We start from the raw sequence: 55,441 nt of genomic DNA, 5'->3' as shown, positions 1-55,441 counted from the left end.
CATCGGGCTCCGTCGTCGGGCGGAACCGCGTCACCGTGCCGTCGCGGGCGATCAGGAACTTCTCGAAGTTCCAGCTGACGCGGCCGGCCTTGCCGTTCGCATCCGGTGTCTTCGTCAACTCCGCATAGAGCGGGTGCTGGGACCGGCCGTTGACCTTGACCTTCTCGAACATGGGGAAGCTGACGCCCCACGTGAGCGAGCAGTACTCCTTGATCTTCGAGGTGTCCGAGTACTCCTGCAGGAACTGGTTGCTCGGGAAGCCGAGCACCGTGAACCCCTGCGGGCCGTACTGACGCTGCAGCTCCTCCAGCTTCTCGTACTGCCCGGAGAGGCCGCACTTGGAGGCGACGTTCACCACGAGCTTCACGGGTTCATACGCCGCGAGCTTCCTGGCCTCGCCGTCGATGGTGGTGACTTCGATGTCGTTCACGTTGAGGCTCATACGGAGGGCAACAGGATGCGCGACTCGCCTATTCCTCGCACGCCGCTCACACGAGACGGAGAGGCGCATCCGCCTACACTCGATGCGCTATGGCAGAATTCTGGACTTCCCTCACGACCGCGCTCGCCCCCTTCGACGTTCCCATCACGATCGTCTTCTACATCCTCGGGGCCTTCGTCTTCCGATGGATCCTGCTGAAGCTCATCGACCGCTCCGTGAAGCAGATCGTGAGCGGCGTCAAGAAGAAGCGCGGCGTGACTGACACGCAGGCGCTCTCGGTCCGATCCCCGCTGGCTGCCGTCCGCACCGTGCAGCGCACTCGCACCATCGGCTCCGTGCTGACGAACATCGTCAACGTCGTCGTGGTCGTCATCCTCATCGTCATGATCATCGCGAAGATCGACCCGGGCATCCTCGCCTCGCTGTCGATCCTGAGCGCGGCGGTCGGCGCAGGTCTCGGTTTCGGTGCGCAGCGCATCGTTGGCGACGTCCTCAACGGCCTGTTCATGGTCATGGAGGACCAGCTCGGGGTCGGCGACGTCATCGACATGGGGGAAGCCACTGGCGTCGTCGAGAAGGTGGGCGTGCGCATCACCCAGATCCGCGACGTCGAGGGCACGCTCTGGTTCGTGCGCAATGGCGAGATCCAACGCGTCGGCAGCTTCTCACAGGGCTGGAACCGCATCGTCTTCGACCTCGCCGTGCCCTACGAGACGTCGCGCGCGCACGTCGAACGTGTCATGCTGCACGCCGCGAAGGAGCTCACGGAAGACCCGGACTGGATGGACTACTTCATCGGCACCCCCGAGATGTGGGGTATGGAGTCCATCTCCTCCGACGCCGTCGTCCTCCGCCTCACCATCCGCGTCCGCCCCGGCACCAGGTGGGAAGTGGAGCGCGAGCTCCGCGCCCGCACGCAGGACGCGCTCAAGTCGGCCGACATCAACCTGCCCTCGCTGAAGGCCATCGTGCTTGACGGGGCCGACGGACAGCCGACCCCGGGAGGCACCGCCTGATGTCGAACATCCCCATCCACCTCCGCGGATCCGACGGCGGCGCGTCGGCCGTGCCGACCCTCTACGACGAGATCGGCGGCATGCCCGCGTTCGACAGGCTCGCCGCAGCCTTCTACGAGGGCGTCCGCGAGGACCCGCTGATGTGGCGCATGTACCCGCAGGACGACCTCGAGGGTGCCACGTGGCGCCTCGGCCACTTCCTCGCCCAGTACTTCGGCGGGCCGAGCGAGTACAGCGCTCAGCGCGGGCACCCGCGGCTCCGGATGCGCCACAACGGCTTCCACATCAACCCGGAGGCTCGGGAGCACTGGCTGCGGCACATGCACGCCGCCATGGACCAGCTCGAGCTCTCCCCCATCCACCGCGCGCAGATGACCGACTACTTCGACCGGGCCGCGACCGCCATGGTCAACACGTTCGAGCCGAGCCCAGGAGCCGAGCCCGACTCCTGAGCTCGGCTGCGACGTCTGCCTGGTCGTCGGTCAGACGACGCCTTGCGCGAGCATCGCATCCACGACACGCGAGAAGCCGGCGATGTTCGCACCGAGGACGTAGTCGCCCGGCTTGCCGTACTCCTCCGCGGTCTCGCTGCAGCGCGTGTGGATGTCGCGCATGATCTCCGCGAGACGCGCCTCCGTGTGCTCGAACGACCAGGAGTCGCGCTGCGCGTTCTGCTGCATCTCGAGCGCGCTTGTCGCCACACCGCCAGCGTTGGCCGCCTTGCCCGGGCCGAACAGCACCCCTGGCTCGGCGCGGAACCGGTCTGCGGCGTCCTTCGTGCACGGCATGTTCGCCCCCTCGGCGACAACGCGGACACCGTTCGCGATCAGGGCTGCCGCCGCGTCGCCGTCGAGTTCATTCTGCGTCGCGCACGGCAGGGCGATGTCGACTGGCACGTGCCACATCGCACCCGGGCTCGCGAGAGCCTGCGCCTTTCCGCCGACACGGTCGACGTACTCGCCCACGCGCTTCCGCTCGACGAGCTTCAGCTGCTTGAGGGCCTCGACGTCGATGCCATTCGGGTCGTACACCGCTCCGGAGGAGTCGCTCGCGGAGACGACCGTCGCGCCAAGCGCGATCGCCTTCTCCATCGCGAAGATGGCGACGTTCCCGGAGCCGGAGACAGCAACCCGCTTGCCGTCGAGGTCATCGCCGGTCGCCTTGAGCATCTCCTGCGCGAACAGCACCGTCCCATAGCCCGTGGCCTCCGGGCGCACCAGCGATCCACCCCAGGTCATGCCCTTCCCCGTCAGCACACCTGCCTCGAAGCGGTTGGTGAGCCGCTTGTACTGGCCGAAGAGGTAGCCGATCTCACGGCCGCCGACGCCGATGTCTCCGGCTGGCACGTCGGTGTGCTCACCGATGTGTCGGTACAGCTCCGACATGAAGGACTGGCAGAACGCCATGATCTCGCGGTCGCTCCGGCCCCGCGGGTCGAAGTCCGCGCCTCCCTTGCCACCGCCGATCGGCATGCCCGTGAGCGCGTTCTTGAAGATCTGCTCGAAGCCGAGGAACTTGATGATGCCGAGGTTCACCGAAGGGTGGAACCGGAGCCCGCCCTTGTACGGGCCGAGCGCAGAGTTGAATTCGACGCGGTAGCCGCGGTTGATCTGCACGTGACCGTTGTCGTCGACCCACGGCACTCGGAAGATGATCTGCCGCTCCGGTTCGCTCAGTCGATGGATGACCGCGAGCTCGAAGTACTCCGGGTGGCGGTCGAGCACCGGGCCGAGCGTGTCGAGCACTTCGGTGACCGCCTGATGGAACTCCGGTTCGCCCGCGTTCCTCGCGAAGATCGCGGTCTTGAGGCTGTCGATGCTGCGGTCCATGGGGTCCTCCGGGGGTGAGGCGCACGTGGGTGCGCGGATGCGGAGCGAGAGACTCGCTCCGGGGCGGTGGCAGCGCTCAGCGTGCCTGGTTCGATCGCAGCAGCACGTTGCCCTGCGTTGTCTCGAGGCGCAGCCACGCTCCGGCGGTGAGGATGCGCGCGTCATCAGCGGAGCGCAGGAACCCGAGGCTGAGAGCGGCGAAGGCCGCGCCGCTCGTGAGGCCGCTCGGCTCGTCGATGACGCGGGTCCACACGTCCGTGCGGACACGTTCGACGAGCGCCGTCCCGAGGTTGCCGGGCACTGCTTCGGCGACCTCAGCGATGCCCTGGTCTGCGGCTGCGATGAGTGTCGCCGCTGGCAGGACACCCGTCAGGCTCCAGCCACCGGTGGGGGCTGCGATACCTGCCCACGACTCGCGGAGTCGCTCTGGCGGGACCGAGAGGTCGAAGCCGACCGTCTCGTCTGCGGACGCGTCGTCCCCCGGTGCGCGCAGCCTGGCGAGACGGTCGAGGAGCGCTCGCAACGGCACGGTCACGTCGAACGCTCCCGCGTGCGCGTCGTCGCCCGCTTCACCGAGGAGCTCGGCGCGGAGCGCGCGCACGCCGAGCACCAGCGGTGAGGTGTCCAGGATGCCCTGCGGCCGCAGCACCGGAACCCAGAACGCCGCAACCGAACCAGTGGCGACGATCCTCACCGCGCCGTCTTCGATGCGTCCGGCTCGACCCAGGAACGATTCGAGATCGCGGGCGGCACGGAGATCGGGGATGCGGAGGACGGGAGACATTGCCATCTAACCTACCCAGTTCTTCCCGAGCGCTCCTGCGGCGGCGGGTCTCTAGACTGCTGGGATGGCAGATCAGCTCCACGAGTCGTCCTCGCTTTCGCCCGCTCAGCACCAGCCTGCGCCGTTGTCGTTCGATGCGCTCGAGGCGCTGTCTCCCATCGAGGCGTTCCTGCACACGTTGGACCTCACCGACACCGGTGCCCGTACTCGGGACGACATCTTCACGGGTCCGAGCCAATGGATGCCCCACGGGCGTGTGTTCGGCGGGCAGGTGGCCGCGCAGTCGCTGGTCGCCGCCGCGCGGACGGTGGCGGCGGATCGTCCGGTGCATTCCATGCACGGCTACTTCCTGCGCCCGGGTGACGTGAAGCTGCCCATCACCTTTGCTGTCGACCGCATCCACGACGGCAACTCGTTCACGACCCGGGCTGTGAGCGCCTTCCAGAGCGGTCAGCCGATCTGGTCGATGATCGCATCGTTCCAGGATGTCGACGAGGGCTTCGAGCACGAGGTGACCATGCCGGACGGCATCCCGGCTCCGGAGGACCTCCCGAGCGAGGCTGATCTGCTCGAGACGGTGAAGGCGACACTCGGCGACGACGCCCCGGAGTCACTGGCCGCGTACTGGCTGCTGAAGCGGCCGTTCACGATGCGGCACGTCGACGGGCCCGTCTATCTCGAGCCCGCCAGCGACCCGACGCCGGCGCAGGCGGTGTGGATCAAGGCGGTGGAGCGCATGCCGGACGATCCGATGCTGCATCGGGCCGCCATCGCCTACGCGAGCGACTACTCGATCCTCGAGCCCATCATGCGCGGCCACGGCCTGACCTGGTCGACGCCGGGGCTTCGCGCGGCGAGCCTCGATCATGGCGTCTGGTGGCATCGGGACGCGCGAGCTGACGAGTGGCTGCTGTACGTCCAGGACTCCCCCGTCGCGCGCGGGGGCCGCGGGCTCTCGCGAGGGCAGCTGTTCTCTCGGGACGGCGCGCTTGTGGCGACGGTCGCCCAGGAGGGCATGGTGCGCCGAAAGCGCAGCTAGCGTGCGCGGCGCGGCGCGGCGCGGCGCGGCGCGGATGAGCCTCCATGCGAGCGCCCGGGGGTTCAGTCGCTGCTGCGGCCGCCGCGGAACGTGAGCGGCTCGTCGAGGTAGGGGGTCCAGGCCTCGCGCTCGCGCTCGTTGATGCGGCGCGGGCGCTGCGTGGCGGCGTCGATGAACACGAGGGTCGAGGATGCGATGACGTACCGCACCCGTTCTGCGCCCTCTGGCTGGCTTTCCTCCGGGCTCCAGATCTCGTAGTCGACCTCGGCGCTGGCCGCTCCCATCTTGGAGATCCACAGCTGCACGTCCAGTGGCTTCGTGGAGTACGGGATGGGCGCGAGGTACTCGATCTCGTTGCGCGCGATGAGCGTGAGCGTGTCGCCTCCCTCGGCGGCTGCGTCGATGATGGCGAGTGGCCGCTCGTCGTCGTTGGAGGCGCCGATGTTCCAGAACGCACGCACTCGGGCTTCCTCGAGCAGTGTCAGCACGCGCGAGTTGTTGACGTGGTTGTAGGCGTCGAGGTCGCTCCAGCGGAGGAGCGTGGGGACGTGGAAGCGCATCGGCGGGGTGGTCCTTGTCGTGTGCGGGTGGGTGGCTGCGCTCGACGGCGCACGGGACGAGGAAACCCCGGGGCCGCATGGTGCGGCCCCGGGGTTCCTGTTGGGACTAGTCCCTCGTGAGCTTGCGGTAGGTCATGCGCGATGGCTTGGCGGCGTCCGGGCCGAGGCGCTCGATCTTGTTCTCCTCGTAGCCTTCGAAGTTGCCCTCGAACCAGTGCCAGCGGCTCGGGTCTTCCTCGGTGCCCTCGTAGGCGAGGATGTGCGTGGCGATGCGGTCGAGGAACCACCGGTCGTGCGTGATGACCACGGCGCAGCCGGGGTACTCGAGCAGCGCGTTCTCGAGGCTCGACAAGGTTTCGACGTCGAGGTCGTTCGTGGGCTCGTCGAGGAGCAGCAGGTTGCCGCCCTGCTTGAGGGTGAGCGCCAGGTTGAGGCGGTTGCGCTCACCACCGGAGAGCACCCCCGCCTTCTTCTGCTGGTCCGGGCCCTTGAACCCGAAGGTGGAGACGTAGGCGCGGGACGGGATCTCGACGTTGCCGACCTGCATGTAGTCGAAGCCGTCGGAGACGACCTCCCACACGTTCTTCTCGGGGTCGATGCCGCCGCGCGACTGGTCGACGTAGGAGAGCTTGACCGTCTCGCCGATCTTCAGGTCGCCACCGTCGAGCTCCTCGAAGCCGACGATCGACTTGAAGAGCGTCGTCTTTCCGACACCGTTCGGGCCGATGATGCCGACGATGCCGTTCCGCGGCAGCGAGAAGCTGAGGTCGTCGATGAGCACGCGCTCGCCGAAGCCCTTCTTGAGCTTGTTCGCCTCGAGGACGATGCTGCCGAGGCGCGGGCCTGCAGGGATCTGGATCTCTTCGAAGTCGAGCTTCCTGGTGCGCTCGGCCTCGGAAGCCATCTCCTCGTATCGGGCGAGGCGGGCCTTCGACTTGGCCTGACGACCCTTCGCGTTGGTGCGCACCCACGCGAGTTCCTCTTCGAGGCGCTTCGCGAGCTTCTGGTCCTTCTTGCCCTGGACTTGGAGGCGCTCCTGCTTCTTCTCGAGGTAGCTCGAGTAGTTGCCCTCGTAGCCGTGGAGGCGGCCGCGGTCGATCTCTGCGATCCACTGGGCGACGTGGTCGAGGAAGTACCGGTCGTGCGTGATGGCGATGACTGCGCCAGGGTACTTCTGGAGGTGCTGCTCGAGCCAGAGCACGCTCTCGGCGTCGAGGTGGTTCGTGGGCTCGTCGAGGAGCAGGAGGTCGGGCTTCTCGAGGAGGAGCTTGCAAAGCGCGACGCGGCGCTTCTCGCCTCCGGAGAGGACGCTGACGTCGGCGTCTCCCGGCGGGAGGCGGAGGGCGTCCATCGCCTGCTCGAGCTGCGAGTCGAGGTCCCAGGCGTCGACGTGGTCGATGTACTCCTGGAGCGTCCCCATCTCTTCCATGAGCGCGTCGAAGTCGGCGTCTGGTTCGGCCATCAGGGCGGAGATCTCGTTGAAGCGGTCGAGCTTCGCCTTCGTCTCGGCGACACCGAGCTCGACGTTCTCGCGAACCGTCTTCGTCTCGTCGAGCTCCGGCTCCTGCATGAGGATGCCGACCGTGAAGCCAGGCGTGAGGGTCGCGTCACCGTTCGATGGGGTGTCGAGGCCAGCCATGATCTTGAGGATCGTCGACTTACCAGCCCCATTGGGGCCGACCATGCCGATCTTGGCGCCTGGGAGGAACGACATCGTCACGTCGTCGAGAATGAGCTTGTCTCCGACCGCCTTGCGGGCGCGGATCATCTGGTAAATGTACTCGGCCATGGGTTCCAGTCTAGGAGTTGGTTGGCTGGCAGCGCGCGGAGCTTCGCTACCAGGTGATGGGCTGGGTGAGCCCGATGAGGCATTTTCCGGTGCTGACGGGCGCGACGATGTCCGAGGTGTAGCCCCGCGGGCCGCGCTGGCCCACAAGGCACTCCTCGCCGATCTTCACCGAGACGATGATGTAGTCGGCCTCGAGGTCGACGTTCGTGCGGTCGAAGGTGACCTCCATGGCCGCCTTGTCGAAGCCGATTCCAGACAGCGCGTCGACGAACTCCACGGAACTCGCTGAGCCGTTCGTCGCGATCGTCTGCAGGTTGGTCTCATCGAAGATCGGCTTGTTGTCGCTCGCCGTCCCGCCTGGCACGAACGCCGCCGGCGCCGCCTGCGTGGGCTCGGCCGCGGCGGTCGTCTCCGCAGGGGGTTGCGCCTCTTCCGATGAGCAGCCCGCGAGCGCCAGCGCCGCCACCAGAGCCACTGGGGCGAAGAGACGGGAGCTGCGCATTCGGGACCTTTCTCGGATGGGGCGGTCACCAGTGTAGGTGGCCGCGGCTCCTAGAAGGGCGTCGGGTATGCCCCCTCATCGGCGACGGAAGGCTTGTGCCATTCCGCCTCACTCGGTGGGCCCTGGGCGTCTTCGTCGTCCGGCGGAGCCTCGCTCTGCGGACTGCCGAAGCTCCGTGCCCCTCCGAACCCCTGCTGCTGGTCGCTCACTCCCTTCTCCTGCGGAGTTCGCTCGCGCTTGGCGAAGATCGACGAACCTGCCGTGAGGTCGTGGCCCAGCGCATCCGCAACCACCTCATGCTTCGTGCGAGACCCGTTCTGGGTCTCGAACTTCCGCATGCGGAGCTTGCCGACGACGATGACGCGCTGCCCCTTGTCGAGGGACTTCGCGGCGTGCGTCGCGAGGTCGCCCCACGCCGCGACGTCGTACCAGTTCGGATCCACGTCTTCCCAGACGTTGGTCGTGCGGTTCAGGCGCCGCGAATTCGTCGCGATGCTGAAGTTCACGACGTGCTGCCCACTCGGGGTTGTCCTCACCTCCGGCTTGCTGCCGAGATTCCCGATGAGCGTGATGTGGTCTTGCATGTTCTCCCCCTGGTCTGGATGCGGTGCGGTCCGACGCGGCGCCCGTGCCGAGAGCTCCGCACCGGACCGCGGCACCAGTGTGCGACTGCGGGCGGCGGTTCTTCCCGACGACGACGGCGCCTGTGGACGGGGTTCCGTCCACAGGCGCCGTGTCATCACAGTGCCGAGCCCGTCCGGGCTGGCGCTGCAGGTCAGAGCATGTAGGGAGTGAACTTGGCGCGCACCTTGTTCACCTTGGGCACGGCCACGAAATTGCAGTACCCCTGGCCCGGGTTCTTCGCGAAGAAGTCCTGGTGGTAATCCTCCGCGTCGAAGTACTGGCCGAGTGGGGAGATCTCGGTGACGATTCCGCCACCCCAGAGCTCGTCTGCGCGGTCGCGGGCGGCTTCGAAGAGCTCGCGCTGCGCCTCGTCGGTGTAGTACATCGCGGAACGGTACTGCGTTCCGACGTCGTTGCCCTGCCGGTTGAGCTGTCGCGGGTCGTGCAGCGTGAAGAAGATGTCGAGGATCACGTCGGCGGGCACCACGTTCTCGTCGAAGACGACGCGCACGGCCTCTGCATGCCCGGTGGTGCCGGTGCACACGAGTTCGTAGTCCGGCTTCGGGTGCTCGCCACCCGTGTAGCCAGAGATCACGTCGCTGACACCCTTGACGTTCCTGTACACGGCGTCGAGACACCAGAAGCAGCCACCTGCAAGCACGAATTCGGTCATGCGACAAGGCTACGCCGGTGGCTGGCTCCGCGGCTCAGCCCTGCGCGAACTCAGCCAGCACCGAGAATGTCGGTGGTCGCTCCTAGCCTTCCCTCATGACCACGACGCACCTCACCAAGTCCGGTTCCGCCCCGACCCTCACACCCCGAACTGGCCCGTTCACCCAGCGATTCGCTGGGCTCACCGCGACTCAGGTGCACGCAGCGCGGTGGCGGGTCACGGGTTCCAACGGTGCCGTGCGCGGGTACGTCGAAGAGCACCAGCGCGGCTCGGGGGTCGCCTACGCGGCCACCCGCATGAGCCGCACCTCCACGGCCTTCCTGACGCTCGACGAGTTCTCGGACTTCGCCGAGGCGGTCACCGCGTTCCGCTACCTGTGAAGGCGCGCGTACGCTCGCCGGCGCTCACTCACGGCATCGTGCCGTGAGTCAGCCGCGCCACCAGGTGTCGGTGGGGAGCACGGGCAGCTGCCGCTTGTGCTCGGTCTTGCGGTACAGCGACTCGATGCGATCGGCGGTCTCCGCATCCACGTCGCCGCCGGTCAGGTAGGTGTCGATCTGCGTGTAGCTCAGTCCGAGGTTCGCCTCGTCGGTCTGCCCAGGTGTCTCGTCCAGGAGGTCAGCGGTTGGCGCTTTCGCGGACAGGCGTTCAGGTGCCCCGAGTTCCTCCAGCAGCTGACGCCCCTGGCTCTTCGTCAGGCCCGCGAGCGGGTTCAGGTCAGTTCCGCCGTCTCCGTACTTCGTAAAGAACCCCGTGACTGCTTCGGCAGCGTGGTCGGTGCCGAGCACAAGGAAGCCACGCTCACCGGCGATCGCGTACTGCGCGATCATCCGTTGGCGCGCCTTCGCGTTGCCCTTGTTGAAGTCCGTGATGGCACGCCCGGTCGCGTCCAGGAATGCGTGCTGCATGCCGTCGGTCGCCGGCTTGATGTCGAACGTGATCCGCTCGTCCGGCTGGATGAACTCCAGGGCCAGCTGCGCATCGTCCTCGTCCGCCTGCACGCCATGCGGGAGGCGCACGGCGACGAACGTCGCGTCGCCACCCGCTGCGCGCACCTCCTCGACCGCGAGCTGAGCGAGCTTGCCGAGCAGCGAGGAATCCTGGCCACCGCTGATGCCGAGCACAAGCCCACGCGAGCCCGTCGCAAGCAGGTACTCGCGCATGAAGGAGACGCGCTCTCGCACTTCCGTGGCAGGGTCGATGACCGGCTTCACGCCGAGGGCCGCGATGATTTCCTGTTGAGCGCTCATGGTGGTGCCAACTCTACCGAGCACCTGTTTCGGGAAGAAGTCGCCAACCCGATATCGGAGTGAGCACTCAGCTGCGCACGAGACGCGCGATGGCGTCAGAGGCTTCCTTGAGCTTCAGCTCCCCCTCGGCCCCGCCCAGCTTGACGGCGTCCGCGACGCAGTGCTTGAGGTGGTCGTCCATCAGCCCGAGCGCCACGTTCTCGAGCGCGGAGGTGATCGCCGAGATCTGCGTGAGGATGTCGATGCAGTACTGCTCCTCGTCGACCATGCGATGGATGCCTCGCGCCTGCCCTTCGATGCGCTTGAGGCGCGTGAGGTACTTGCTCTTGTCCTCGATGTAGCCGTGGTGGGCGTGGCCGCCCGTCTCGGTGGTCTCGCTCATGATGCTGCCTTCCATGGGTGTGAAACGGGAGACGTCCCGGTGCTTTGCAGGCCTCGGAAGGCACGCAGTCGCAGACTGTTGCCGACGACGAACACGCTGGAGAACGCCATGGCGGCTCCCGCCAGCATGGGGTTGAGCATGCCGAGGGCCGCGAGCGGGATCGCCGCGACGTTGTACGCGAAGGCCCAGAAGAGATTGCCCTTGATGGTGCCGAGCGTACGTCGGGAGAGGCGGATGGCATCCGCGGCCGCCAGGAGGTCGTCGCGGACCAGCGTGATATCCGCTGCCTCGATGGCGATGTCCGAGCCCGTTCCCATGGCCAGGCCGAGGTCGGCCTGCGCGAGCGCGGCGGCATCGTTGACGCCGTCGCCGACCATCGCGACGACGCGCCCTTCCTCCTGGAGGCGGCGGATCACGCCGACCTTCTCCTGGGGCAGGACTCCCGCGATGACGTCGGTGATGCCGACGGCGGCCGCAACCTGACCGGCGACGATCGAGTTGTCGCCGGTGAGCAGCGTCGGCTCGAGACCGAGTCGGCGCAGCTCGGCGATCGCCTGCGCGCTCGTCGGCTTGATCGTGTCTGCGACGGCGAGCACTCCGCGAGCTTCGCCGTCCCAGGCCACGATGACGGTGGTCTGTCCGAGGGACTCCGCATCACTCTTGCGCTCCGCGAGCTCCTGGCCGAGCGAGATCCCCCAGTCGGCGAGCAGCTGCTCGCGCCCGACGACCACCAGGTGACCGTCGACGATGCCCTGCACGCCCGTGCCCTCGTGGTTCCGGAAGTCCTCCACCGCTGGCAGCGCACCGACCTCGGCCGCGGCGCCGGCCGCGAGCGCCCGAGCGATGGGATGCTCCGAGGCCGCTTCGAGCGCACCCGCGAGATGCAGGAGCTGCTGCCGCTCGACCCCATCCGCCACCCAGACGCCGGCGAGCGCCATCTTTCCGCTCGTCACCGTGCCGGTCTTGTCGACGACGATCGTGTCGACTCGGCGGGTCGATTCGAGGACCTCTGGGCCCTTGATGAGGATGCCCAGCTGCGCCCCACGGCCAGTTCCCACGAGGAGCGCGGTTGGAGTCGCGAGACCGAGCGCGCAGGGGCAGGCGATGATGAGCACGGCGACCGCCGCGGTGAAGGCGGCCGAGGCCGGGAACCCGGCACCGAGCCACGCGCCGAGTGTGGCCACCGAGATCGCGATGACGATGGGCACGAAGACGCCGGAGATTCGGTCGGCGAGACGCTGCACCTCGGCCTTTCCGGTCTGGGCGTCCTCGACGAGCTTGGCCATGTGCGCGAGCTGCGTGTCGCCGCCGACTCTCGTGGCGCGCACCACGAGTCGTCCGCTCGCGTTCAGCGTGGCCCCGACGACCCTGTCTCCTTCGACGACCTCGACGGGGACGGACTCACCCGTGAGCATCGAGGCGTCCACCGCCGAGCGTCCACTCGTGACGACGCCGTCGGTCGCGACCTTCTCCCCCGGCCGGACGACGAATTCGTCGCCGACGATGAGCTCCCCGATGGGGATGCGTGCCTCGATGCCCCGGCGAAGGACGGCGACGTCTTTCGCGCCGAGTTCGAGGAGCGCCCGCAAGGCGGCGCTAGCTTGCCGTTTGGAGCGCTTTTCGAAGTAGCGACCGGCCAGCACGAACATCGTGACGCCGGCAGCCACCTCAAGGTAGATGTTGGATGCTCCGTCGGAGGGGGCAATCGTGAACTCGAAGGGATGCTTCATTCCCGCTTCGCCGGCCGTGCCGAGGAACAGGGCGTAGAGCGACCATGCGAACGCGGCGATCGTGCCGACGGAGATGAGCGTGTCCATCGTGGCGCTCCCGTGGCGCAGGTTCAGCCACGCGGCCCGGTGGAATGGCCACGCGCCCCAGACGATCACCGGTGCCGCCAGAGCCAGCGACGCCCACTGCCAGTTCATGAACTGCAGCGCAGGCACCATGGCCAAGGCGATGACGGGAACAGCGAGCACGATGCTGCCGATGAGACGCTGACGCAGGCTCACGAGTTCGGGGTCTGCGGCCTCGGTGGCCGAATCCTCGACGTCAGGATGCTCTGGCTCTGGGAGTGCGGCCGTGTAGCCGGTCTTCTCGACCTCGTCGAGGAGCGATTGCGGGTCGAGTCCCGCCGGCGCGTGCACGCGGGCTTTCTCAGTGGCGTAGTTGACGCTCGCGCTCACGCCTTCGAGCTTGTTGAGCTTCTTCTCGATGCGCATCGCGCACGACGCGCAGGTCATGCCCCCGATCTGGAGCTCGATGTCGGTAGCTGTGCTCATTGCTCACTCTCCGTGTGCTGCGGGGCCTCTGAATGCTCGGCAGGGAGGACCGGGGCCTCGGTCGAGCCGGGTTGGGAGGTCTGGTGAATCTGTGGGCGCCAGCCGTCGGCCCGGTCGGCTTCCGTGACGACCTGGGCGGTGAAGAACGCCGCGCCGAAGACCGCTGCAAGCAGCGCACCGTAGAGGCTGAGCTTGACTGGCACGTTCATGTCAGGCCTTGGCTGCGGTGTAACCGGCCTCGTCGACCGCGGCGATGACCAACGCGTCGTCGAGGGGTGCGGTGCTCTCGACGACGAGCGTGCCGGTGTCAGCAGAGACGGCGACGCCTTCGACGCCTGCCAACTCGCTGACCTCCTGAGCGACGGCGCTCTCGCAGTGGCCGCAGGTCATGCCGGTGACGAGATAGGTGGTGCTGGTCATGGTGATCTCCTTGCCGAGGGCAGTGCCCCCTGGGGGTATGTACGGCAGATGCAACCGTATACCCCCAGCAGGTATTCCCGCCACCGTCAGACGAGCATCACGACCAGAACTCGTCTTCAGCAGCCTGGTCCTCGCTGAAGAGCCAGACCTCGGCTATGAGCCCGTCGGCGATCCTGAAGACGTCGATGCCCGACTGCGCAAGAGGCGTGCGCCCCTCTCTCTGGGCCGAGAACTCGACGGTCGCCACGACGAGGTCACCGTTCGCGACCGCCGTCCTCGTCACGAGACGGAAGGTTCCGCCGCTGAGCTCGAAGAATCGACCGAGGTGGGCGAGCACACCCTCCGGCCCGACCTTGCGGCCAGACAACGGGTTGCCACCGGGCTGGTGCCAGATCACGTCAGGGGCGAGCATGGCGGCAACGGCGGGGAGGTCGCCTGCTGCGAGGCTCGTGTCGTACGTCGTGAAGGTCTCGATTGCGTTCATGATGGTGTTCCTCTCGATGTGTGGTGTGCTTCCAGTTCTACGCAGCAGGCGGTGGTCACTTCACCGTGACCATCTGCATCCCGAGGTTCGCCATCACCCCGCACCGAGAGGTCTTCATGAGCCCGAAGTGGAACGTCTTCTCCGCGACCTGCCCGTCACGCACCTCGCTCGCACAGATCGCGAACAAGTGGACGGCGATGATCGTCATCACGCTCTCGAACGAGCCGAAGCGCTTCAGCGAATTGCATCGCACGATCGAGGGCATCTCGAAGAAGGTGCTGGTCGACACGCTTCGCTCGCTCGAACGCGACGGGATGCTAGAGCGCGCCGAGCACGCGGGGCACCGCGTCTACGCACTCACGCCGCTCGGAGCGAGTCTCGAGGAACCGCTCCTCGCGCTCCAGGTCTGGGCGGAAGCCCATATCGAGGAGGTACTCGTCTCGCGTGACGCGTTCGACGAGCGAGCCGACGACGAGGCCCTCGCCGCCGCAGACTCGGCCGGAGATCAGTCTTCGCGCAGGATGCGATAGCCGCGTAGCGGGTCGTAGCCGTGGATCTCGCGAGTGTCGAGCACGGCCATGAAGTCGAGCACCTCGTCGGTGACGAGCTGCCCGGGCACGAGCACGGGGAACCCGGGCGGGTACGGGGTCACGAATCCGGCGGAGACGGGCCTGGCGCCGCCCGCCACGCGTTCGGTGAGCTGGGCGTGGCTGAGGTGCTCGATGTTCGCGCGCCGCTGACCGCGGAAGAACGCGGTGCGAAGGTCGCCGTCCGGCAGCCCATCCGCGGACGCGTAGTCGGGCGCGAACGCGCTGAAGTCGGGCAGCGGCGGCATGGGGGCGGGCGCGGGGCGCTCGCCGTCGATCTCTCGCGCCTGCGCCTCCTCCTCGAAGCGCTCCGCGAGCTTCACGAGCACCTCGATGAGGTAGCCGACGGAGCTGCGGGAGGTGCCGATGTTGGTCATGAAGAGCACCGTGTTGCGGCTCGTCTTGTTGACCTGGATGCCGTAGCGGTCCATGAGGTGCTCGTGCTTGAACGTGTCCCCGTCGACTCCCGTGCGTGAGATCTCGACCGTGATGCGGCTCGGGTCGACGACGAACTCGTCTTCCTCCCACGCCTGCCACATCGTCGAGAATCCGTCGCGGTGCGGCATGGGACGCGAGCTCGCGCGGTTCTCGGCCGGGATGAGGTCGTGGCCGGAGAGCACCCGGAAGGTGCGGCGCAGCAGCGGGTGCCGGGCGATGGCCTGCGCGATGCTCGTCGCCAGGTCGAGCTGGCGCTGGACGAGCTCGAAGCCCTCGAGTTCGACCTGACGCCTGCCGAGGTCGAGCGAGGCGAGGATCTGGTAGTTCGGCGACGTCGAGGTGTGCGTCATGTACGCCTCGTGGAACGGCTCCTCCGCCTCCCGGTACCAGTCCTTGTCGTAGACGTGGATCATCGACCCCTGCCGCAGCGCGGTGAGGGTCTTGTGGGTCGACTGGGTCGCGTAGACGCGGATGCGCGCGTCCGGGAAAGGCAGGAGCCGCTCGGCGAGCCACACGTCGTCCGATGCGGGCTCCCCCGTCTCAGAGTCGAAGAGTCGGGCCCGCTGCTCCTGGTACGCCGTCGCGTGGGCGCTCGACGCGAGCCGCTCCTCGAGGTGCTTGGCCGCCGCCATCGCGGTGCGTCGGCGGGTGATGGGGTGGAACGCGGCGAACGCGAACCACGCCTCGTCCCACAGGAACACCAGGTCAGGTTTGATCGCGAGGCACTCGGCCATGACCCGCTCCGGGTCGTAGACGATGCCGTCGAAGGTGCAGTTCGTGAGGGTCACGAGGCGCACCTCGTCGAGGCGGCCGGCGGCTCGGTAGTCGAGGAGCAGCTGCTTGATGCGGTCGAGCGGCACCGCCCCGTAGAACGCGAACTCGTTGAGCGGGTACGCCTCGAGGTACGCGGTGCGCGCGCCGGTGAGCATGAGGGCGTGGTGGTGCGACTTGTGGCAGTTGCGGTCGACGAGCACGATGTCGCCGGGTGAGACGAGCGCCTGGTGCACGATCTTGTTGGCCGTTGAGGTGCCGTTCGTGACGAAGAACGTGTGCTTCGCGCCGAACGCGCGGGCCGCGAGCTCCTGCGACTTCTTGATCGCACCGACGGGAGCGAGCAGCGAGTCGAGGCCGCCGGACGTTGCGCTCGTCTCGGCGAGCAGCAGGTTCAGCCCGTAGAAGTCGACGAGGTCGGTGATCCACTTCGACGTCACGACCGAACCGCCGCGCGAGATGGGCAGGGCGTGGAAGACTCCGGCCGGGCGGCGGGCGTGCTCCTGGATGGCGGTGAAGAAGGGCGTGTCGTAGAGGTGCGAGACGCGGCGCAGCAGCGACAGGTGCAGCTCGAGCTGATCCTCGCGCAGGAACACGCGACGGAAGCGGCGCGTGAGCACGCCGGCGAGGTCCTCGATGTGCGCACCGGCGACGAGGTACAGGTCGAGCTCGGGGCGCAGCGTGTTGAGGGTGTCGGCGAGGCCCAGGACTCGCTGCACGGATGCGAGGCTCGACCGCGACGTCGCGGTCGTGCCTGCCGAGTCGACGTGCGCGAGGTCGATCGTCTCGCGCATGTCCCGGCTCAGGCGCTGCTGGCTGCGGTCGCTGAAGCCGGGCCGGATGACGACGGCGAGGATGTTCGGGTTCGTGAGCACGGCCGCGACGGCGTCGTCGGCGGACGGCACGATCACGTAGTCGTAGACGAACGCGTCCGCCGCGCTGCGGAGCTTGAGGATGTCGGCCCGAAGCGCGTCACGGTCGGCCGGGGTGGTCTCATCCACGAGCAGCACCTCGAAGCGGGGGCGCGGGTCCGAGTCATCCTGCAGCTCGGCTCGCTCGGCCTCGTCGAGCCGGTCGTCGCGATGGTCGGCGGGGATGCTCGTGCCGCGCAGGCGGCTCACGACTCGACCGATGCGCTCCAGCGCACTCGAGTACTCCCCCTTGTCGAGGGCCTCGCGGATCTCGGCGACGTAGCGCTGCCCGAACCCCGCCCAGTACAGCTCGAGCGTCTCAAGAGCCCTCAGGTTGCGGGAGATCTCGCCATCCGCATCCAGGATGCTCTCGGTCTCGTGCCCGGATTCGAGGCGCTTGATCGCGAAGCGCAGGTACTCCCACGCGTCGCTGCGCAGGCGCCAGGTGCTCGTCGGCATGCCCGGATCGCGCTCCAAGCTGTGGCCTGAGGCGCGCCGATCGGCGTCGTTCGCGGTGGGGGCGGATTCGTGGAGACCTGCGGCGTCGAAGCTCGTCACGACGGCCATTCTTCCAGAGCTGCGGGACTCTCTCCGCCACGCGTCGAATTGCGTCGGGGTCGCGTTCAGGGTGCGAGGTACCTCGCGAGCAGGTCGCCGAGTTCGCTCGCGGCTGCTGCGGCGTCGAAGCTCGGGTCCTCGACGCTGCGCGACAGAACCCCATCGGCGACCACGGCGACCCACAGCGCGAGGCGTTCGGCGGTGAGATCGGAGCGCCAGTCTCCCTGTTCCTGCCCCGCGGAGATGATCGCCGTGAGAGCCCGGTGCTGGAGCGAGGCGGCGTCGGCCAGCAGCCCTTCCACGCGGGCATCAGTCGGCGCGGCACCGAGCGCCGCCACGAAGCCGGCGAGGTGGGGGTCGGCAGACTCTTCCAGGAGCGCGTCAAGCCAGTCGCGCAATGCGGTCGGTGCGCTGTCGGCCGCCGCGTCTGCGAGGGCGTCCGCGCGGAGGGCCGCGTCGGCCGAATCCGCCTGCAGGATGCCGACGAGCAGGTCGATCTTCGTCGGGAAGTAGTGGAAGAAGGTGCCGGAGGAGACGCCGGCGCGGGCACAGATGCGTGCCGTCGTGGCACCCGCGTAGCCGAGCTCGGAGATGAGCTGGTAGCCGGCTCCGACGATCGCCGCTCGCCCCTCGCCTGTTCGTGCCGCCACGTCGGACCTCGCTGCCTGCATCTCGAATCGGCTCTAGAGCAATCACTCTAGAGTGCTTACTCTAGAGCATGGCCGAAACAGCATCCCAGCAAGTCGTGGAGCCCGTGAGACGCGTCAGCATCGGCACGCCCGCGTTCCCGCCACGAGCACGAGACGGCTGGCTCTTCGTCGTCGGCCTCCTGATCTTCTGGTTCCTCTTCAACGGCCCTCCCGCCGGTGAGATCGGCGGCTTCGACCTGCGCTTCGGTCTCGAAGGCCCCGCCTCGGGCAACCCCTGGAAGTGGGCGGGCGCCCTGCTCGTGATCGCCCTCGTCATCTGGGGAGAGCGGCGCGGCCTCGCCTCTCTGCTCATCACGAAGCCGACGGGCAAGGACATCGAGTGGGCGTTCTACGTCTTCGGCGGCGTCATGACCTGGTCGTGGATCGCCAGCCTCATCGCCCCTCAGGAGGACAACGACGGTGTGGGCACCATCTCGAGCATGAGCGTCACCGGCGTCGTCCTGCTCATCATCACGGCGGCCATCACCGAGGAGGTCGTCTACCGCGGCTACCTGCAGGAGCGACTTGGCTCGCTCATGCGGTCGAGGTGGATCGGGGCAGCCGTCAGCCTGGCGATCTTCATCGCGCCCCACGTCGTCTTCTTCGGGCCGAGCTGGCTCTTCCACCAGCTCGTCGGGTCGCTGGCACTCGTGGCGTTCACGCTCATCCGTCGCAACCTCGTCGCGACGATGCTGCTGCACCTGCTCATCAACGCGCCCATCCTCATCCCGACGGTGCTGGCGAAGCTGTGATCGCGGACACCGCGGACCTAGACTGGCGCGATGGGACTGCGTGTGGCTTCCGACCCGACGACAGGGCTCTCTGACGTCGCCTCGGCACGCCTCGCGAGCCTCGGCCTCCACCTCAGCGCTCGCGCGGACACCCAGGACAACCGCGCTCTGGCGCGCGTCCTCGAGTGCCCGTCCGACGCTCGACTGCGGGATGCCAGCCTGCGCGAGGTGATCCGGCAGGCGCTGGCGGATTCGAGCGCTCCCGCGACCGTCCTCGTGATCCCCGCCACCGACGAGGTCGGCGGTGGACCGATCGCCGTCCTGTCGCCGGCGGAATCCGTCACCTCGTACGAGGTCCACCTCGCCGCGGGCCTGTCCGCGGCCAGCGGTCGGCCCGTCGAGCACCTCAACGCGCGCGGCCAGTCCGGCTCGGCGACCTCTTCGGTGGCGCCCGCGAGGGCCCGCTCGAGGTCGGCGGCCTCTGGGTGGTCGGAACGCACGAGCCCCGACCTCGACCGCGCGCTGAGGAGCTTGCCGAGCCGCCCCTCGGTCATCGTGTACGGCATCGATCCGAGCAGCCCGACGCTCCCCCAGGCCGTCCTCGACCATCAGGACGCCGACCAGTTCCTCGTGCTCGACAGAGCGCACGCTCTGCTCGGCGCCGCGGTCGCAGCGCAGCTCGGTGCGATGGTCGAACTCGCGATCGGCGTGCGGCACTCGCTCGCACCTGCGACAGATGCACCTCCGGAACGTGAGCCGAAGTCCCAGGCACCCAGCGTTCCGGCGGTCCAGGCGACCTCGGGTCAGGCCCACATTCGAGCCTCGGACATCATCCACGCGAGCCTCACCGACCAAGAGCTGGTGCTCACGAACCGGACGGCACTGCGTGTCCGTCTCACCGCCGCGCTCGGCGCAGCCTCGCCTCCAGGCACCGCGGCCGCGCAGATCGCCGCGGACCTCGCGCCGGGCGAATCCCGACACATCGACACCGAGAGCATTCCCGCCCTGGCCGAGCTCGCCGCCCCGACCGCCGTCATGCGCAACTGGAGCCACTCCAGCAGCGAGGTCTACGAAGGCGGCGAGCGTCGCCTGCTCGCGCTGAGCGTGGGGGTGCTCGGCGACGACGAAGGCATCGTCCGCGAGCGAGGCTACGACGTTCCCAACGGTCTCGACTTCGCCATCACCGCGAGCCAGCTGCGCATCCTCGTCGGAGCAGAAGCCGCACGTGCCGTCCTCCCCGAGCCGAAGCGACCCCCCGCGTCAGCCGGGTGGGATGTGCTCGAAGCCCTCGAGGGTGCCCTGCGCGTCGGGGCATCCGCGATGCCGAACCCCGGCAGCTGATCGTGAGCGTCAGCTCTGCTCGAAGCGCACCCTGATCTTCACGAGCGCCGCATGGATGCCGTCTGCCTGGCGCAGGTACGCGGAGATGGCATGCGCATCGGCGTCGAGGGGCAGCGGCTGCGCCCCCACAGCCAGCACGATGTAGCGCCGGCCGACGGCGTGCCCGGTCCACTCGTCGCTCACGGACTGCTCGAGCCACACGCCTTGTGGGGTGCACAGCTCGACCTTGAGTGCACGGAGGGACGCGAACAGCACGTCGGTGCCGATGGGCAGAATGTCGCCGGAGGCGTCGAGACGCTTCATGCCGAGCCGTTCGGCGATCGACTCGACGCCCACGTTCTCGGCTTCGGCCTCTGGCCGGTCCTGCGGCGCAAGCGGGTGCGCCAGCACGAACGCGGTCGGCTCCCCGAATGGATTCGGCGCGGACCAGGTGGTCAACGCAAGGTCGGCAAGCGGCTGGGTGGCGGTCACGCGAAGCTCCCTCCCGGGGTCGGGTCGACGTTCTTCGACCGGCGCCCCAATGCTACGAGGGCCAGCACAAGCAGGATGACAGCCGGCACGAAGATCGAGGCTCCGTTCGCCAGGAAGTGGTCGGCGGCGAAGCCGATCGCGGCGCCCCCCGAGAAACCGAGGAGGGTCAGGAAGAAGACCCCTGACCACCTGAGGTTCGTGGAACCGTTGATTCCCTCCCGTTTGAACGCCGCCTGCACGAGGAAGTTGAACGCCATCTGCACCACGAAGGTGACTGCCACGTTGCCGTACAGCATGCCCCGGTTCTTGTGGAAGGCGTTGCCTTGAGCGCCGGCCACGAAGCTGATCCCGAGCGCGATGAAGCTGGCAACCGCCGAGTGGTCGGCGGTCAGGTCGATGCCTGCCGCGCGTCCATCCCCATCTCCGACGAACACGAAGGCGAGGATGCCGAGCAGCACCAGCAGCACCGTTCCCGTGAGGAGTACGCCCGGCGTGTAGACCCGGCCGCTCCGCTGGAACGCCGTCATGAGGACTCCGCAGGCCGCGGACCCGAGTCCGAAGGCGAGGATCGCGGCGAGGGGGAACACGATCTTCGCGATGTCGCCCTGGATGAGCCAGTAGCCGACGGAGATGATGTTGCCCGATTGCACGGTGGAAAACGTCCCGGCGTTCGCCAGCGACCAGGCATTCATCGAGCCAGCGGCGATGGCGAGCAGGAACCCGACCGAGCTCAGTTCCATGAGGGGGAAGCGATGCGGCGGGATCACCGCATCGGTTGGGTGCTTTGCAGTTTCTGGAGTCTCTGACACAGTCGAGTTCCTTTACAAGGTCGACGCGGACTTCGGTCTCCTCAGGAGAAGACGTCGGCGGCGGTTGGTGGGGGTTTCCGCTGACCAGACGGTGCCGGGCGTTCACTCAGGGTGGCGATGGCGGCGGTGACGGCGGCGAAGCGGGCGAGGTGCGCCCCGATCGCTTCTTCTGCGAGCTTGCGGTCAGCGAGCTTGCCGTGCTCGAGGACGAAGCTCAGCCCGTAGGGGTTGCCGTTGATCTTGTTGATGATCGGGTTGGCGGTGCTCGGCGGGACGATGACGCATCCCCACGCGGCTGCGACCGCGTTGAGGTCGTCGACAACACGTTCCTGGCCCGCGTGCGCGAACCCGGAAGTGGCCATCGCGGTGAAGGTCTTGTCCAGGAACCTGCCGGCCACGGCGGCGTCGTGGTGCTCGTCGATGAAGGCCTTGATCGACGCCGACGGCAAGCCGGTGTGGGAGGGCGAAGAGAACACGTACCCGTCAGCCCAGTCGAGATCCGCGCCGTCGGCGAGCGGCGCATCCGCGGCTGACGGCTGGACGTCGCCGGGCAGCGCGACTTCGGCGACTCTCCGCACCCGGACCTCCACCCCAGCCGCGGTGAGCGTCGTGTCGGCGAGTTCCGCGAGCTGCGCGTTGGCGCCAAACAGGCTCGAGAACACGATGAGGATGCGCGCCATGGCCGGCTACTTCTCGATCTTGGACTGGTCGTACCAGATGACGGGCGCGGGCTTGTCGTCGAGCGGCAGCGACTCCACGAACTGGGTGGTGACGTTGAGGTGGTCGGCCACGATCTGCGCCGGGTTCGACGCGAGCCACTTGTTCACCGAGACGTCTGAGTACTCGGGGTACTTGAACACCTCGACAAAGATGAGCTTCTCGTCGCCGATGTTCTGCACGTAGTGCCCGGCGACCAGGGGCACGATGCCGACGTCGCCCGCGTGGAAGTCGAAGGTCCTTGCGAGGCCGTTGGAGTCGAAGATCGACATCCTCGCCTTGCCTTGGATGTAGTACTGCCACTCGGCGGCCTTCGGGTGCCAGTGGAGTTCGCGCATGCCGCCTGGCTCGACCTCGACGAACGCGGCCGAGATGGTCTTGGCGGCCGGGAAGGCGTTCACGTCGACGATGCGCACGCGCCCCGCTTCCGACTCGATGGGCTCGATGGTCTCCATGTGGAGGGTGAACGGGGACGGAACCTTGCCTGCTGGCACCGGACGGTCGACCTCGGCGATGGGGCCGGGAACCTCGGCGGGGAAGATGTACTTCTCCTTCTTGGGGAAGACGGCGATCTCGCCGACCGTCTTCTTGAGGTTGGCGGCCACGATGTCCTGTGGCGTGTGCGCGAACCAGTCTGAGAGGAGGAACGTGAAGTTCTCGGAGAAATCGGGATCACTGAAGACGAGCAGGAACTCGACGCCGTCTTCGAGCGCCTGGATAGAGTGCGGCAGTCCCGCCTCGAAGTTCCAGAGGTCGCCGGCCTTGACGTCGTCGATGAACGAGCGGCCGTGTTCATCCAGGGCGGTCACGCGGCAGCTGCCGACGAGGACGAGACCCCACTCTGCTTCCTTGTGCCAGTGCATCTCGCGGTAGGCGCCCGGCTCGAGGGCCATGTCCACGCCCGCGACGTCGAGCGAGGACGGGATCTCGCGGTTCGTGACCTCTCGGGCCCATCCGCCGAGCTCGAGGCGCTGGTGCGCATCCGAGAACGAGAACTTCATGTTGGCCATCGTGCCGCTGTCGGTGTCGGGTGGTACGAGGATGTCGGGGTTCTCCCGGTCACGCCAGATGTCGCGAGGTCCGAGGTCGAGCCACCCCTTCGCATCGCTGGGGCGGATCGGCTGGGGGTTGTCGGGGGTGTCAGTCATAGCAACTCCTCGGAGCGGGGGTGATGAGGCACCGGACGGCGCTGTCCTTGGCCCGAGCATAGTGAGCGCGCGCCCGGAAACGAAGGCTTTGGAACGAACCATTTGTGCCAGGTGAGGTGCTTTCCGTGTCATCTTCGCTGCCCGTGCGGGTTGCAGGACAAGAGGAGTGAAACGCGTGCACGATCGGCGCGTAGCGACCTACGCTGAACGACATGACGCGCCCTCGGTCACCGTCCCAGGAGCTCGACCCGCCGCGTCCCCTCCCGGGGATTGCCGTGATGGGCGTCCTTGCGGTGATCGCGGGGGCAGCCACCGGGCTCGTCGGGGGTGCATTCCGGTGGTGTCTGGAGCGAGCGGGTGACCTGCGCACGGATCTCCTGCACTGGGCGGCTGCGATCGACGGCCCCGGCTGGCTGGTACCCGTCGCCACGACGGCGGCGGGCGCGGCGCTGGCTGCCGCCATCGTCGCCCTCGTCCCGCGGGCGATCGGCAGCGGCATCCAGGACGTCGAGGCGGTGAACCGCGGAGACCTCGAGGCTCCCCCGCTCCGTGTCCTGCCCGCGAAGTTCGCTGGTGGACTGCTCGCGATCGGTTCTGGTCTCGTGCTGGGCAGGGAAGGACCGAGCGTGCACATGGGCGCGGTCCTCGGGGCCGAGGCAGGGCGGCGGGCGGGCCGCAGCGACGAGGATGTGCGCCTGCTCCAGACGTCGATCGCGGGGGCCGGCCTGGCCGTCGCGTTCACCGCGCCGATCGGTGGTGCGCTGTTCGTGTTCGAGGAGGTCACGAAGTCCTTTCGCCCACGCATCGTGCTGCCGACGCTGCTGGGCGTGGCCTCAGCCGTCGGCACCTCTCACCTGATCCTCGGCGACCGGCCCGACTTCGATGTTCACGCGGTGCAGGCACCAGGCCTTGAGCTGCTGCCGGTGTTCGTCATCTTCGGCCTCCTGACGGGGCTGCTTGGGGCGCTGTATAACGTGCTGGTGGTTCGCGCGCTGGACCTGGTGGCGTTCGCGTCTCGAGTGCCGCAGATCGTGAAGGCCGCGGTCATCGGTGCTGTCGTCGGGCTCACTCTTGCCCTCGATCCGCTCCTCGCCGGCGGCGGCGACCCCGTGACGCAGCTGGTCCTCGGGGGCAGTGCCTTCGCTGTGCCACTGCTGCTCATGTACGTGTGCATCCGCTTCGTGGCCGGGCCGCTGTCCTACGCGGCGGGCACTCCCGGTGGCCTGTTCGCGCCGCTGCTGGCCGTAGGTGCGCTCTGGGGGCTGATCTTCGCGCGTCTCGTCGAGGCGGTGCTCCCCGGTCACGACGTGGGGGTGCCCATGGCGATCGTCGGTATGGCGGCTTTCTTCGCGGCAACCGTCCGCGCCCCGCTCACTGGTGTGGTTCTCGTCGTCGAGATGACCGCGATCACAGCGACCGCGGTACCGATGCTCGCAGCGGCCGGTGCTGCGGTCCTGGCCGCCTCGCTCGTGAGGTCCGCGCCGATCTACGACACGCTGCGCGAGCGCATGCTCCAGAGTTCAGGGGCCTCGGGCTCGTCAGGAAACTGATCGCTGCCGGGCCAGCCACGTGTGGTTCACAATCGCCTTGCTCACGGCCTCTCGGTATGCAGCGCCCTCCGGTCCCCGCTTGAGGTCGCGGGAGAAGAACGGCGACTCTTCGCGATGGGGAGACCCGTCGTGGATGCGCTCCGCCAGGTCCGCGAGAAACGCGCGGCCGACCGTCCGATACTGTGCGGCCTCCGCCGCGTCGAGCTGCAGCAGCGCGGAGTCGTCGACCATGTTCGTGACCACGTACCTGGCGTCGAGGAAAAGCTGGCCGGCCTGTTCGACGAGGAACCAGCGCCCCGGCTCGTGGTCGACGTAGTGCATGGCGTCGCGCTCTTCGGCGACGCGGGCGTCGTCGCCCCATTCCTCGACCGGCGGAATCGGGCCGAGCCGGTGCTGCCTGGCCTCGTTGAGCGCGAGGTGGGAGACGGTCGGTCCGACACCGTACTCGAGTGCGATGCAGAGGATGCGCCGGCACGTCTGGCACGTGAGCTGACTCTCGACGCGCTTCATGAGACCCGACGCGTGGAGGGGCAACAGGTCACGGATGCTGACCCAGCTGACGTCTTCCTTGAGGACTCCCGACGCCGCCGCATCCGTGATCGCATGCACCGTCGCCTCGACGTCGAGCTTCTCGGTTTCGTCGCGCACCAGGAGCTGACTGCAAGCCGGGCAGTTGTCGTCCTCGGGGCGGCAGGTGAGCCCCGGCTGCTCGACCGTGAACACGAGGCTCTCGAGGTTGCCCGGGTCGTTCCAGCCGCGATGGTCCTTGAACTCGGCTCGCGCGTATCCGCCGTCGAGTTCGAAGTACGGCGTGCCGAAGCCGGCGAAGCGGCGGCGCCCGTTCATCACCTTCTTGACGTCGTCGAGGGTCGCCGCGTTGGTGGCGCCGGGGATCCACTCGGAGAGATTGACAGCGCTGGTCTCCGACGACGTCGGCACCGTGTGCAGGACGACAACGACCAACGCGTCGTCGTGCAGGATGAGCTCGGCACCCGACGCGAAGCGCACGCGGCGGGACAGCACGGCCGGCTCGCCGAAGGATCCCTCGGTGGCCGTGAACTTCTCGCCACCGAGGGCGTCGATGAGTCGCCGGACGGGCGCATCACGCTCAGCGAGGGCGAGTGCGTCGAGGATCATCGGGAGTCGGGAGTCCATGCTCCATCGTCGCAGGCCCGACTCGACGCCTGGCCGGGGCGGTTCAGGAACGAGCGCTGAACGGACCGTTGGGGCCGAACGCGTAGTCGGCAAAGCGGTCGCCCATGAGCTGGTGCGCTTCGGGACCCGGGTGCAGGTCGTCCGGCAGCGGCAGTCGCCGCGCATCCGCCTCGCCGTAGAGCTCGGTGCCATCGAGGAAGAAGAGATTCGGGTCGGATGCGCGACGCTCCGCCAGGGCCGCGAGCTCGCGCCGAATGACGCCGAGCGTGAGCCGCCCCTGCGACTCGTCTCCCGGCGTCCCCGTCGCGATGAACTTGACCTTGCCGGTCGCGAATGATGCGGGATCGAACGCGCCGGGCCCGGCCGTGTGCTCGTGGATGCCGCAGAAGATGGGCGAGATGAGCACGATCGGCGTCTCGGGGTGCCCGTCCCGGATCGTGTCGAGGAAGCCGTTGACGGCCGGCACGAACGCCCGCACGCGCATCGCGTCGGCGTTCACGACGTTGATGCCGAGCTTCACGCTGATCAGGTCCGCTCGAGTATCGCGCATGACACGGGCGAGAAAGGGGTCGACCATCGCGCTGCCGCCGAGCCCGAGGTTCACGAGTTCAACCCCGCCACGACGCGCGGCGACTGCAGGCCAGATATCGCTGGGCGAAGTTGCGTTCGAGCCGTGACTGATCGAGCTGCCATGGTGCAGCCACACACGATCGGACACGGTCACGGGCTCGAGAGGCGCGTCCGACCGGAGCTCGATCAGCTCGACCGACTCGTTGTGAGGCAGCCAGAACTCCACGCGCTTGGTCTCGCCAGGTGCAAGACCCTCGATGGTCGTCGTGTGCGATGGCCCCTCGCGGAGCGACGTCGCGCCCGTCTGCAGATCGACCTCGACGGCATCACCGCCGGTCAGCTCGTCGCTCGCGAACTTCTCGCCGTCGACGAAGACATCGACGCGCCCCCGCGGCCGGTCGATGCCCGTGTAGACGGACCTGGTCGGCAGCAGCTCCAGCTCAACCCGCTCGGCGGTTGTATCGGACACCACGCGGACGCCGGAAGGCTGGCTCTCGACCAGCAGCAGCTGCGGGTCCGGGAACTGCGCACGAACGTGTGCGGGGAGCCGGTGCGGCCGCACTCCCCTGTTGGTCTGCTCGAACTCTGCGGCTCCGCGGACGAACTGGGGCGTGGGGTGGGTGACGATCACGTGGAAGCCTCCGGAATCGGGGGGCGGCGGTGGCCGAGGCGCTGCGAAGAAGAGTGCCCCAGGCAGGATTCGAACCTGCGACCGACGGATTAGAAGGCCGTTGCTCTATCCACTGAGCTACTGGGGCGCGATCCCAGCCAGCATAGCGGGCCACGCAACGCTCCACTGGCCGCCACGGGCCCCGGGAATCACTACGATGTCCCTCATGGCTATTGCTCAGGAGCGTCTCGTCTGGATCGACTGCGAGATGACTGGCCTCGACCCGTCGATCGACGAGCTGGTCGAGGTCGCCGCCTTCGTGACCGACAGCGATCTGAACATCCTCGACGAGGGCTTCGAGATCGTCATCTCGGCGAGCGAGGCCGCGATGGCCAACATGGGCGAGTTCGTGACGCAGATGCACACGACGTCCGGCCTCATCGAGGAGATCCCGAACGGCGCCACACTCGAGGCGGCCACCGCTGAGCTCCTCACGTACCTGAAGAAGCACGTGCCCGTGCCCCGCACGGCACCGCTCGCTGGCAACACGATCGGCACCGACCGCATGTTCCTCGCGAAGTACATGCCAGAGGTCGACCAGCACCTGCACTACCGCAACGTCGACGTGTCCACGCTCAAGGAGCTGTCACGTCGCTGGTTCCCCCGCGTCTACTTCCACTCCCCCGACAAGGACGGCGGCCACCGCGCGAAGGCCGACATCCTCGAATCGATCCGCGAGCTCAAGTACTACCGCAAGGCAGTGCTCGTGCCCGAGCCCGGACCCACCAGCGAGGAGCTCCGAGAGGTCGCAGCCGAAGTGGTGAACGACTTCGCCCAAAATCTGTAATAGACTCTCGTAGTCGCAGGCGAGCGAGAGCACGCAGGCGGCAGACATGGTGGGTATAGCTCAGCTGGTAGAGCGCCTGGTTGTGGTCTAGGAGGCCGCGGGTTCAAGCCCCGTTACTCACCCCATGTTGAAGGCCCCGAGTCCTGAGGACTCGGGGCCTTCGTCGTTGGGCCGCACGTCCCCTCCAGAGAGCGTCCGGCCGCATTCACACGGGAGATGCCGGTTCCCAGTGCCTGGAACTTGCATTCCCCGTGTGCTTCTAGCGAGGCGCGGGGGCCTCGAGTCTGGGTGAGTCCGGGATGGGCGGCTCAGCGAGCGGCGCGTCAGGCGCGCTCGGTACCGGGGCAGGCACGAGCGCCGCGGCGGGCATCCTGCTCGCCCACAGCACTCCGAACAGCACAACCGCGCCGCCGACGAGCTCCAGCGGGCCGGGGCGCTCCCCCAGCACCAGCCACGCCGTGGAGATGCCGACGACCGGCACGAGCATCGAGAACGGCGCGACGACGCCGGCCGGGTGGCGTTTCATGAGCCACACCCAGATGCCGGATCCGAGCACCGTGCCAAGCACGATCGTGTAGACGAGGCCGACCCAGGCGGGGACGGCGGCGACGGTCCAGGCCGTCGCGAGCGACGCCCAGATCTGCTCGGGCCCCTCGACGAGCAGTGAGACGGCAAGCATCGGGATGGGCGGCACCACGGCCATCCACATCGTCAGGTGCAGCGGCTTCGGCGGCTCGGCCAGGCGGCTAGAGATGTTGCCGATCGCCCAGCCGAACGCCCCGATGACGACGAGCAGGAACGGCCACCAGCTGCCGGAGCCGCCGCGTGCCACGCCCACCAGGAGGAGGCCTGCCACCGCGAGCGCGATGCCGACCACGCGACGGGTTGTGAGCTTCTCCCGAAGGAAGATCGCGCCGAGCAGCACCGTGAATGGCGCCGACATCTGCAGCACGAGCGATGCGAGCCCGGTCGGGAAGCCGGCGGCCATGCCCAGGTACAGGCCGACGAACTGCAGGGTGCCGAAGCCGAGCCCGTAGCCGATGAGCCAGCGCAGCTTCACGTTCGGGCGCGGGATGAACAGGATCGTCGGGATCGCGAGCAGTCCGAAGCGCAGAGCGATGAGGAAGAACGGCGGGAACTGCTCGAGCGATGCGTGGATGGCGAGGAAGTTCACGCCCCAGAGAACCGCGACGAGGCAGGCGAGGGCGACATGACGGGGAGGCACGAGATCAGTGTCGGGCGCATCCACCATGAAGCACCAGTGCTGATGCGTGACGTGTCCCTGTAGGCTCCCTTCATGGAGTTCAGGCACCTCGAGCTGCTCAGGGAGCTGTCGATGCGCGGCACCCTCGCCGCAGTCGCGGAGGCCACGCACCGCACGCCTTCCGCCCTCTCGCAGCAGCTGAAGACCGCCGAGCGGGAGTTCGGCGCGCGCCTCGTCGAACCGTTCTCCCGCGGCCTGCGGCTCACGACTGCCGGGCAGATCCTGGCCGACGGCGCGGACGAGGTCGGCCGAGCGCTCGCCGAAGTGCAGGCACGGCTCGAGGCGAGTCTCGGCGAGCCGAGCGGCACCGTGTCGATCGGCGCACTGCCCAGCGCCAGCGAGGCCCTCTTCCCCGGCCTCCTGCGCCGAACGGCAGGGTCGGCCATCGACCTCGAACTCGACGACTTCGACCTCGCCGAGTCCGAGTACGCCGCCAGGACCCTCGACGCCGACATCGTCATCGGACACAGCCTCACCGGTGACGTACCGAGAGGAGCAGAGCACCTGCACACGCGCGTTCTGGCCCGCGAGCCGATCGACGTGGCACTGCCCTCGACGCATCCGCTCGCCTCCCAGCAGCGACTCGCGCCCGACGACCTCGTCGGCACGACGTGGGTGGGCGTGCCCGTCGGCTACCCGTTCGACAGCATCCTGATCGCCGTCGAGAATGGGACGAGCACGAACCTCGAACGTGTGCAGCGGCTGCGCGACAACCGCCTCGTCGAGGCGCTCGTCGCCGCGGGCTCGGGGCTCGCGCTCCTCCCCCGGTTCACGACTCGACCGCGGCCCGGCGTCGTGCTGCGACCGCTCGATGGCGTTCGCTCGGTGCGCAGCATCGTCGCGTTGGCACGCCCGGACCGCCACGCCCGATTCGCTGTACGCACCGTGCTCGACCACCTGACCTCGGCCGGGGAAGACCTCGAGGCCACGTTCGCGGAGGCTGAGTCACCGCGGTCCTGACCAACTTCAGTGCTCAGACGGGGGCTGCGGGCCGGATGCGCCACCCAGCGGCGCCTTCATCACGCAAGTTGGCCAGGCGAGCTGGACCGGGACGCGTCCTCGTCCCAGCACCTCGGACAGCGTGGAGCCGGTCCGCGACTCGTCAGCCAGCGCGCTTCGCGGCGGCGACGAAGTCTCGGATGCGCGCATGATCCTTGACGCCCGGCGCTGACTCGACGCCGCTCGAGACGTCGACGCCCCATGGGCTCGCTTCGCGGATGGCCTCGGCGACGTTGCCCGGGTGCAGGCCTCCCGCGAGCAGCCAGCGCCCGTCTGGGCGACGGCGGACGAGTTCCGAGAGGTCCCATCGCTCGCCGGATCCCGGTTTCGGCGCGTCCAGCAGCAGGAGCTCCTCGCCGAATGCACCGACGCGCAGCTCAGGGTCGTCGGCGAGGGAGGTGGCCCTCCAGGTGCGCGGGAAGATCGCGCCGGCCGCGCGTACTTCCTCGCCCGTGTAGGAACCGTGGAGCTGCAGCACGTTCGCGCCGACGGTGGCCGCGATCTCGGCGGCGTCCGTGGACGGCATGTCGTGGACCACGAGCACACGGTCGACACTCGCGGGCACAGACGCGAAGATCTCGGACGCTTCGTCGGGGGTACGCCGCCTGGGGCTCGTGCGGCTCATCACGATGCCGATCGCGTCGGCACCGCTCTCGACGGCGACCGCCGCCGACTCGACAGAATCCAGGCCACACACTTTGACGTACACGCGAGAATCCTAGGCGTTCGGGTCAGCGGGCCGGGCCACGCACCCGACTGTCAGTCGCGAACTGCGGTGAGCCGAAAGCGACGCTGCGTCACAGTGATCGGCTGCGCCGCGTCGAGCCGTCGGAGCTGCTCGACGTTGCTGTCGACGCTGAACCCCGGGACATCCCAGGGGACCAGAGCGAGGTACTCGACGAGCGACAGCGCATCCGCGAACGTCATCTGCCCAGCCCACTCCTCGGCGACACCGATGCGAAACCCCTCCGCCCGCAGGGCCGAGACCGCGTTGGCGAGCGTCACGTGCTCGTACTGGGGTTCGCCACCGAACCATGCTCGGAGCTCGTGCGCGTCCCGGCCATCGACCTGCTGCGTCAGGAACCGCCCGCCGAAAACCAGCACCCTGGCGACCTCGCTCGCATCGAACTCCTCATGACGGGCCACGATCACGTCGAGGGAGGAGTCGGCGAACGGCAGCGGCTCCCCAGACTCGATGTCGTGCGCATGCACGTCGACACCGAAAGGCGCGAGGTTCTCTCGCGCCACGGCGACGTTCGGCTCCCACCCCTCCGTCGCTGCGATCTGCAGCGGGGATGCGTGGATGGGCAAGGAGCGGATGAGTGCGATGAGCCGCTCGCCGCCGCCCGTGCCGAGATCAGCCATGCTCGTCGCTGTCGTCATAGCGGCCCGGCACTCGGCGTCGAAGTCCCAGGGCGGATCGTCGGCCGTCAGGCGCCCGTCCAACGCGGCGAAATCCCAGCCGATCATCTGCGCATTGGCGTGCGCATCGCGCCAGGCCTGCACCTGTGCATCCGGAGAGCCGTTCACGTGGCCAGGCTACCGAGTGCGCGAGCCCCGTCCCGCGGCTGGCCTCGTAGGCTTCGGTCATGAGCACCTTCGTTCCGGCGTCAAGCCTGCCCGTCTCCGAGGTCGAGCTGGCCGTCGTCGAAGCGGCACGTTCGACGATCGACGCGGCCACCGATGCTGGTCCGGACGAGGACGGCATCCATACCGTGGGGGCAGCGGTCCGCTCGGCGGACGGAACGATCCACGTCGGCGTCAACCTGCATCACTTCACGGGCGGTCCGTGCGCTGAGCTCGTTGCTCTCGGCGCGGCCCGAGCCGCCGGCGCCCGCGAGCTCACGCACATCGCTGCAGTCGCGAACCATGGGCGAGGCGTCATGAGCCCCTGTGGACGCGATCGGCAGGTTCTCGCCGACCACTACCCCGACATCCGCGTCATCCTGCCCTCACCGGGCGGGTTGATCAGCGTCACCGCGCGCGAGCTCCTGCCACTCGCCTACGACCACGCCGCGCAGCAGGTCTAGCCGTCAGTCGGTGCCCATCCAGCACCCCTGAGCCACAATGGGCGGATGGAGATGTCGCGCGAGGACTTCGAGGCCCTGGTCGTCGACGAGCTCGATGAGCTGCCCGATGAGATGGTGGGCGGCCTCGACAACGTGATCTTCGTCGTCGAGGACCGGCCAGAGGACGGCTCCCTCGACCTCCTCGGCGTCTATGAGGGATTCGCTCTCACGGACCGCGGCCAGTACGGCTTCGGCGAGCTGCCGGACCGAATCGTGCTGTTCCGCGAACCGCTGCTGTCGATCTGCGATGACGAGGCCACGCTGCGCGATGAGGTGCACACGACGCTCGTGCACGAGATCGCGCACTTCTACGGCATCGACGACGCGCAGCTCCACGAGCTCGGCTGGGCGTAGCGTGCAGGCCGCTCCTCGCTGGCTATCTACTCGTAAAGACTGAGGAAGGCGACGTCCTCCGCTGGGCAGCTGGCGGGGAAGTTCTCGTAGCCCTCCGGAGAGTCTCCCGAGCTGTAGCCGCCACCCCCGTCAATGAACTCGCCCAGCAGCACGACCTCCCCGTTCGGCAGCCTGACGCCGGCCTCGTCCTCGAGCACTTCGGTGCCCTTCGGGAACTGGGTCGTGATGAACTCCGGCGCCTCGGGCTGTCCGAAGGAGATCGACAACCCGAAGCATCCGTCCGCGTTGCGTGTCAGGTTACCGGCAACGATGGCGAGTCCGCTGAAGCCGCTCGATTCAGCTGCCACCCACAGATCGGGATGCGTCGGCGTCGGGGCCGCGTTCGAACAGCCGGTCAGCGCCAGGAGCAGCGCCGCCCCCGCCAGACTCGCTGAAGTGGCTCTCATGCGTTCTTTCTAGCAGTCACCAGCGGAGCAAGCCAGGCGCATCCGCTGCCCGACTTCCATTCGCTTCGCCCGGTACGCTTCCTGGATGCACCCACCGGCACCAGCACGCGAGCCCCTGCGGGTCGGCCGCCTCCTCTGGGGCATCGCCCTGCTGCTGGCCGCCCCGGTCTTCGCGATCTGGATGGCCGTGACCGGTCTGCTCTCGGCGCTCGCCGCCGCCAGCATCACCGGAGAGGCGAGCGCTGCCGTCCCGCCCCTCATCTCGGCCGGTCAGACCCTGCTCTCCGCGTTCGCCTTCTGGGCGATGTTCGTCTCAGCTGGGGCCGGCCTCGTCGTGCTGATCCTGCTCGGGGTGCAGAGCATCCAGGCCGCCCGCCGCCCGCTCGCCGCCTCCGGCCCGAGCTTCAGCTCCGTGCTGTGGGGCTGGGGGCTCGCGATCCCGTTCGCAACGGGCATCGGGGCGCTGGTCGGGATGCTGTTCCGGTCGACCGCCGACAGCATCGGGACCGACCTCTCGCTCGATGCTGGCCCGGGCACCGGCATCAACTATGACGACGCCGTCCACGGCCTCATCACCGGCGGTGCGTGGCTCCTCGTGGCGGTCGTCGGGCTCGCCCTGGCCGTGATCCTCACGGTGCGCTACGTGCGCGCGCGGCGGCAGAGCAAGAACAACGCAAGTGGCCGCAGCACACGCTGAAGCGGCGCCCGTGCGGACGAGGCTTCAGGCGTCGGGCGTGTCCTCGATGACGACGTCGGCGAGCAGGAACGGCGCGTTGCGCCGCCAGTGCTCCCGCTCCTGCGCAGCCCACATCTCCCAGAACTCCTCGAAGACACCGATGTCACCGGGCCGCGACAGCGCGCGAGGCTTCCGGTGCGCCTCATCGAGCTCGATCCAGACCGCCGTGGTCGCGAGCGGCGCGCTCTCGCGCGACAGCGCTCCGCATCCCTCGATGATGAGCGGGGCCGACGCGTCGATGTCCCGCCACGGGCCGGGTGCATCCGCCGCCCAGTCCCAGCTCTCGTAGCCGGGATGCGCACGGCTCAGCATGTCGCGGTGCACGGCCCGCGAAGCGGCGGCGAGGCCTCCCCAGCCCGGGTAGGCGTCGTCGAGCGACACCAGCTGCGCGCCACCGAATCCGCGCGCTCGGAACTCGTGGAGCAGTTCACCCGCGAGCGTCGTCTTCCCCGACCCTGAGCCGCCGTCGATGAGGACCACCGGCCGCCTGCCACCCGAGTCGGCGAGCACCCGGTCGAGCAGCGCTGCCGCCCTCATGCGCTCCCCACCAGCCGGTACGAGCCGAGCGCGACGGCCACCGCGACGGCGACCGCGGCGATCCCCACGGCGGCGAAGACGAGCACGAGGTCTCGCCAGCCGAGCCTCGATGGCCGCGCCCAGGTGCGTGCCACGTCTTCTGCTCCGAAACCGCGCGCCTCCATGACGGTGGCGAGCGTCCCCGCCCTCCTGATCGCGAGTGCGAGGAGGGCGAACGCCATCGTCATCAGTCGGCGGACGGCCCCGGAGTCGCCCAGGCCGCGAGCGCGCCTGGCCTGGCTCATCGCCGTCCAGTCGTCGCGGAACACGGCAAAGAGGCGAATACCGGCGAGCGCCGACACGACGAACCTCGCTGGCAGATGCGCAACCTGGGCGAGCCCGTCCGCGAGTCTGGTCGGGTCGATGCGGCTCAGCGCGACGAGGGTCGGCACACCGATCGCGAGCACGCGCGCGCCGACGGCGATGGCGAGCTGGATGGAGTTGTCAGTGATGTTGGCGTACAGGAACTGCCCGTAGCTCTCGCCTCCCGGCTTCGCGTACAGCAGCATGCTCGTGGCTGAGACGGGCGCCGCGATGAGCAGGATCCAGCTCGAGCGCAGGATCTCCACTGGGCGCACGCCGGCGACCCCGAAGGCGACCATCGCGAGCACGAGGGCGGCCAGCGCCGAGACGATGTCCAGCGTCGTGAGCAGCGGAATCGAGTACAGCACAGCGGCGAGGAAGGGCGTGACCGGGTTGACGCGGTCGAGGAACCTGCCGCCGACGGGCAGCACCTCGAGCGGCACGCCGTCGCTGTCGACCTCCACCGACCTCGCCGGCTGAGCACCCGCCGGGGCGATGCCGCCGCTCATGCAGGCACCTTCTCGTCCTTGCGGTCGTGCGCGCCGATGCGGATGCACTGGTCGCCGAGCACGCGCACGAGCTGTTCGTCGTGGGTCACGGAGACCAGCGCGTGTCCTTCGGCGACGAGGCGAGCCATGATGACGACGAGTTCCGTCCAGGTCCTGCGGTCCTGCCCGAAGGTCGGCTCGTCGAAGATGAGGACCCGAGGCGCCGTCGCCAGCACCGTCGCGACCGAGAGGCGGCGCTGCTCGCCGCCGGAGAGCGTGAAGGGGTGCGCTTCCGCGAGGTGGGTGAGGCGCAGCGCGGCGAGGAGCTCGTCGACGCGCTGGCTCGTCTCGCGCTTGCCGCGGCCCGCCGCATCCGGGCCGATTTCCAGCTCGCGGCGCACGGTCCCCGCGACGAACTGGTGCTCGGACTGCTGGAAGACGGTGCCGATGCGCGTCAGGAGCTGCCGTGAACGCCAGGCGGACGGATGCGGGCCCGCCGGAGGAGCCGTACGGAAGCGACCGAGCCCCCAGCCGCCGCGGCGCGCACCCGCGTCATCGCCCGCATCCCGGAGCGCCTGCGTCGCCCGCACCTCGCCCTCCACGGGCGTGAGCAGTCCGGCGAGCGTGAGCGCCAGCGTCGTCTTCCCCGCCCCATTGGGGCCCAGCACAACCGTCGACTCCCCCGCGCGCAGGGTCGCCGACAACTGCGTGTGCAGGGCATGGTCGGCCCGACCGAAGCCGAGCCCGTCGGCGATCAGCAGCTCCTCCCCAGGCGAGAGAAGGGCACGCGGCACGTGCGGTTCGTGGCCGCCGATCCACACGCCGGCGGCGAGCAGCGACTCGCGGTGCTGCTCGAGGACCAGGTCAGGGGTGCCGTCGGCGAGGAGATGCTGCTCGCCCCCGAGCACGACGACCCGGTCGACGCTCGAGCGCCACACGTCCACCCGGTGCTCGATGACGATGAGCGTCGCGCCGGACGCCTCCGCTGCGCGGACCACCGCCTCGCGCACCTCGTCCACTCCGGCCGGGTCGAGGTTCGCGGTCGGCTCGTCCAGCAGGATGAGGTCGGGGCGCATGGCGAGGACACCCGCGATCGCGAGCCGCTGACGCTCGCCGCCGGACAGCTGTGCCGTCGACCGATCGAGGGGCATCCGCAGTCCGACGGCGTCGAGCGCCTCGCGCACCAGCGCCCACGTCTCCGCCCGTGGGACACCGAGGTTCTCGCAGCCGAACGCCACGTCGTCGCCGATACGGGCGAGCACCGTGTTCGCCTGCGGGTCCTGCAGGACGAGACCGACCGTGCCGCGTGCATCGCTCGGGTGCTTGCCATCGACAAGCAGTGAGCCAAGCTCCTGCCCGTCATCCTCATGATCGCCGAGCACCCCCGCCAGGGCGGCCAGGAGCGTGGACTTGCCAGCCCCCGACGGCCCAAGCAGCAGCACAGCCTCGCCAGGCTCGATCGTCAGGTCGAGCTCGGCGACGGCCAGCTTCGCCCGGTCGGCGTGGCGCCAGCCCCACCCCCTCGCCTCGACTCTCGCGCCCACGAGCGCTAGCCGATTCGCTTCGAGCTTCTACCCGCAGCGAAGCGGTTCAGTGCACCGGTCGCCGCGAGCGCGCGCGTCAGGAGCCAGCCGACGACACCAGCGAGCACGGCACCCGAGAGGACGATCGAGACGAGGTAGATGGTGAGGAACTCCGGACCCTTCTCGATGTTCGCGCTGAGAAAAAGCTCGAGCGTCCACGCCGCGACCGCAGCCCCAGCCCCAGCCAGCATCGCGACGCCGAGGCCGAAGCGCTTGTAGAAGAACAGCAGGAAGATGAGCTCAGCGCCGAGGCCCTGCGCGATGCCCGAGTACACGGTCTCGATCGACCACTGGCTGCCGAGGAGCATCGAGACGCTCGCCGCGAGCACCTCGACGAAGAGCGCCGCGCCGGGCTTGCGGATGATCAGCCCGCCCAGAACCCCGCCCAGCAGCCAGATACCGACGGCGATACCGCCGACACCCGGCGTGAACGCATCCATGACCGTGAACCACGCGTAGCCCACGCTGTTCCAGACGATGAAGATGAGCCCCGTCGCGACGCCGAGAACGGCGGCCGTGACGATGTCGATGACCCGCCAGCGGAAGCGGCTCTTCGGCGACCTCGCCTGAGCCGGCCCCTGCGCTGGGGAGGTGTGAGATGGAGTTGAGGAAGTTGTCATGCGGTGTGCCCTTTCGAGTGAAAGTGCACGGGCGCAGAGCCTGGGGTGGCTCTGCTCGGAGATGTGCCTCCCTGCGCTGGCATTACCCAGATCAGGTTTGACGGTCGAAGGCTTGTGCCTTCCTCTCAGCCCGGACTACCGGACTCCCGTGAACACCTCGAGTATAGGCCGAAGCGAGCCCCGAGCTACTTCTTGAGGGCCTTGATGAGACGCGGAAGCGCGTGCCCGACCGTCCACACCAGCGGAATCGAGACGACAAGCAGCGTGATGATGTTCGGGCGGAAGCTCGTGCCGAACTCGTCATCGACGTACGCGCCGACGGGGACCGCCATGCCGCCGCCGCCACCGCCGGACGAGCTCTCCTGCCCCTCCTCGTTGCTCTCGCCGCCGCCGTAGCCGTACGAGACGAGGGCAACGGGAAGGATGGTGGCCTTGCCAAGCTCCACCTTCTCGCCGTAGGCGAGCGTGACGCCGAGCTTCTTGACGGAATCGGTGAGGTTCTGCGTGAGGTTCGTCATGCGGCCAGCGTAGGTCGTCGACATGCCTGCCAACCAGGAGAACTCCTGTGTGCTGGCGGGCGAGAGCGCTCCCACCCTTTGGTAGCTTTAGTGCCTGCATCCACACGCGATGTTCTTCGGCGAAGCAAGATGAAGCAATAGGAGCGTGCATGAAAACGTGGCCCGGAAATGCCTACCCCCTCGGAGCGACGTTCGACGGAAGTGGCACGAACTTCGCGATCTTCAGCGAAGCCGCCCACAAGGTCGAGCTCTGCCTCTTCGACGACGACGGCAACGAGGAGCGGGTGAGGCTCCATGAGCGGGATGCGCACGTCTGGCACGCCTACCTGCCGCACGTGCAGCCGGGCCAGCAGTACGGCTACCGCATGCACGGCGACTACGACCCGGCGACCGGCAGCCGCTGCAACCCCGCGAAGCTCCTCCTCGACCCCTACGCGAAGGCCACGACCGGAGACATCGACTGGGACCAGTCCCTCTTCAGCTACAACTTCGGCGACCCAGACTCGTTCAACGACCTCGACTCCGCGCCCCACATGATGAAGGGCGTTGTCATCAACCCCTACTTCGACTGGGCTGGCGACCGGAAGCCGGGCATCCCCTACAACGAGTCCCTCATCTACGAAGCCCACGTGAAGGGCCTCACCCAGCTGCACCCGGATGTGCCCGAGGAGATCCGGGGCACGTACGCCGGCATCGCGCACCCCGCGATCGTCGAGCACCTCAAGCGGCTCGGCGTCACCGCCATCGAGCTCATGCCCGTGCACCAGTTCGTGCAGGACAGCACCCTCATCGAGAAGGGCCTCCGCAACTACTGGGGCTACAACACCATCTCGTTCCTCGCCCCGCACGCCGACTACGCCTCCCAGGGGACGGCCGGGCAGCAGGTGCAGGAATTCAAGTCCATGGTGCGCACCCTGCACGCCAACGGCATCGAGGTCATCCTCGACGTGGTCTACAACCACACGGCAGAGGGCAACCACCTCGGCCCCACGCTCAGCTTCCGCGGCATCGACAACGCCGCCTACTACCGCCTCGAAGAAGACGACAAGCGGTACTACACGGACTACACGGGCACCGGCAACTCGCTCAACATGCGCCACCCGCACTCGCTGCAGCTCATCATGGACTCGCTGCGCTACTGGGTCACCGAGATGCACGTCGACGGCTTCCGCTTCGACCTCGCCTCCACCCTCGCCCGCGAACTCCACGACGTGGACAAGCTCTCCACCTTCTTCGACCTCGTGCAGCAGGACCCGGTGGTCTCGCAGGTGAAGCTCATCGCCGAGCCGTGGGACGTCGGCCCCGGTGGCTACCAGGTCGGCAACTTCCCGCCGCAGTGGACGGAGTGGAACGGCAAGTACCGCGACACCGTCCGCGACTTCTGGCGCGGCGAGCCCTCCACGCTCGGTGAGTTCGCGAGCCGCATCACCGGGTCCGCCGACCTCTACGAGCACTCCGGACGGCGCCCGTTCGCATCCATCAACTTCGTCACGGCCCACGACGGCTTCACGCTGCGCGACCTCGTCTCGTACAACGAGAAGCACAACGACGCCAACGGGGAGGACGGCAACGACGGCGAAAGCCACAACCGTTCCTACAACCTGGGTGTCGAAGGCCCGACGGATGACCCCGAGATCAACGCCATGCGCGCCCGCCAGCAGCGCAACATCATCGCGACGATGCTGCTCAGCCAGGGTGTCCCCATGCTGCTCCACGGCGACGAGCTGGGCCGCACCCAGCTCGGCAACAACAACACCTACGCGCAGGACAGCGAGCTCAGCTGGGTGCACTGGGAGAACGCCGACGAGCCCCTCGTCGAGTTCACGAGGGCCGTCGCGCAGCTGCGCGCCGACCACCCCACGTTCCGACGCCGCCGATTCTTCAACGGCCGCGTCGAGAAGCGCGCCGAGGGCTCGGCACTTCCCGACATCGTGTGGCTCTCCACCGACGGCACGCAGATGGCGTCCGAGGACTGGAACGCCGAGTTCGTGAAGTCGATGGGCATGTTCCTGAACGGCAACGCCATCGCTGGCCGCGACGAGCGCGGCGAGGAGATCACCGATGTGAGCTTCATGGTCTACTTCAACGCCAGCGAGACCGTCGTCGAGGCGACAATCCCGAGCGTCGAGATCACGTCGCACTGGGACATCGTCATCGACACGTCCGGCATGCACACCGACCTCGAGGGCATCGAGCCGGGCGCGACCATCCCCCTCGAACCGCGCTCGCTGGTCGTGCTGCGAGAGGCTGAGCTCAAGGAGAAGCCGGACCATTCCGTCGCCGCCTCCGTCGCCGCGATGACAACGCCCATCCCGATCATCACGCGGCCACCGCTCGGCAGCTGACGCCGCCCGCCCCATCTCAGTAGCACCCGCCGTGACGGAGACCATGATGCGCATCCCATCCAGCACCTACCGCTTCCAGCTGACGTCGGAGTTCGACCTCGACGCGGCCGCCGAGCAGCTCCCCTACCTGGAGCGGCTCGGCGTCGGGTGGGTGTACCTCTCCCCCATCCTGCAGGCCGCGCCAGGAAGCACCCACGGCTACGACGTCGTCGACCCCTCGAAGGTGGACGACGAGCGGGGCGGGCGGGAGGCGCTCGAGCGCTTCTCCGCGACGGCGCGCGAGCTGGGCCTCGGTGTGCTCGTCGACATCGTCCCGAATCACATGGGGGTCGACACGCCGCGAGACAACCCGTGGTGGTGGGACGTGCTCGCCCACGGCCGGGATGCGGCCCACGCCGAGTCGTTCGACATCGACTGGGAGGCCGGTGACGGCAAGCTGCTCATCCCAACCGTCGGCGATGACGACATGCCTCGCGAGCGCGGCGACGCGATCGCCAACGTGACCGTCGACCGCGAGGCAGGCGTGCTGCGGTACCACTCGACCGAGTACCCGCTCGCCGAGGGCTCTGCGCCCGAAGGCGCGTCGGTTCGCGAGGTGCTCGACAACCAGCACTACCAGCTCATCCACTGGCGCCAGGGTGACAGCCGCCTGAACTACCGCCGCTTCTTCACCATCACCTCGCTCGCGGGCATCCGCGTCGAGGACGACGAGGTCTTCGAGGAGGCGCACGCCGAGATCCTCGACTGGATGCGCCACCGCCTCGTCGACGGCCTCCGCATCGACCACCCGGACGGGCTGCGCGACCCCGGCGGCTACCTGCGGCACCTCGCCGATCGGACGCGCGGCGCGTACGTGCTCGTCGAGAAGATCCTGGAAGGCGACGAGTCGCTGCCCGCAGACTGGCGCACGGCGGGCACCACCGGCTACGACGCGCTCGGCCAGATCGACCGGGTGCTCGTGGATGCGGACTCCGAGGAGTTCCTCGACGAGCTCGCCGGCGCCGACGGCACCCCCGTCGACTGGGAACAGCTGATCCACGAGGCGAAGCGCGCCGTCGCGGACGTCTCGCTGAACGCCGAGATCCGACGGATCGCGCGCGAACTGCGGTCGACGGGCATCGAGGACGACCTCATCGAGGACTCGGTCGCCGAGATCGCCGCCCACTTCAGCGTGTACCGGAGCTACCTGCCCACCGGCTCCAACCACCTCGCCGACGCGGCAGAGGCGGCGAAGGAGCAACGGCCTGACCTGGCCGCATCGATCGCGCGCATCCTGCCGTTCCTCGAAGCCCCCGAAGCTGAAGCCGCGCTGCGGCTGCAGCAGACGACCGGCATGATCATGGCGAAGGCCGTCGAGGACCGCTCGTTCTACCGGTACGCCCGCCTCACCTCGCTCAACGAGGTCGGCGGCGACCCGAACGTCTTCTCGATCACGCCCGAGCGGTTCCACGAGCTGCAGACCACGCGCGCCCGCGACTGGCCGGACGCCATGACCACGCTGTCGACCCACGACACGAAGCGTGGCGAGGACACGAGAGCCCGTATCACGGCCCTCAGCGAGGTCCCGGAGTTCTGGGCCGAGAGCGTCGCCGAACTGCAGAACGTCGCCCCCATCGACGACAACGCCTTCGCCCAGCTGACCTGGCAGGCGATCATCGGAGCCTGGCCGGCCTCCCGCGAGCGCCTCAACGCCTACCTCGAGAAGGCCGCCCGCGAAGCCGACCTGCACACGAGCTGGACCAACCCCGACGAGGCATTCGAGGAGCAGCTGAGCTCGGCTGTCGACGCGGTCTTCGACAACCCCGTCGCGTCGAACATCGTGCAGAACGTCGTCGCCGAGACGCAGGCGGCCGGCTGGTCGAACTCGCTCACCGCCAAGATCGTGCAGCTCACGATGCCGGGCGTCCCCGACGTCTACCAGGGCACCGAGCTGTGGACCCGCACACTCGTCGACCCCGACAACCGGCAGAGCGTCGACTACTCGTCGCGCACCGCGGCGCTCGACGCGATCCTCCACGGGGCCGTCCCCGAGATCGACGACTCCGGCGCCGCCAAGCTGCTCGTCACGGCAGCCTGCCTTCGCCTGCGTCGCAGCCGCCCCGAGCTCTTCACCGAATACGAGGGCATCACGGCCAACGGCCCGGCCGCCGAGCACGCCCTCGCCTTCTCGCGAGGCGGCGCGATCACGATCGGCACGCGCCTGCCCATCGGGCTCGAGCAGGGCGGCGGCTGGATCGGCACCACCATCCCGCTCCCCGAGGGTGAGTGGATCGATCAGCTCACCGCCGCCGTCTACACGGGCGGCAAGGACGTTCCCCTCGCGGCGATCCTGCAGCAGTACCCCGTGGCGCTCCTCGCCAAGTCCTGACCAGCACCCGCATCCACCCTCGCCTGCCACCAAGGAGTTCCCCGTGCGCGATTCCCGCTTCGACGTCTGGGCACCACACGCCGAGACGCTGACCCTGCACCTCGACGGGTCCGAGCTGCCCATGCGCCGCACAGACGGTGACTGGTGGGTGCCGGATGCTGCGCTCGAGCTCGACGAGGAGACGCACGACTACGGGTACCTCGTCGACGGCGCCACGACTCCGATTCCCGACCCCCGCTCGCGCTGGCAGCCGGACGGCGTGCACGGCCTCTCCCGCACGTTCGACCCGGCCAGGCAGCCGTGGACGGACGACGACTGGACCGGCCGTACCCTCGCTGGCTCGGTCATCATCGAGCTGCACATCGGCACCTTCACACCAGAGGGCACCCTCGACTCCGCCATCACCCGCCTCGACCACCTCCAGACGCTCGGCGTCGACTTCGTCGAGGTCATGCCCGTCAACGCGTTCAGCGGCACCCACGGCTGGGGCTACGACGGCGTCGACTGGTTCGCGGTGCACGAGGGCTACGGCGGGCCCGCCGCCTACCAGCGCTTCGTCGAGGCCTGCCACGAGCGCGGCATCGGCGTCATCCAGGACGTCGTCTACAACCACCTCGGCCCGTCCGGCAACTACCTCGGCAAGTTCGGCCCGTACCTCTCCGACCACCACGCCACGGCGTGGGGCGACACCGTCAACCTCGACGGGGAGAACTCCGACGAGGTGCGCGCCTACATCCGCGACAACGTCGCCATGTGGCTGCGAGACTTCCACGTCGACGGCCTGCGACTGGACGCCGTGCACGCGCTCATCGACGACCGGGCCGTGCACATCCTCGAGGAGCTGGCGCGCGACGTCGACGAGCTCGAGGCACACGTGGGCCGCCCCCTCACGCTGATCGCCGAGTCCGACCTCAACAACCCGCGCCTCATCACGTCAGATGAGGCGGGCGGCTACGGACTCGACGCGCAGTGGTCAGACGACTTCCACCACGCCGTGCACGTCAACCTCACGGGCGAGACGAGCGGCTACTACGCCGACTTCGAGGGCCTCGATTCCCTGGTGAAGGTGCTCACGAAGGGCTTCTTCCACGACGGCACGCTCTCGACCTTCCGCGGCCGCCACCATGGCCGTGCCCTCCCGGCGCAGACCCGCGCCTGGCGGCTCGTCGTCTCGTCGCAGAACCACGATCAGATCGGCAACCGGGCCATCGGCGACCGCCTCACCGCGACCCTCTCCCCCGGCCAGCTCGCCATCGCGGCGACGCTCGAGCTCACCTCGCCCTTCACGCCCATGCTCTTCATGGGCGAGGAGTGGGGCGCCACGACGCCGTTCCAGTTCTTCTCCTCCCACCCGGAGCCCGAGCTGGCTAAGGCGACGACCGAAGGTCGCATCGGCGAGTTCGCGCGCATGGGATGGGATGCGGCCGTCGTCCCGAACCCGCAGGACGTGGAGACGTTCACCCGGTCGAAGCTCAACTGGAGCGAGCTCGACAAGCCCGAGCACGCGCGCCTTCTCGAGATCTACCGTGAGCTCATCGCCCTGCGCCGGCGCGAGGCCGACATCACCCTGCCGTGGCTCGACGCGAGCAGCGTCGATGTCTCCGAGGAGCACGGCACGCTGGCCATCACGCGCGGCAGCCTCGCCATCGCGGTGAACTTCTCCTCGCAGGCGCGCGAGCTGCGTGTCGAGCGCGCCGCTGAAGTGCTGTTCGCGACGGATGCGCGGGCGGCGCTCGGTGAGACCACCGGAACGGTCACCGGCGCGCCGGTCGGCGCATCCGCCGTGCCGTTGCGCCTGCCCGCGGAGAGCGCCGCGGTGCTCCGCGTCACCCGCGCCTGACCTCGCCTGTCCAACTTCAGTGCAGATCTCGGCGTTTCGGGCCCAGAACGGCTCGTATAGACGCATATCGCACTGAAGTTGGACAGGCGGGCGTGGGTTTCTCACGCTTCGCTGGCTAGCATGGTGCTCCCGACGCGAAGGAGCGGTCCCATGGGCAAGGTCGTCATGTACAGCTCGGTCTCGGTCGACGGCTTCATCGCCGACGACAACGACGACCCCGGTCACCTTTTCGACTGGCTGACCAGCGGAGACGTCGCGCTCGACGACAGCCGCGTCCTCAAGGTCTCGCAGGCGTCCTACGACTACACCCGCCCGTACTGGGATCAGATCGGCGTGACGATCGCCGGCCGACACGTCTTCGACTTGACGGACGGCTGGGACGGGACCCCGCCGAGCGGCATCGACCACGTGGTCGTCGTGTCCCACCGGCCCCCGCCAGAGGGGTGGAACACGGAACTGCCGTTCCATTTCGTCGAGGGTGTCGAGGCCGCCGTCGCCAGAGCCAAGGAGCTCGCGGGTGACCGGACCGTCGAGGTGGCCGCCGGCGACGTCGGCGGGCAGGCGCTCGCCGCCGGCCTTGTCGACGAGGTGCGGATGGATGTGGTCCCCGTGGTCTTCGGCGCAGGCAAGCGCTTCTTCGGGGAGACCGACGCCCAGCACCTGCTTGAGGACCCCGACGTCGTGCTGCCGGGCACCAGGGTGCTGCACCTCCGCTACCGCGTGCGCCGCCCAGCGAGCTAGGTCTCGTCTGCGGCGAGCACGCGAAGCCGGGTTCGCTTGTCGCTTCCAGAGCGTCGGCGTACCCTGACCCGCATGTGCAGAAACATCACCGAGCTCCGCGGGCTCGAACCGGCCGCGAACGACACCGAGATCGAGGCCGCCGCACGCCAGTACGTGCGCAAGGTCTCCGGCATCACGCATCCCACAGTCCGCACCAGTGACGCCTTCGAGCGTGCGGTGCGCGAGATCGCGCACATCACCGAGCATCTCCTCGAGGACCTGCCCGAGCGACGCCAGCCGCCGAAGACCGTCCCACCGTTGCGGCGCCCAGAAGTGCAGGCGCGAATCGCCGCCCGCGAAGCCGCGAAGGCCGCCTCCTAGACGCACACCCTCAGTGCTGGTCCTGGGCCTCGTCCTGCGTGCGGTTCGCGCGCTCGCTGAGTCCGACGGTGCCGTCGCTTCGCTCACCCCGACCGAGCAGCGAGGCCGGGCGCAGCGCGAACTTCCCGAAGCGGGCAACAGCCTGGTCGACGGCTCGTTCCGCCGCCTCCCAATCGTCGTCCTCCTCGGCTCCGAAGAGCGACAGCTGGCCTGAGGTCCCCGCCTCCACGAGGCGCTCGGCCCGCACTCCGATGAGGCGCACGGGCCGCGGCGGCACGAGGGCTGCGCGCAGCATCTCGCGCGCCTCGAGATACAGCGAATGCCCGACGTCGCTCGGCTCCGCGAGCGTGTGCGAACGCGTGATGGTGGAGAAGTCGGACCAGCGAAGCTTGATGCCGACCTGACGAGCCTGCAGGCCCGCACGGCGCAGCCGAGTGGCCACCGCATCCGCCTGCGCTCGTACCTCACGCTCGAGGAAGACGAAGTCGGCCACGTCCTCGAAGAACGTCTGCTCGTGACTGATCGACTTCTCCCGGTGGGCCTCCTCCACGCCGCGCTCGTCCCTGCCCCACGCGAGGGCGCTGAGCTTCGCCGCCCCAGCCTTGCCGACTGCCCGCTCGAGCACCGGCACCGGCGTGTGAGCCAGGTCGAAGACCGTGTGGATGCCGATGCCACGCAGCTTCGCCTCACTCTTCTCCCCGACACCCCAGAGGGCCCCGACGGGCAGGTGGTGCAGGAACGGAATGGTCTCCTCATGCGGGATCACGAGCATGCCGTTCGGCTTGCACTTGCCGGAGGCGAGCTTCGCGACGAACTTCGTGGAGGCGGCGCCGACGGAGCACGTGAGCCCTGTCTGCGCCTTGACCCGTTCCCGCAGTCGCGCTGCGATCTCGCCGGGCGTGCCGAACAGCAGGCTCGCGCCAGACACGTCGAGGAACGCCTCGTCGATCGACAGAGGCTCGACGAGGGGCGTGAACTCGCGGAAGATCTCCATGACCTGCTGCGACGCCTCACGGTACTTATGCATGCTGCCCGGTAGCACGACGGCCTCGGGGCACCGCGCGATGGCCTGGTGCATCGGCATGGCGCTTCGCACTCCCCGCGCCCTGGCCTCGTAGCTCGCGCTCGAGACGACACCCCGCTCGCGCGTGCCACCGACGATCACCGGCTTGCCGATGAGGTCGGGCCGCTCGAGGAGCTCGACCGCGACGAAGAAGGCGTCCATGTCGACATGGAGGATGCTCGCGGACGCGTCGCGGTCGGACGCCACACCCGTCTGCCGCACACCCATGTCTTTCCTGGTCATGCATCCATTGTGCGATGTCCCACCGACATCCGCAGGACGCACCGGACATCTCCCCGACGCTCTGCGCGAATAGACTCTGCGCATGCAGCTCAACGAGTCTCGCGCCTGGACCGCCTTCTACGCCCCCGGGACCCCGAAGGACATCGAAGTCCCGAACGGGTCGCTCCCCGACATGCTGTCGGAGATCGCCGAGCGGTTCCCCGACAAGCCCGCGATCGAGTTCTTCGGCGCGCAGACCACCTTCGCGGAGCTGCAGGACCAGGTGCTGCGGTTCGCGCAGGGGCTGCGGCGTATCGGCGTCAAGCGGGGCGACCGGGTGGCGCTGATCATGCCGAACGCGCCGCAGCACGTGGTCGCGTTCTATGCGGTGCTCCGCCTCGGAGCGGTTGTCGTCGAGCACAACCCGCTCTACACGCGTGACGAGCTGCGGACGCAGTTCGAAGACCACGGTGCCGAGATCGTCATCGCCTGGGACAAAGCCGCGCCGACGGTGCAGTCGCTCCCCCACAGCCTCGGCATCCGGCACGTCATCGCGGTCGATGTGACGAAGGGCATGCCGCTCAAGACGCAGCTGCTGCTCCGCCTGCCCATCGCGAAAGCCCGCGAGTCCCGCGCCAAGCTCAGCGCGAAGGCGCCGGGCACCGTTCCCTTCGAGAAGCTCGCGAAGCAGCAGCCGCTCGACGCGAGCATCCCGACCCCGGGCCCGGAAGACCTCGCGAGCCTGCAGTACACGAGCGGCACGACGGGCAACCCCAAGGGAGCGATGCTCACCCACCGCAACCTGTGGTCGAACGCCCGCCAGGGCGCCGCCTGGATGCCGGAGTTCACGGCAGGCAACGAAACGATCTACGGCGTGCTGCCCATGTTCCACGCGTTCGGCGTGTTGCTCTCCGTCATCTACTCCGTGAGCGTCGGCGCGAAGGCGGTGCTCTTCCCGACGTTCGACCCCGAGCTGGTCATCGCAGCATCGAAGAAGTCGCCCGCGACCTTCATCCCCGCCGTGCCGCCCATGTACGACCGGCTCGCGCGCGTCGCGAAGGAAGGCAAGCTCGACCTCTCCGGCGTCATCTACGCCATCTCGGGCGCCATGACGCTGAACGACGCCATCGTGCACCGCTGGGAGGCCGTCGCGGGTGGTCAGCTCGTCGAAGGGTACGGACTCACCGAGACGTCGCCCGTCGCGCTCGGCAATCCTTTCACCGACAAGCGGAAGACGGGAACGATCGGCATCCCGTTCCCGTCGACCTTCATCAAGGTCACCGACCCGAGCGACCCGAGCAGGGAGGTCGAGCTCGGCGAAGTCGGCGAACTGCTCATCAAGGGCCCGCAGACCTTCCAGGGTTATTGGAACCGACCCGAGGAAACGGCGGAGGTGCTCATCGACGGCGGCTGGGTGCGTTCGGGCGACCTCGTCGTGCAGGATGCGGACGGTTTCGTGACGGTCGTGGACCGCAAGAAGGAGCTCATCATCACGGGCGGCTTCAACGTGTCGCCCTCCGAGGTCGAGCGCGTTGTCACCGAGGTGCCAGGCGTCGCCGAGGTCGCCGTCGTCGGCATCAGGCGAGGTGGTGGCGCCGAGGTCGTCACCGCCGTCGTCGTGCTCGATGAGGGGGCACGCCTGGACGAAGCTGCAACGCGCGCCTTCGTCCGCGAGCGACTCTCCGAGCACAAGGTGCCGCGGTCGTACGTCGTCTGGGAGGAGCTCCCGAAATCGCTCATCGGGAAGGTGCTGCGCAAGAAGGTTCGGGACGCGCTGCAGCAGAACCGCAACGCGACAGCGGCAGCCGCAGCGGGAGACGACGAAGAAACTGGCGGGGCGCGCCCCGGCGCCGAATAGGCCGAAGCGCGAGCGAGCCCGCCCCTGCAGCGCAGGGGCGGGCTCGAGGCGTCTCGGTCAGCGACTCATTCAGCTGCCGGCGACGTACTCCTCGCCAGCCGGAGTGAGGCGGGTGCCCGTCGGTCCCTCGAGGTCGACGAGGCCGGCCCTGGCCGCCTGACGCACCGAGGCGGCGACGTTCACCGGCACTCGCCACGTCATGCGCTCGAACTCGGCCGTGATCCTCGCCGCGGTGACCTCGGCCTCATCGCCGATGATCGAGGCGATGGCGAGTGCGATGCGCTGCCCGTTGTTCGTCGGCTTCAGCTCTTCTGCGAGCTCTTCGAGACTCCGGGCTCGTGATCTTGCGGCGCGGGACCTGGCCGCTGCGCTGCCTCGCGAACCGGCCCTCGTGCGGGATGCGATCGGGGCGGTGCCCGTGCGTTCGTCCGTGGCCGTCTCCGACGACATCTGGGAAGTCGAAGCACGCCCCTGGCCTGCGCGGGCTCGCGTTGAGGCGCGGACGGTGCTGCGGGGGCTGCGCACCTGGTCTCCATTCGAGCCAGAGCCAGAGGACGACGCTCTCTTGTTGGGCGGCGTCGAGGCGGGCGAAGGCCCGTCGACCGTCTCGGCGCTGTTGATCCCGGAAGGGCGGCGCCCACGGCCCGCACGCACCGAGCGGGCGGACTCCACGCCTCTGACCGCAGACTCGTCGTCACGCGCTTCCGCGGCGACGGGCGCGCCACCCTCCGCCGTTCTCGGCGCTGCCGTGCGGATGTCGATGGGGCCGAGGTCGGCGGCGTCGACGCCGTGCTCGACGACCGCGGTCACGTAGCTGTCGAAGACCGCACGATGCACCGCCGTCTCGTGCTGTTCGACGAGCGCGACGATCCCGGGCATGGCCCTGATGAGTCGAGCGAACCCGTGGGCGTCGTCGCCCTCATCGGTGAGGAGCGCCGCATCGCGCAGGATATGCGTCCGTTCGCCTGCGCCCGACTTGCGGCCCTTCGTCGCACCGGACTTCGGAGCAGCCTCGACCAGCCCGGAGCCCTCCGCCTGGACCGTCTCAGCCTTGGACTTCTTGTCGCCCTTCGGCTTCTTCTTCTCCTTGGACTTCTTCTCGCCCTTGGACTTCTTCTCGCCCGTGGACTTCTTCTCGTCCGTGGACTTCTTCTCGTCCGTGGACTTCGTCTTGTCCTGAGATGTCTTCTCGTCGCTGAGCTTCTTGCTGTCCTTGGACTTCTTGCTGTCCTTGGACTTCTTCTTGTCCTCGGACTTCGTCTTGTCCGTCGGGTCCTTCAGCGTCGCCGGATCCGCGACGACGATCGGTTCGAGCGTCGTCACGAGCGATGACGTGCCAGCTGAGGCCGGTCGCTGCACCGACTTCGGCGGCTGCACACGCTCTTTCTTGACCTTCGCCCGAGGGCCGCCCTGCGTGGCATCTGGTCGTTCGACCCGAGCCTTCTTGCCAGTCTTCTTGCCCATGAGATTCACTGCTCCGTTCACCGAGGCCCTGTGGCTCTGACGCTATCGCCAGAGCCACAGGGGCGCCTAGGTCCTGCCCGACAATTCCCCGGTGTACGAGTTCGAGCTCTAGGAGCTCTGGGCGCGCTCGAGAACGAGCTCTCGCACGCGCGCGGCGTCTGCCTTGCCCCGCATCGCCTTCATCACGGCGCCGATGACCGCACCTGCCGCCTGCACCTTGCCGTCGCGGATCTTCGCGAGGACGTCGGGCTGCTGCGCAAGTGCCGCGTCGATGGCCTCGATGAGAGGCCCGTCATCGCTGACGACGGCGAGTCCGCGCGATTCGACGACCTCTGCGGGAGATCCCTCACCCGCGAGCACTCCCTCGAGCACCTCGCGCGCGAGTCGGTCGTTGACCGTGCCTGCCGTGATCAGACCGTCGAGCTCGGCGATCTGCCGCGGGGTCGCGAGGTCCGTGGCCTGCACTCCGCGGTCGTTGGCGATGCGCGAGAGCTCGCCCATCCACCACTTCTTGGCGCCAGCGGCCGTCGCGCCAGCCGCGACGGTCGCATCGACGACCTCGAGAAGCCCCGCGTTGGCGATGTCCTGGAACTCCTGGTCGGCGAAGCCCCACTCCGCCTTGAGGCGGCGGCGGCGGGCGACGGGCGCCTCGGGAAGCGTCGCGCGAAGCTCCTCGACGAGCTCACGGCTGGGGCGCAGCGGCATGAGGTCGGGCTCAGGGAAGTATCGGTAGTCGTCGGCGTCGGACTTCGGACGACCGGATGAGGTGCGTCCCGTGTCCTCGTGCCAGTGCCGGGTCTCCTGCGTGATGCTCCCGCCAGCCGCGAGGAGCGCAGCCTGGCGCTGGATCTCGTACCGGACTGCGCGCTCGATCGACCTGAACGAGTTGACGTTCTTCGTCTCCGTGCGCGTGCCGAGCTTCTCCTCGCCCCGCGGGCGGAGCGAGACATTGGCGTCGCAGCGGAGGTTGCCACGCTCCATGCGAGCCTCGGAGACGCCGAGCGCGCGGACGATGTCGCGGATCGTCGAGACGTACGCCGCCGCGAGCTGCGGCGTCTGCGCCTCCCCACCGAAGATGGGCCGGGTCACGATCTCGACGAGTGGCACACCGGCGCGGTTGTAGTCGACGAGCGAGTACTCGGCGCCCTGGATGCGGCCCGTCGAGCCACCGACGTGCGTGAGCTTGCCCGCATCCTCTTCCATGTGCGCGCGCTCGATCGGAACGTGGAAGACGGTGCCGTCCTCCAGCTCGACCTCGACCTCGCCGTCGAAGGCGATGGGGTCGTCATACTGCGAGATCTGATAGTTCTTCGGGTTGTCGGGGTAGAAGTAGTTCTTCCGCGCGAAGCCCGAGACCTCGGCGATCTCGCAGTTGAGGGCGAGCCCGAGCGCGATCGAGTAGCGCACAGCCTGCTCGTTGACGACGGGCAGCGTCCCGGGAAGGCCGAGGTCGACCGGCCCGATGTTGGTGTTCGGCTCGCCGCCGACCTCGTTCCCCGAGTGGTTCGGGGTGTCGGAGAACATCTTGGTCTTGGTGCCGAGTTCGACGTGCACCTCGAGACCGATGACGGGCTCGTAGAGTTCGAGCGCGCGGTCGTAGTCCATCAGCTCTGGCTTGGCCATCAGCGTGCACCTGCCTTCAGCTGGGGGGCCTGCGCGAGCAGGGGTCCGCCCCATCGGTCTTCGAGAGTCTGTTCGAGCGCCGCAGCCACGGTGTAGAGGCGTGCGTCGTCGCGGGCGGCCGCCATGAACTGGATGCCGACCGGCAGCCCGTTCTCGGGCGCGAGTCCGCCGGGCACGGAGATGCCGGGGACGCCAGCGAGGTTGGCGGGGATGGTCGTGAGGTCGGCGAGGTACATGGCCGTCGGGTCCTCTGCCTTCTCGCCGAGCTTGTAGGCCGTGGTCGGCGACGTGGGCGCGGCGAGCACGTCGACACCGGCGAAGGCGGCGGCGAAGTCCTGCTGCACGAGCGTGCGCACCTTCTGGGCCGACCCGTAGAAGGCGTCGTAGTAGCCGGCCGAGAGCGCGTAGGTCCCGAGGAGGATGCGGCGCTTGGCCTCGTCACCGAAGCCCTTGCTTCGCGTCGCCGACATGACCTTCTCGACGGTTGTGGCGGAGGCGTCCGTGACCCGCAGCCCGAAGCGCACGGAGTCGTAGCGAGCGAGATTGCTCGATGCTTCCGCGGGCATGATCAGGTAGTACGCGGCGACGGCGTACTCGAAGTGCGGCGTCTCGATCCACGAGACGACCGCACCGCGTTCCTCGAGCGCGGCAAGCGCCTCCTGGAAGCGCTGGGTGACCCCGGGTTCGAAGCCCGCCCCGTCGGCGATCTGCTTGGGCACACCGATACGGAGTCCGCGAACGGAGTCCTCATTGCGGCCCGCAAGAGCTGCGTCGGTGAAGGACGGCCACTCCCCCGTGAGCGAGGTGGAGTCGCGGCGGTCGTGGCCCGCGAGCACGTCGTGGAGGGCGGCCGTGTCGAGCACGTTGCGTGCTGCCGGCCCGATCTGGTCGAGCGAGGATCCGAGCGCGAGCGCCCCATAGCGGCTGACGCCGCCGTAGGTGGGCTTCATGCCCACGGTGCCCGTGACGGATGCAGGCTGACGGATGGATCCACCGGTGTCGGTTCCGAGAGCGAGCGGCGCCTCGTAGGCGGCGACGGCAGCGGCGGAGCCTCCACCTGAACCGCCGGGAATGCGCTCGAGGTCCCACGGGTTGTGCGTGGCACCGTAGGCGGAGTGCTCGGTGGAGGAGCCCATCGCGAACTCGTCGAGGTTGGTCTTGCCGATGATGACGAGGTCGTTGTCGCGGAGGCGCTCGACGACGGTCGCGTCGTACGGCGGCACCCAGCCCTCGAGGATGCGGGAGCCGGCGGTCGTCGGCGTGCCCTTCGTGGCGATGTTGTCCTTGACGGCGACGGGGACGCCAGCCAGCGGAGCGAGCTTCTCGCCGGCCTGCCGCTTCGCGTCGACACGTCCCGCGGCGGCAAGCGAGGCGTCGGCGTCGACGTGGAGGAACGCGTGGACGTCACCGTCGACAGCCTCGATGCGCTCGAGGTGTGCGGTGGTCGCTTCGATGGAGCTGATGGTGCCGGCCGCGATCGCCGCCGCCAGGTCGGTCGCGCTCAGGCGCGTGATGTCGGCGGTCACTGCTCTTCTCCCAGGATCGCGGTGACACGGAATCGTGTCCCGTCGCTGTCCGGCGCTCCTGCGAGCGCAGCATCGCGGTCGAGCGGTTCGCCGACCTCGTCTGCACGTGTCACATTGTGCATGGCGATCGGATGCGTCGTCACGTCCACGTCGGGGGTCGCCACCTCCTGCACTTTCTGGATCAGGTGCTGGATTTCGATGAGTTCGCCGGTGACGCGCTCGATCTCGCCGTCTGCGAGGTCGATGCGTGCGAGCTGAGCGAGGTGCTCAACGTCGGCGGCAGTGATGTCGGTCATTCGTCTCCGATAGTGCGTCGGCCAGGGCTGGACAAGTCTAGGCCGCGCCCAGGGCTCGGCCGTGCTCGCTGCTGACTACTGGCGTGGTGGCTGCTGCTGGGGTGGCCAGGGCGGCTGGCCGTTGCCAGGCCAGCGTGGATCGTACCCGGGCTGGCCCGGCTGAGGGTGCTGCCCCTGGTTCGGCCCCTGCTGCGGAGCCTGGCCGGGATACGGACCCTGCCTTTGTGGGTTCTGTCCATACGGCGGCTGGCCCTGTGGCGCCTGACCGTATGGTTGCTGGCGGTTCCAGGCGCCGTCCTGCGGACGTTGCTGCGGCGCGCGCGACGGCGGGAACTGCTGCGGCTGCCCCTGGTGCCTCGGGTCGAAGCCTCCGGGCTGCGCTGGGTACTGGTTGCCGGGATGCTGGCTACCGGGAGCCTGCTGCTGACCAGGTTGCCACTGCGGCGGCTGGCCCTGGTTCTGCTGAGCGCGCCCCTGCTCGTTCCCGTACGCCGGCGGCTGTACCTGCGGGCGCTGCCAGGAGGCACCCGGCTGGGATTGGCCCTGCCACGGCTGACCCTGGGGGCCCGGGTTCCCGGGCTGGCCGGGCTGCCCCGTGTGCGGGAACTGCTGCCGGGGAGGCTGCTGCCACCCGGCTTGCGGCGGCTGGCCGTGATTTCCGCCCTGCCCCTGCTGGGGATACTGCTGGCCCGGATGTCCCACGGCGCTCGGCTGGCCGTACGCGCTCGGCTGGCCGTACGCGCTCGGCTGGCCATAGGCGCTCGGCTGGCCGTACGCGCTCGGCTGGCCGTAGGCGCTCGGCTGGCCAGGCTGCATGGGCTGCTGGTTGGGTTGGCCGAAGTGATTCGGCTGGCCTGGCTGCGTGGGCTGGCCGTGCTGCCCCTGCTGCGGAGGACGCCCGAAGGGAGCTGACGGGCCTGCTTGCGAGGGCGGGACAGGGTTTCCGGCCTGGGCACCCTGGGGCGGGTTCGCGAGGTGCGGCGGAAGGAAGCCCTGTGCTGCGCCCTCACCTGGCGCAGGTGCTGGAACGGGAGGGGGGCCGCCGACAGGTGGGGCGACGGCCGATGGCGGGGTCCGTTCCCAGCGGGGCGAAGCGTCGAACGGCTGCCAGGGGGCGCCGGGAGCCGCGGCCTGAGGCTGAGCCGTTCCTGATGCCGGTGGAAGCCCCGCGGACGGGGGCGCAGCGGTCTCTGCTCGCTGCTCTGCGCGCTGCGGCGATTCGACGTACGGGGCCGATGCGGGTACGACAGGCGGAGGTGGTGTCGGGAGCCCAGCGGGCGGTACGACAGGAACAGGCGCAGGCTGCGCCTCCGTGGTCTGCAGCTCGTGCAACGGAGCCGGAGGTGCATCGCTCGGTGCGTGGTCGAGTTTCACCCCCGGTTCCGGAGTCGGCGTGTGCTCGAACTGCGGCGTGTGATCAGCCGTCGGCTGCTGGTCCGGAACAACCTCGGTGGCCGGTTGCTCTTCGGGCGACACCTGAGCTGGTTCGGCCGACGGAGCGACGTCAGACGTGCGCTCGGGCGCCACCTCGGACAGGCTGCCCGATGTGCTCTCGGACAGGCTGCCCGATGTGCTGTCCGGCACGCTCTCCGGCACGATCTCGGGCTCGCTGCTGTCGGCGGTCGCCTCCGGGGTCACGCGAGCGACCAGGATCCGCTGCGCGTCGTCGAGGGTGATCTCGACGCTGCCGGCACTCGTGGAGAGCTCGTAACTGGACGCGCCCGTGCGGCTGAGCTGCGACTCGCTGCGTGCCGCATACGCGTGGAGGGCACGCACGTGGTCGCCCAGGACCCCGGCATCCAG

At 68.6% G+C, this 55,441-nt stretch carries 56 protein-coding genes, 2 tRNA genes and 1 riboswitch (2 of these 59 only partly in view); of the genes, 20 read left to right on the top strand and 38 right to left on the bottom strand.

The genetic code is table 11. From position 1 onward, the window contains the following. Positions 1–442, bottom strand: partial view of a glutathione peroxidase gene (locus C5B97_RS07090; protein ID WP_104311414.1) — the 5' portion only. It extends 44 nt beyond the left edge of the window; the window shows 442 of its 486 coding nt (coding positions 1–442); the start codon lies at positions 440–442; its stop codon lies off the left edge, out of view. Positions 443–531: 89 nt separating this feature from the next. On the opposite strand from C5B97_RS07090, the gene C5B97_RS07085 reads away from it, so the two are divergent. Together C5B97_RS07085 and C5B97_RS07080 are read left to right on the top strand one after the other, a co-directional pair. Further along, a complete protein-coding gene (locus C5B97_RS07085; protein ID WP_104311413.1) occupies positions 532–1,458 on the top strand; it encodes a mechanosensitive ion channel family protein in 927 nt (308 codons plus the stop codon). Then, positions 1,458–1,910: a globin gene (locus tag C5B97_RS07080; RefSeq protein WP_104311412.1), complete on the top strand. Its 453-nt coding sequence runs from the start codon at positions 1,458–1,460 to the stop codon at positions 1,908–1,910. Before C5B97_RS07085 ends, C5B97_RS07080 begins: the two co-directional genes overlap by 1 nt. A 30-nt stretch (positions 1,911–1,940) precedes the next feature. On the opposite strand, the gene gdhA is transcribed toward C5B97_RS07080, so the two are convergent. After that, on the bottom strand, positions 1,941–3,287 hold the full coding sequence (gene gdhA, locus C5B97_RS07075; protein ID WP_104311411.1) for an NADP-specific glutamate dehydrogenase: 1,347 nt from the start codon (positions 3,285–3,287) through the stop codon (positions 1,941–1,943). 76 nt (positions 3,288–3,363) lie between these two features. Beyond that, a complete protein-coding gene (locus C5B97_RS07070; protein ID WP_104311410.1) occupies positions 3,364–4,071 on the bottom strand; it encodes a hypothetical protein in 708 nt (235 codons plus the stop codon). Between the two features lie 64 nt (positions 4,072–4,135). On the opposite strand from C5B97_RS07070, the gene C5B97_RS07065 reads away from it, so the two are divergent. Continuing rightward, the gene (locus C5B97_RS07065; protein ID WP_104311409.1) at positions 4,136–5,110 is read left to right on the top strand and encodes an acyl-CoA thioesterase II; all 975 of its coding nucleotides are present in this window, start codon (positions 4,136–4,138) and stop codon (positions 5,108–5,110) included. Between the two features lie 62 nt (positions 5,111–5,172). Here the strand turns inward: C5B97_RS07065 and C5B97_RS07060 are convergent, their stop codons facing one another. The 5 genes from C5B97_RS07060 to msrA form a co-directional block, all read right to left on the bottom strand. Further along, on the bottom strand, positions 5,173–5,670 hold the full coding sequence (locus C5B97_RS07060; protein WP_104311408.1) for a thioesterase family protein: 498 nt from the start codon (positions 5,668–5,670) through the stop codon (positions 5,173–5,175). Between the two features lie 106 nt (positions 5,671–5,776). Continuing rightward, on the bottom strand, positions 5,777–7,459 hold the full coding sequence (ettA, locus tag C5B97_RS07055) for an energy-dependent translational throttle protein EttA (RefSeq protein ID WP_104253131.1): 1,683 nt from the start codon (positions 7,457–7,459) through the stop codon (positions 5,777–5,779). Positions 7,460–7,505: 46 nt separating this feature from the next. Further along, positions 7,506–7,961 (bottom strand): hypothetical protein, encoded by a 456-nt coding sequence (locus tag C5B97_RS07050; RefSeq protein ID WP_104311407.1) that lies wholly within the window; start codon positions 7,959–7,961, stop codon positions 7,506–7,508. A 50-nt stretch (positions 7,962–8,011) separates the two neighbouring features. Further along, positions 8,012–8,545, bottom strand: a complete 534-nt coding sequence (locus C5B97_RS07045) for a single-stranded DNA-binding protein (protein ID WP_179557473.1) — start codon at positions 8,543–8,545, stop codon at positions 8,012–8,014. A gap of 191 nt (positions 8,546–8,736) precedes the next feature. Next, complete coding sequence (gene msrA, locus C5B97_RS07040) at positions 8,737–9,258, bottom strand: peptide-methionine (S)-S-oxide reductase MsrA (protein ID WP_104311405.1); 522 nt, start codon at positions 9,256–9,258, stop codon at positions 8,737–8,739. A 95-nt stretch (positions 9,259–9,353) separates the two neighbouring features. Here msrA and C5B97_RS07035 point away from each other — a divergent pair, with 95 nt between their 5' ends. Next, a complete protein-coding gene (locus tag C5B97_RS07035) occupies positions 9,354–9,638 on the top strand; it encodes a hypothetical protein (protein WP_104311404.1) in 285 nt (94 codons plus the stop codon). 48 nt (positions 9,639–9,686) lie between these two features. Here the strand turns inward: C5B97_RS07035 and nadE are convergent, their stop codons facing one another. The 6 genes from nadE to C5B97_RS07005 form a co-directional block, all read right to left on the bottom strand. Then, on the bottom strand, positions 9,687–10,508 hold the full coding sequence (gene nadE / locus C5B97_RS07030; RefSeq protein ID WP_104311403.1) for an ammonia-dependent NAD(+) synthetase: 822 nt from the start codon (positions 10,506–10,508) through the stop codon (positions 9,687–9,689). A gap of 67 nt (positions 10,509–10,575) precedes the next feature. Beyond that, positions 10,576–10,890: a metal-sensitive transcriptional regulator gene (locus C5B97_RS07025; RefSeq protein WP_181026937.1), complete on the bottom strand. Its 315-nt coding sequence runs from the start codon at positions 10,888–10,890 to the stop codon at positions 10,576–10,578. Continuing rightward, positions 10,887–13,169 carry a cation-translocating P-type ATPase gene (locus C5B97_RS07020; protein WP_181026936.1) on the bottom strand — a complete coding sequence of 761 codons (2,283 nt, stop codon included), beginning with the start codon at positions 13,167–13,169 and terminating at the stop codon, positions 10,887–10,889. The genes C5B97_RS07025 and C5B97_RS07020 overlap by 4 nt, the downstream gene beginning before the upstream one ends. Next, positions 13,166–13,378 carry a hypothetical protein gene (locus C5B97_RS07015; protein WP_104311401.1) on the bottom strand — a complete coding sequence of 71 codons (213 nt, stop codon included), beginning with the start codon at positions 13,376–13,378 and terminating at the stop codon, positions 13,166–13,168. The genes C5B97_RS07020 and C5B97_RS07015 overlap by 4 nt, the downstream gene beginning before the upstream one ends. A 1-nt stretch (position 13,379) precedes the next feature. Further along, a complete protein-coding gene (locus C5B97_RS07010) occupies positions 13,380–13,589 on the bottom strand; it encodes a heavy-metal-associated domain-containing protein (RefSeq protein WP_104311400.1) in 210 nt (69 codons plus the stop codon). Positions 13,590–13,686: 97 nt separating this feature from the next. Next, a complete protein-coding gene (locus C5B97_RS07005) occupies positions 13,687–14,073 on the bottom strand; it encodes a nuclear transport factor 2 family protein (protein ID WP_104311399.1) in 387 nt (128 codons plus the stop codon). Between the two features lie 65 nt (positions 14,074–14,138). On the opposite strand from C5B97_RS07005, the gene C5B97_RS07000 reads away from it, so the two are divergent. Further along, complete coding sequence (locus C5B97_RS07000) at positions 14,139–14,603, top strand: helix-turn-helix domain-containing protein (protein ID WP_258068058.1); 465 nt, start codon at positions 14,139–14,141, stop codon at positions 14,601–14,603. On the opposite strand, the gene C5B97_RS06995 is transcribed toward C5B97_RS07000, so the two are convergent. Together C5B97_RS06995 and C5B97_RS06990 are read right to left on the bottom strand one after the other, a co-directional pair. Continuing rightward, the gene (locus C5B97_RS06995; RefSeq protein WP_258068069.1) at positions 14,579–17,239 is read right to left on the bottom strand and encodes an aminotransferase class I/II-fold pyridoxal phosphate-dependent enzyme; all 2,661 of its coding nucleotides are present in this window, start codon (positions 17,237–17,239) and stop codon (positions 14,579–14,581) included. The two genes, C5B97_RS07000 and C5B97_RS06995, sit on opposite strands and share 25 nt — an antisense overlap. 164 nt (positions 17,240–17,403) lie before the next feature. After that, positions 17,404–17,988: a TetR/AcrR family transcriptional regulator gene (locus C5B97_RS06990; RefSeq protein WP_181026935.1), complete on the bottom strand. Its 585-nt coding sequence runs from the start codon at positions 17,986–17,988 to the stop codon at positions 17,404–17,406. Positions 17,989–18,056: 68 nt separating this feature from the next. Between C5B97_RS06990 and C5B97_RS06985 the strand changes: the two genes are divergently transcribed. Next, a complete protein-coding gene (locus C5B97_RS06985) occupies positions 18,057–18,779 on the top strand; it encodes a CPBP family intramembrane glutamic endopeptidase (RefSeq protein ID WP_104311396.1) in 723 nt (240 codons plus the stop codon). A 30-nt stretch (positions 18,780–18,809) separates the two neighbouring features. Next, a complete protein-coding gene (locus C5B97_RS06980) occupies positions 18,810–20,099 on the top strand; it encodes a hypothetical protein (protein WP_146080752.1) in 1,290 nt (429 codons plus the stop codon). 9 nt (positions 20,100–20,108) lie between these two features. Here C5B97_RS06980 and C5B97_RS06975 read toward each other — a convergent pair whose 3' ends face one another. From C5B97_RS06975 to C5B97_RS06960, 4 genes are read right to left on the bottom strand one after another with little or no spacing between them, the layout of a single operon-like run. Next, entirely contained in the window at positions 20,109–20,570 is a 462-nt protein-coding gene (locus C5B97_RS06975) for a hypothetical protein (protein WP_104311394.1), read from the bottom strand. Continuing rightward, positions 20,567–21,379, bottom strand: a complete 813-nt coding sequence (locus C5B97_RS06970) for a DUF1275 family protein (RefSeq protein ID WP_146080751.1) — start codon at positions 21,377–21,379, stop codon at positions 20,567–20,569. The genes C5B97_RS06975 and C5B97_RS06970 overlap by 4 nt, the downstream gene beginning before the upstream one ends. A 41-nt stretch (positions 21,380–21,420) precedes the next feature. Then, positions 21,421–22,059 (bottom strand): flavodoxin family protein, encoded by a 639-nt coding sequence (locus tag C5B97_RS06965; RefSeq protein WP_104311392.1) that lies wholly within the window; start codon positions 22,057–22,059, stop codon positions 21,421–21,423. Between the two features lie 6 nt (positions 22,060–22,065). Continuing rightward, positions 22,066–23,244 carry a cupin domain-containing protein gene (locus C5B97_RS06960; RefSeq protein WP_104311391.1) on the bottom strand — a complete coding sequence of 393 codons (1,179 nt, stop codon included), beginning with the start codon at positions 23,242–23,244 and terminating at the stop codon, positions 22,066–22,068. A 212-nt stretch (positions 23,245–23,456) separates the two neighbouring features. On the opposite strand from C5B97_RS06960, the gene C5B97_RS06955 reads away from it, so the two are divergent. Then, positions 23,457–24,794: a ClC family H(+)/Cl(-) exchange transporter gene (locus tag C5B97_RS06955; RefSeq protein WP_104311390.1), complete on the top strand. Its 1,338-nt coding sequence runs from the start codon at positions 23,457–23,459 to the stop codon at positions 24,792–24,794. On the opposite strand, the gene C5B97_RS06950 is transcribed toward C5B97_RS06955, so the two are convergent. From C5B97_RS06950 to C5B97_RS06940, 3 genes are all read right to left on the bottom strand, one after another. After that, complete coding sequence (locus C5B97_RS06950; protein ID WP_104311389.1) at positions 24,783–25,949, bottom strand: hypothetical protein; 1,167 nt, start codon at positions 25,947–25,949, stop codon at positions 24,783–24,785. The genes C5B97_RS06955 and C5B97_RS06950 overlap by 12 nt on opposite strands. A gap of 43 nt (positions 25,950–25,992) precedes the next feature. Beyond that, a complete protein-coding gene (locus C5B97_RS06945) occupies positions 25,993–27,150 on the bottom strand; it encodes a GDSL-type esterase/lipase family protein (protein WP_104311388.1) in 1,158 nt (385 codons plus the stop codon). A 54-nt stretch (positions 27,151–27,204) separates the two neighbouring features. Then, positions 27,205–27,277: transfer RNA gene (locus C5B97_RS06940), tRNA-Arg, on the bottom strand. A gap of 78 nt (positions 27,278–27,355) precedes the next feature. Here C5B97_RS06940 and orn point away from each other — a divergent pair. After that, positions 27,356–27,976: an oligoribonuclease gene (gene orn / locus C5B97_RS06935; protein WP_181026934.1), complete on the top strand. Its 621-nt coding sequence runs from the start codon at positions 27,356–27,358 to the stop codon at positions 27,974–27,976. Positions 27,977–28,025: 49 nt separating this feature from the next. Next, positions 28,026–28,101 (top strand) — tRNA-His (locus tag C5B97_RS06930). A 134-nt stretch (positions 28,102–28,235) separates the two neighbouring features. On the opposite strand, the gene C5B97_RS06925 is transcribed toward C5B97_RS06930, so the two are convergent. After that, positions 28,236–29,201 (bottom strand): EamA family transporter, encoded by a 966-nt coding sequence (locus C5B97_RS06925; RefSeq protein WP_104311554.1) that lies wholly within the window; start codon positions 29,199–29,201, stop codon positions 28,236–28,238. A 72-nt stretch (positions 29,202–29,273) separates the two neighbouring features. Between C5B97_RS06925 and C5B97_RS06920 the strand changes: the two genes are divergently transcribed. Continuing rightward, positions 29,274–30,200: a LysR family transcriptional regulator gene (locus C5B97_RS06920; protein ID WP_104311386.1), complete on the top strand. Its 927-nt coding sequence runs from the start codon at positions 29,274–29,276 to the stop codon at positions 30,198–30,200. 142 nt (positions 30,201–30,342) lie between these two features. Here C5B97_RS06920 and C5B97_RS06915 read toward each other — a convergent pair whose 3' ends face one another. Together C5B97_RS06915 and C5B97_RS06910 are read right to left on the bottom strand one after the other, a co-directional pair. Continuing rightward, complete coding sequence (locus tag C5B97_RS06915) at positions 30,343–30,948, bottom strand: phosphoribosylanthranilate isomerase (RefSeq protein ID WP_104311385.1); 606 nt, start codon at positions 30,946–30,948, stop codon at positions 30,343–30,345. 50 nt (positions 30,949–30,998) lie between these two features. Next, on the bottom strand, positions 30,999–31,769 hold the full coding sequence (locus C5B97_RS06910; RefSeq protein WP_258068057.1) for a class I SAM-dependent methyltransferase: 771 nt from the start codon (positions 31,767–31,769) through the stop codon (positions 30,999–31,001). Positions 31,770–31,828: 59 nt separating this feature from the next. Between C5B97_RS06910 and C5B97_RS06905 the strand changes: the two genes are divergently transcribed. Beyond that, the gene (locus C5B97_RS06905; protein WP_104311384.1) at positions 31,829–32,269 is read left to right on the top strand and encodes a cytidine deaminase; all 441 of its coding nucleotides are present in this window, start codon (positions 31,829–31,831) and stop codon (positions 32,267–32,269) included. A 45-nt stretch (positions 32,270–32,314) separates the two neighbouring features. After that, complete coding sequence (locus C5B97_RS06900; protein WP_104311383.1) at positions 32,315–32,662, top strand: metallopeptidase family protein; 348 nt, start codon at positions 32,315–32,317, stop codon at positions 32,660–32,662. Positions 32,663–32,688: 26 nt separating this feature from the next. Here the strand turns inward: C5B97_RS06900 and C5B97_RS06895 are convergent, their stop codons facing one another. Next, positions 32,689–33,108, bottom strand: coding sequence for a hypothetical protein (locus C5B97_RS06895; protein ID WP_104311382.1), 420 nt, complete (start codon positions 33,106–33,108; stop codon positions 32,689–32,691). Between the two features lie 85 nt (positions 33,109–33,193). Here C5B97_RS06895 and C5B97_RS06890 point away from each other — a divergent pair, with 85 nt between their 5' ends. Beyond that, entirely contained in the window at positions 33,194–33,805 is a 612-nt protein-coding gene (locus C5B97_RS06890; RefSeq protein WP_104311381.1) for a hypothetical protein, read from the top strand. Between the two features lie 24 nt (positions 33,806–33,829). Here the strand turns inward: C5B97_RS06890 and C5B97_RS06885 are convergent, their stop codons facing one another. The 5 genes from C5B97_RS06885 to C5B97_RS06865 form a co-directional block, all read right to left on the bottom strand. Continuing rightward, positions 33,830–34,381 (bottom strand): hypothetical protein, encoded by a 552-nt coding sequence (locus C5B97_RS06885; RefSeq protein ID WP_104311380.1) that lies wholly within the window; start codon positions 34,379–34,381, stop codon positions 33,830–33,832. Further along, the gene (locus C5B97_RS06880) at positions 34,378–35,232 is read right to left on the bottom strand and encodes an energy-coupling factor transporter transmembrane protein EcfT (protein WP_104311379.1); all 855 of its coding nucleotides are present in this window, start codon (positions 35,230–35,232) and stop codon (positions 34,378–34,380) included. The genes C5B97_RS06885 and C5B97_RS06880 overlap by 4 nt, the downstream gene beginning before the upstream one ends. Continuing rightward, entirely contained in the window at positions 35,229–36,755 is a 1,527-nt protein-coding gene (locus C5B97_RS06875) for an ABC transporter ATP-binding protein (protein ID WP_104311378.1), read from the bottom strand. The genes C5B97_RS06880 and C5B97_RS06875 overlap by 4 nt, the downstream gene beginning before the upstream one ends. Before the next feature lie 5 nt (positions 36,756–36,760). Next, entirely contained in the window at positions 36,761–37,414 is a 654-nt protein-coding gene (locus C5B97_RS06870; protein WP_104311377.1) for an ECF transporter S component, read from the bottom strand. A gap of 51 nt (positions 37,415–37,465) precedes the next feature. After that, a riboswitch (TPP riboswitch) is annotated at positions 37,466–37,575 on the bottom strand. A gap of 24 nt (positions 37,576–37,599) precedes the next feature. Next, entirely contained in the window at positions 37,600–37,932 is a 333-nt protein-coding gene (locus C5B97_RS06865) for a hypothetical protein (RefSeq protein WP_104311552.1), read from the bottom strand. 149 nt (positions 37,933–38,081) lie between these two features. On the opposite strand from C5B97_RS06865, the gene glgX reads away from it, so the two are divergent. From glgX to C5B97_RS06840, 5 genes are all read left to right on the top strand, one after another. Next, a complete protein-coding gene (gene glgX, locus C5B97_RS06860) occupies positions 38,082–40,277 on the top strand; it encodes a glycogen debranching protein GlgX (RefSeq protein WP_104311376.1) in 2,196 nt (731 codons plus the stop codon). Positions 40,278–40,308: 31 nt separating this feature from the next. Then, positions 40,309–42,645 (top strand): malto-oligosyltrehalose synthase, encoded by a 2,337-nt coding sequence (gene treY, locus C5B97_RS06855; protein ID WP_308471449.1) that lies wholly within the window; start codon positions 40,309–40,311, stop codon positions 42,643–42,645. A 43-nt stretch (positions 42,646–42,688) separates the two neighbouring features. After that, the gene (treZ, locus tag C5B97_RS06850; protein WP_104311375.1) at positions 42,689–44,485 is read left to right on the top strand and encodes a malto-oligosyltrehalose trehalohydrolase; all 1,797 of its coding nucleotides are present in this window, start codon (positions 42,689–42,691) and stop codon (positions 44,483–44,485) included. 150 nt (positions 44,486–44,635) lie between these two features. Next, positions 44,636–45,226 (top strand): dihydrofolate reductase family protein, encoded by a 591-nt coding sequence (locus C5B97_RS06845; protein ID WP_104311374.1) that lies wholly within the window; start codon positions 44,636–44,638, stop codon positions 45,224–45,226. Between the two features lie 72 nt (positions 45,227–45,298). Next, the gene (locus tag C5B97_RS06840; RefSeq protein WP_104311373.1) at positions 45,299–45,586 is read left to right on the top strand and encodes a DUF2277 domain-containing protein; all 288 of its coding nucleotides are present in this window, start codon (positions 45,299–45,301) and stop codon (positions 45,584–45,586) included. A gap of 10 nt (positions 45,587–45,596) precedes the next feature. Here the strand turns inward: C5B97_RS06840 and dinB are convergent, their stop codons facing one another. Continuing rightward, positions 45,597–46,892, bottom strand: a complete 1,296-nt coding sequence (gene dinB / locus C5B97_RS06835; protein WP_104311372.1) for a DNA polymerase IV — start codon at positions 46,890–46,892, stop codon at positions 45,597–45,599. Between the two features lie 82 nt (positions 46,893–46,974). Here dinB and C5B97_RS06830 point away from each other — a divergent pair, with 82 nt between their 5' ends. After that, on the top strand, positions 46,975–48,729 hold the full coding sequence (locus tag C5B97_RS06830) for a long-chain-fatty-acid--CoA ligase (RefSeq protein WP_104311371.1): 1,755 nt from the start codon (positions 46,975–46,977) through the stop codon (positions 48,727–48,729). 69 nt (positions 48,730–48,798) lie between these two features. Here the strand turns inward: C5B97_RS06830 and C5B97_RS06825 are convergent, their stop codons facing one another. The 5 genes from C5B97_RS06825 to C5B97_RS06805 all read right to left on the bottom strand — a co-directional run. Then, the gene (locus tag C5B97_RS06825; protein ID WP_104311370.1) at positions 48,799–50,193 is read right to left on the bottom strand and encodes a hypothetical protein; all 1,395 of its coding nucleotides are present in this window, start codon (positions 50,191–50,193) and stop codon (positions 48,799–48,801) included. A 108-nt stretch (positions 50,194–50,301) separates the two neighbouring features. Next, positions 50,302–51,816, bottom strand: coding sequence for an Asp-tRNA(Asn)/Glu-tRNA(Gln) amidotransferase subunit GatB (gene gatB / locus C5B97_RS06820; protein WP_104311369.1), 1,515 nt, complete (start codon positions 51,814–51,816; stop codon positions 50,302–50,304). Further along, positions 51,816–53,342: an Asp-tRNA(Asn)/Glu-tRNA(Gln) amidotransferase subunit GatA gene (gatA, locus tag C5B97_RS06815; RefSeq protein ID WP_104311368.1), complete on the bottom strand. Its 1,527-nt coding sequence runs from the start codon at positions 53,340–53,342 to the stop codon at positions 51,816–51,818. The genes gatB and gatA overlap by 1 nt, the downstream gene beginning before the upstream one ends. Next, positions 53,339–53,638, bottom strand: coding sequence for an Asp-tRNA(Asn)/Glu-tRNA(Gln) amidotransferase subunit GatC (gene gatC, locus C5B97_RS06810; protein WP_104311367.1), 300 nt, complete (start codon positions 53,636–53,638; stop codon positions 53,339–53,341). The genes gatA and gatC overlap by 4 nt, the downstream gene beginning before the upstream one ends. Before the next feature lie 75 nt (positions 53,639–53,713). Then, positions 53,714–55,441: the 3' portion of a DUF6882 domain-containing protein gene (locus tag C5B97_RS06805; protein WP_146080750.1), read on the bottom strand. Its footprint extends 483 nt past the window's final position; the window shows 1,728 of its 2,211 coding nt (coding positions 484–2,211); its start codon lies beyond the right edge, outside the window; it ends in the stop codon at positions 53,714–53,716.

Source organism: Pseudoclavibacter sp. RFBB5 (genome assembly GCF_002931555.1).
In the GTDB taxonomy this organism is placed as follows: domain Bacteria; phylum Actinomycetota; class Actinomycetes; order Actinomycetales; family Microbacteriaceae; genus Pseudoclavibacter.
This window is presented reverse-complemented; position numbering and strand designations above follow the sequence as displayed.

Excerpts from the sequence above, each read along its gene's own strand:
- C5B97_RS07085 (WP_104311413.1), top strand. The coding sequence starts at position 532 with ATGGCAGAATTCTGGACTTCCCTCACGACCGCGCTCGCCCCCTTCGAC.
- C5B97_RS07080 (WP_104311412.1), top strand. The coding sequence starts at position 1,458 with ATGTCGAACATCCCCATCCACCTCCGCGGATCCGACGGCGGCGCGTCG.
- gdhA (WP_104311411.1), bottom strand. The coding sequence starts at position 3,287 with ATGGACCGCAGCATCGACAGCCTCAAGACCGCGATCTTCGCGAGGAAC.
- C5B97_RS07070 (WP_104311410.1), bottom strand. The coding sequence starts at position 4,071 with ATGTCTCCCGTCCTCCGCATCCCCGATCTCCGTGCCGCCCGCGATCTC.
- C5B97_RS07065 (WP_104311409.1), top strand. The coding sequence starts at position 4,136 with ATGGCAGATCAGCTCCACGAGTCGTCCTCGCTTTCGCCCGCTCAGCAC.
- C5B97_RS07060 (WP_104311408.1), bottom strand. The coding sequence starts at position 5,670 with ATGCGCTTCCACGTCCCCACGCTCCTCCGCTGGAGCGACCTCGACGCC.
- ettA (WP_104253131.1), bottom strand. The coding sequence starts at position 7,459 with ATGGCCGAGTACATTTACCAGATGATCCGCGCCCGCAAGGCGGTCGGA.
- C5B97_RS07050 (WP_104311407.1), bottom strand. The coding sequence starts at position 7,961 with ATGCGCAGCTCCCGTCTCTTCGCCCCAGTGGCTCTGGTGGCGGCGCTG.
- C5B97_RS07045 (WP_179557473.1), bottom strand. The coding sequence starts at position 8,545 with ATGCAAGACCACATCACGCTCATCGGGAATCTCGGCAGCAAGCCGGAG.
- msrA (WP_104311405.1), bottom strand. The coding sequence starts at position 9,258 with ATGACCGAATTCGTGCTTGCAGGTGGCTGCTTCTGGTGTCTCGACGCC.
- C5B97_RS07035 (WP_104311404.1), top strand. The coding sequence starts at position 9,354 with ATGACCACGACGCACCTCACCAAGTCCGGTTCCGCCCCGACCCTCACA.
- nadE (WP_104311403.1), bottom strand. The coding sequence starts at position 10,508 with ATGAGCGCTCAACAGGAAATCATCGCGGCCCTCGGCGTGAAGCCGGTC.
- C5B97_RS07025 (WP_181026937.1), bottom strand. The coding sequence starts at position 10,890 with ATGAGCGAGACCACCGAGACGGGCGGCCACGCCCACCACGGCTACATC.
- C5B97_RS07020 (WP_181026936.1), bottom strand. The coding sequence starts at position 13,169 with ATGAGCACAGCTACCGACATCGAGCTCCAGATCGGGGGCATGACCTGC.
- C5B97_RS07015 (WP_104311401.1), bottom strand. The coding sequence starts at position 13,378 with ATGAACGTGCCAGTCAAGCTCAGCCTCTACGGTGCGCTGCTTGCAGCG.
- C5B97_RS07010 (WP_104311400.1), bottom strand. The coding sequence starts at position 13,589 with ATGACCAGCACCACCTATCTCGTCACCGGCATGACCTGCGGCCACTGC.
- C5B97_RS07005 (WP_104311399.1), bottom strand. The coding sequence starts at position 14,073 with ATGAACGCAATCGAGACCTTCACGACGTACGACACGAGCCTCGCAGCA.
- C5B97_RS06995 (WP_258068069.1), bottom strand. The coding sequence starts at position 17,239 with ATGCCGACGAGCACCTGGCGCCTGCGCAGCGACGCGTGGGAGTACCTG.
- C5B97_RS06985 (WP_104311396.1), top strand. The coding sequence starts at position 18,057 with ATGGCCGAAACAGCATCCCAGCAAGTCGTGGAGCCCGTGAGACGCGTC.
- C5B97_RS06980 (WP_146080752.1), top strand. The coding sequence starts at position 18,810 with ATGGGACTGCGTGTGGCTTCCGACCCGACGACAGGGCTCTCTGACGTC.
- C5B97_RS06965 (WP_104311392.1), bottom strand. The coding sequence starts at position 22,059 with ATGGCGCGCATCCTCATCGTGTTCTCGAGCCTGTTTGGCGCCAACGCG.
- C5B97_RS06960 (WP_104311391.1), bottom strand. The coding sequence starts at position 23,244 with ATGACTGACACCCCCGACAACCCCCAGCCGATCCGCCCCAGCGATGCG.
- C5B97_RS06955 (WP_104311390.1), top strand. The coding sequence starts at position 23,457 with ATGACGCGCCCTCGGTCACCGTCCCAGGAGCTCGACCCGCCGCGTCCC.
- C5B97_RS06950 (WP_104311389.1), bottom strand. The coding sequence starts at position 25,949 with ATGGACTCCCGACTCCCGATGATCCTCGACGCACTCGCCCTCGCTGAG.
- orn (WP_181026934.1), top strand. The coding sequence starts at position 27,356 with ATGGCTATTGCTCAGGAGCGTCTCGTCTGGATCGACTGCGAGATGACT.
- C5B97_RS06920 (WP_104311386.1), top strand. The coding sequence starts at position 29,274 with ATGGAGTTCAGGCACCTCGAGCTGCTCAGGGAGCTGTCGATGCGCGGC.
- C5B97_RS06905 (WP_104311384.1), top strand. The coding sequence starts at position 31,829 with ATGAGCACCTTCGTTCCGGCGTCAAGCCTGCCCGTCTCCGAGGTCGAG.
- C5B97_RS06900 (WP_104311383.1), top strand. The coding sequence starts at position 32,315 with ATGGAGATGTCGCGCGAGGACTTCGAGGCCCTGGTCGTCGACGAGCTC.
- C5B97_RS06895 (WP_104311382.1), bottom strand. The coding sequence starts at position 33,108 with ATGAGAGCCACTTCAGCGAGTCTGGCGGGGGCGGCGCTGCTCCTGGCG.
- C5B97_RS06890 (WP_104311381.1), top strand. The coding sequence starts at position 33,194 with ATGCACCCACCGGCACCAGCACGCGAGCCCCTGCGGGTCGGCCGCCTC.
- C5B97_RS06885 (WP_104311380.1), bottom strand. The coding sequence starts at position 34,381 with ATGAGGGCGGCAGCGCTGCTCGACCGGGTGCTCGCCGACTCGGGTGGC.
- C5B97_RS06880 (WP_104311379.1), bottom strand. The coding sequence starts at position 35,232 with ATGAGCGGCGGCATCGCCCCGGCGGGTGCTCAGCCGGCGAGGTCGGTG.
- C5B97_RS06870 (WP_104311377.1), bottom strand. The coding sequence starts at position 37,414 with ATGACAACTTCCTCAACTCCATCTCACACCTCCCCAGCGCAGGGGCCG.
- C5B97_RS06865 (WP_104311552.1), bottom strand. The coding sequence starts at position 37,932 with ATGACGAACCTCACGCAGAACCTCACCGATTCCGTCAAGAAGCTCGGC.
- glgX (WP_104311376.1), top strand. The coding sequence starts at position 38,082 with ATGAAAACGTGGCCCGGAAATGCCTACCCCCTCGGAGCGACGTTCGAC.
- C5B97_RS06845 (WP_104311374.1), top strand. The coding sequence starts at position 44,636 with ATGGGCAAGGTCGTCATGTACAGCTCGGTCTCGGTCGACGGCTTCATC.
- C5B97_RS06840 (WP_104311373.1), top strand. The coding sequence starts at position 45,299 with ATGTGCAGAAACATCACCGAGCTCCGCGGGCTCGAACCGGCCGCGAAC.
- dinB (WP_104311372.1), bottom strand. The coding sequence starts at position 46,892 with ATGACCAGGAAAGACATGGGTGTGCGGCAGACGGGTGTGGCGTCCGAC.
- C5B97_RS06830 (WP_104311371.1), top strand. The coding sequence starts at position 46,975 with ATGCAGCTCAACGAGTCTCGCGCCTGGACCGCCTTCTACGCCCCCGGG.
- C5B97_RS06825 (WP_104311370.1), bottom strand. The coding sequence starts at position 50,193 with ATGGGCAAGAAGACTGGCAAGAAGGCTCGGGTCGAACGACCAGATGCC.
- gatB (WP_104311369.1), bottom strand. The coding sequence starts at position 51,816 with ATGGCCAAGCCAGAGCTGATGGACTACGACCGCGCGCTCGAACTCTAC.
- gatC (WP_104311367.1), bottom strand. The coding sequence starts at position 53,638 with ATGACCGACATCACTGCCGCCGACGTTGAGCACCTCGCTCAGCTCGCA.